The 56,449-nt window shown below is 63.5% G+C and carries 59 protein-coding genes, 1 tRNA gene, 3 pseudogenes and 1 other annotated feature (2 of these 64 only partly in view); of the genes and pseudogenes, 17 read left to right on the forward strand and 46 right to left on the reverse strand.

The features are described from left to right. The 4 genes in view from G6N59_RS07925 to G6N59_RS07940 are tightly spaced (at most 2 nt apart) and all read left to right on the forward strand, a layout consistent with a single transcriptional unit that may run on beyond the window. Positions 1–601, forward strand: partial view of an MFS transporter gene (locus tag G6N59_RS07925; RefSeq protein ID WP_138231614.1) — the 3' portion only. The gene continues 728 nt to the left of window position 1, outside the view; the window shows 601 of its 1,329 coding nt (coding positions 729–1,329); its start codon lies beyond the left edge, outside the window; it ends in the stop codon at positions 599–601. After that, complete coding sequence (locus G6N59_RS07930) at positions 598–1,179, forward strand: ABC transporter substrate-binding protein (RefSeq protein WP_163911069.1); 582 nt, start codon at positions 598–600, stop codon at positions 1,177–1,179. Before G6N59_RS07925 ends, G6N59_RS07930 begins: the two co-directional genes overlap by 4 nt. After that, positions 1,149–1,919 carry an ABC transporter substrate-binding protein gene (locus tag G6N59_RS07935; protein WP_163911072.1) on the forward strand — a complete coding sequence of 257 codons (771 nt, stop codon included), beginning with the start codon at positions 1,149–1,151 and terminating at the stop codon, positions 1,917–1,919. Before G6N59_RS07930 ends, G6N59_RS07935 begins: the two co-directional genes overlap by 31 nt. Positions 1,920–1,921: 2 nt before the next feature. Further along, entirely contained in the window at positions 1,922–3,076 is a 1,155-nt protein-coding gene (locus tag G6N59_RS07940) for an FAD-dependent oxidoreductase (protein WP_138231616.1), read from the forward strand. 41 nt (positions 3,077–3,117) lie between these two features. On the opposite strand, the gene G6N59_RS07945 is transcribed toward G6N59_RS07940, so the two are convergent. The 6 genes from G6N59_RS07945 to G6N59_RS31040 all read right to left on the reverse strand — a co-directional run bounded on the left by G6N59_RS07945 (position 3,118) and on the right by G6N59_RS31040 (position 6,917). Continuing rightward, positions 3,118–3,348: a hypothetical protein gene (locus tag G6N59_RS07945; protein WP_138231617.1), complete on the reverse strand. Its 231-nt coding sequence runs from the start codon at positions 3,346–3,348 to the stop codon at positions 3,118–3,120. Positions 3,349–3,538: 190 nt separating this feature from the next. Then, complete coding sequence (locus tag G6N59_RS07950) at positions 3,539–4,048, reverse strand: hypothetical protein (protein ID WP_138231618.1); 510 nt, start codon at positions 4,046–4,048, stop codon at positions 3,539–3,541. A gap of 4 nt (positions 4,049–4,052) precedes the next feature. Further along, positions 4,053–5,306, reverse strand: a complete 1,254-nt coding sequence (locus tag G6N59_RS07955) for a DUF58 domain-containing protein (RefSeq protein ID WP_138231619.1) — start codon at positions 5,304–5,306, stop codon at positions 4,053–4,055. Next, a complete protein-coding gene (locus G6N59_RS07960; RefSeq protein ID WP_138231620.1) occupies positions 5,303–6,271 on the reverse strand; it encodes an AAA family ATPase in 969 nt (322 codons plus the stop codon). The genes G6N59_RS07955 and G6N59_RS07960 overlap by 4 nt, the downstream gene beginning before the upstream one ends. Further along, positions 6,268–6,750, reverse strand: coding sequence for a hypothetical protein (locus tag G6N59_RS07965; protein WP_138231621.1), 483 nt, complete (start codon positions 6,748–6,750; stop codon positions 6,268–6,270). The genes G6N59_RS07960 and G6N59_RS07965 overlap by 4 nt, the downstream gene beginning before the upstream one ends. Further along, entirely contained in the window at positions 6,747–6,917 is a 171-nt protein-coding gene (locus G6N59_RS31040) for a DUF4129 domain-containing protein (RefSeq protein WP_235678748.1), read from the reverse strand. Before G6N59_RS31040 ends, G6N59_RS07965 begins: the two co-directional genes overlap by 4 nt. Positions 6,918–7,292: 375 nt before the next feature. Here G6N59_RS31040 and G6N59_RS31045 point away from each other — a divergent pair, with 375 nt between their 5' ends. After that, a complete protein-coding gene (locus tag G6N59_RS31045) occupies positions 7,293–7,574 on the forward strand; it encodes a hypothetical protein (RefSeq protein WP_235678730.1) in 282 nt (93 codons plus the stop codon). 283 nt (positions 7,575–7,857) lie between these two features. On the opposite strand, the gene G6N59_RS07975 is transcribed toward G6N59_RS31045, so the two are convergent. Then, complete coding sequence (locus G6N59_RS07975; RefSeq protein WP_138231622.1) at positions 7,858–8,379, reverse strand: nitroreductase/quinone reductase family protein; 522 nt, start codon at positions 8,377–8,379, stop codon at positions 7,858–7,860. Beyond that, the gene (locus G6N59_RS07980; protein ID WP_138231623.1) at positions 8,357–9,136 is read right to left on the reverse strand and encodes a 2-oxo acid dehydrogenase subunit E2; all 780 of its coding nucleotides are present in this window, start codon (positions 9,134–9,136) and stop codon (positions 8,357–8,359) included. The genes G6N59_RS07975 and G6N59_RS07980 overlap by 23 nt, the downstream gene beginning before the upstream one ends. A gap of 527 nt (positions 9,137–9,663) precedes the next feature. On the opposite strand from G6N59_RS07980, the gene G6N59_RS31815 reads away from it, so the two are divergent. Further along, on the forward strand, positions 9,664–9,888 hold the full coding sequence (locus G6N59_RS31815) for a helix-turn-helix domain-containing protein (protein ID WP_163911080.1): 225 nt from the start codon (positions 9,664–9,666) through the stop codon (positions 9,886–9,888). Positions 9,889–11,140: 1,252 nt separating this feature from the next. On the opposite strand, the gene G6N59_RS07990 is transcribed toward G6N59_RS31815, so the two are convergent. Together G6N59_RS07990 and G6N59_RS07995 are read right to left on the reverse strand one after the other, a co-directional pair. Then, on the reverse strand, positions 11,141–11,905 hold the full coding sequence (locus G6N59_RS07990) for a DUF6338 family protein (protein WP_138231625.1): 765 nt from the start codon (positions 11,903–11,905) through the stop codon (positions 11,141–11,143). Between the two features lie 36 nt (positions 11,906–11,941). Then, positions 11,942–12,157 carry a hypothetical protein gene (locus tag G6N59_RS07995; protein ID WP_138231626.1) on the reverse strand — a complete coding sequence of 72 codons (216 nt, stop codon included), beginning with the start codon at positions 12,155–12,157 and terminating at the stop codon, positions 11,942–11,944. 212 nt (positions 12,158–12,369) lie between these two features. On the opposite strand from G6N59_RS07995, the gene G6N59_RS08000 reads away from it, so the two are divergent. Both G6N59_RS08000 and G6N59_RS31820 read left to right on the forward strand, forming a co-directional pair. Beyond that, the gene (locus G6N59_RS08000; RefSeq protein ID WP_163911083.1) at positions 12,370–14,862 is read left to right on the forward strand and encodes a glycoside hydrolase family protein; all 2,493 of its coding nucleotides are present in this window, start codon (positions 12,370–12,372) and stop codon (positions 14,860–14,862) included. A 38-nt stretch (positions 14,863–14,900) separates the two neighbouring features. Then, positions 14,901–15,296 (forward strand): CHAT domain-containing protein, encoded by a 396-nt coding sequence (locus G6N59_RS31820; RefSeq protein WP_407665875.1) that lies wholly within the window; start codon positions 14,901–14,903, stop codon positions 15,294–15,296. A 335-nt stretch (positions 15,297–15,631) separates the two neighbouring features. Here G6N59_RS31820 and G6N59_RS31050 read toward each other — a convergent pair. Beyond that, positions 15,632–15,784 (reverse strand): annotated as a pseudogene (locus G6N59_RS31050) (FAD-dependent oxidoreductase); the annotation flags it as partial. On the opposite strand from G6N59_RS31050, the gene G6N59_RS08010 reads away from it, so the two are divergent. After that, a complete protein-coding gene (locus G6N59_RS08010; RefSeq protein WP_138231628.1) occupies positions 15,712–16,497 on the forward strand; it encodes an SDR family NAD(P)-dependent oxidoreductase in 786 nt (261 codons plus the stop codon). The pseudogene G6N59_RS31050 and the gene G6N59_RS08010 overlap by 73 nt on opposite strands. 624 nt (positions 16,498–17,121) lie before the next feature. Here G6N59_RS08010 and G6N59_RS08015 read toward each other — a convergent pair. The 3 genes from G6N59_RS08015 to G6N59_RS08025 all read right to left on the reverse strand — a co-directional run bounded on the left by G6N59_RS08015 (position 17,122) and on the right by G6N59_RS08025 (position 20,933). Beyond that, positions 17,122–18,281, reverse strand: a protein-coding gene (locus tag G6N59_RS08015; RefSeq protein WP_163911089.1) for an IS3 family transposase whose coding sequence is annotated in 2 segments (ribosomal slippage) — positions 17,122–17,994 and positions 17,997–18,281 — 1,158 coding nt in all. Because the reading frame shifts where the segments join, the coding sequence is not laid out codon by codon here. Between the two features lie 51 nt (positions 18,282–18,332). Next, complete coding sequence (locus G6N59_RS08020) at positions 18,333–20,093, reverse strand: S-4TM family putative pore-forming effector (protein WP_163911092.1); 1,761 nt, start codon at positions 20,091–20,093, stop codon at positions 18,333–18,335. Positions 20,094–20,123: 30 nt separating this feature from the next. Continuing rightward, the gene (locus G6N59_RS08025; RefSeq protein ID WP_197907913.1) at positions 20,124–20,933 is read right to left on the reverse strand and encodes an SMODS domain-containing nucleotidyltransferase; all 810 of its coding nucleotides are present in this window, start codon (positions 20,931–20,933) and stop codon (positions 20,124–20,126) included. 1,295 nt (positions 20,934–22,228) lie between these two features. On the opposite strand from G6N59_RS08025, the gene G6N59_RS08030 reads away from it, so the two are divergent. Both G6N59_RS08030 and G6N59_RS08035 read left to right on the forward strand, forming a co-directional pair. Next, the gene (locus G6N59_RS08030) at positions 22,229–22,474 is read left to right on the forward strand and encodes a hypothetical protein (RefSeq protein WP_163911095.1); all 246 of its coding nucleotides are present in this window, start codon (positions 22,229–22,231) and stop codon (positions 22,472–22,474) included. 480 nt (positions 22,475–22,954) lie between these two features. After that, a complete protein-coding gene (locus G6N59_RS08035) occupies positions 22,955–23,485 on the forward strand; it encodes a hypothetical protein (RefSeq protein WP_138231633.1) in 531 nt (176 codons plus the stop codon). 479 nt (positions 23,486–23,964) lie between these two features. Here G6N59_RS08035 and G6N59_RS31055 read toward each other — a convergent pair whose 3' ends face one another. The 22 genes and pseudogenes from G6N59_RS31055 to G6N59_RS08130 all read right to left on the reverse strand — a co-directional run bounded on the left by G6N59_RS31055 (position 23,965) and on the right by G6N59_RS08130 (position 39,553). Beyond that, a complete protein-coding gene (locus G6N59_RS31055) occupies positions 23,965–24,186 on the reverse strand; it encodes a histone-like nucleoid-structuring protein Lsr2 (protein WP_235678731.1) in 222 nt (73 codons plus the stop codon). Between the two features lie 230 nt (positions 24,187–24,416). Then, the gene (locus tag G6N59_RS08045) at positions 24,417–24,746 is read right to left on the reverse strand and encodes an immunity protein Imm33 domain-containing protein (RefSeq protein ID WP_163911098.1); all 330 of its coding nucleotides are present in this window, start codon (positions 24,744–24,746) and stop codon (positions 24,417–24,419) included. Positions 24,747–24,752: 6 nt separating this feature from the next. Continuing rightward, positions 24,753–24,980, reverse strand: coding sequence for an antitoxin YezG family protein (locus tag G6N59_RS08050; RefSeq protein WP_163911101.1), 228 nt, complete (start codon positions 24,978–24,980; stop codon positions 24,753–24,755). Between the two features lie 169 nt (positions 24,981–25,149). Continuing rightward, a pseudogene (locus G6N59_RS31825) lies at positions 25,150–25,774 on the reverse strand (transposase). Continuing rightward, the gene (locus tag G6N59_RS31065) at positions 25,743–26,264 is read right to left on the reverse strand and encodes a transposase (protein WP_235678732.1); all 522 of its coding nucleotides are present in this window, start codon (positions 26,262–26,264) and stop codon (positions 25,743–25,745) included. The pseudogene G6N59_RS31825 and the gene G6N59_RS31065 overlap by 32 nt, the downstream one beginning before the upstream one ends. 180 nt (positions 26,265–26,444) lie before the next feature. Next, complete coding sequence (locus G6N59_RS08060; RefSeq protein ID WP_163910707.1) at positions 26,445–26,609, reverse strand: hypothetical protein; 165 nt, start codon at positions 26,607–26,609, stop codon at positions 26,445–26,447. A 107-nt stretch (positions 26,610–26,716) separates the two neighbouring features. Then, positions 26,717–27,337: a hypothetical protein gene (locus G6N59_RS08065; RefSeq protein WP_138231665.1), complete on the reverse strand. Its 621-nt coding sequence runs from the start codon at positions 27,335–27,337 to the stop codon at positions 26,717–26,719. 91 nt (positions 27,338–27,428) lie between these two features. Continuing rightward, positions 27,429–27,560 (reverse strand): hypothetical protein, encoded by a 132-nt coding sequence (locus tag G6N59_RS31525; RefSeq protein WP_268815814.1) that lies wholly within the window; start codon positions 27,558–27,560, stop codon positions 27,429–27,431. A 23-nt stretch (positions 27,561–27,583) separates the two neighbouring features. Continuing rightward, a complete protein-coding gene (locus G6N59_RS31070) occupies positions 27,584–27,829 on the reverse strand; it encodes a hypothetical protein (protein ID WP_235678733.1) in 246 nt (81 codons plus the stop codon). A gap of 472 nt (positions 27,830–28,301) precedes the next feature. Next, on the reverse strand, positions 28,302–28,409 hold the full coding sequence (locus G6N59_RS31830) for a DUF6985 domain-containing protein (RefSeq protein ID WP_407665834.1): 108 nt from the start codon (positions 28,407–28,409) through the stop codon (positions 28,302–28,304). A gap of 4 nt (positions 28,410–28,413) precedes the next feature. Continuing rightward, complete coding sequence (locus tag G6N59_RS31075; RefSeq protein ID WP_235678734.1) at positions 28,414–28,695, reverse strand: DUF6985 domain-containing protein; 282 nt, start codon at positions 28,693–28,695, stop codon at positions 28,414–28,416. Positions 28,696–28,779: 84 nt separating this feature from the next. Then, on the reverse strand, positions 28,780–29,244 hold the full coding sequence (locus tag G6N59_RS08080; protein WP_138231668.1) for a hypothetical protein: 465 nt from the start codon (positions 29,242–29,244) through the stop codon (positions 28,780–28,782). Positions 29,245–29,292: 48 nt separating this feature from the next. Next, entirely contained in the window at positions 29,293–29,541 is a 249-nt protein-coding gene (locus G6N59_RS31080; protein ID WP_235678735.1) for a hypothetical protein, read from the reverse strand. A gap of 492 nt (positions 29,542–30,033) precedes the next feature. After that, positions 30,034–30,933 carry a Tox-REase-5 domain-containing protein gene (locus G6N59_RS08090; RefSeq protein WP_235678736.1) on the reverse strand — a complete coding sequence of 300 codons (900 nt, stop codon included), beginning with the start codon at positions 30,931–30,933 and terminating at the stop codon, positions 30,034–30,036. A 26-nt stretch (positions 30,934–30,959) separates the two neighbouring features. Then, positions 30,960–32,285 (reverse strand): hypothetical protein, encoded by a 1,326-nt coding sequence (locus tag G6N59_RS08095; protein WP_163911104.1) that lies wholly within the window; start codon positions 32,283–32,285, stop codon positions 30,960–30,962. Next, positions 32,285–32,569, reverse strand: a complete 285-nt coding sequence (locus G6N59_RS08100; RefSeq protein WP_138231669.1) for a hypothetical protein — start codon at positions 32,567–32,569, stop codon at positions 32,285–32,287. The genes G6N59_RS08095 and G6N59_RS08100 overlap by 1 nt, the downstream gene beginning before the upstream one ends. A 1,053-nt stretch (positions 32,570–33,622) precedes the next feature. Beyond that, entirely contained in the window at positions 33,623–34,012 is a 390-nt protein-coding gene (locus tag G6N59_RS08105; RefSeq protein WP_163911107.1) for an SMI1/KNR4 family protein, read from the reverse strand. 366 nt (positions 34,013–34,378) lie between these two features. Continuing rightward, positions 34,379–35,035, reverse strand: coding sequence for a DUF5642 family protein (locus G6N59_RS08110; RefSeq protein ID WP_163911110.1), 657 nt, complete (start codon positions 35,033–35,035; stop codon positions 34,379–34,381). Positions 35,036–35,081: 46 nt separating this feature from the next. Continuing rightward, complete coding sequence (locus G6N59_RS08115; protein ID WP_138231673.1) at positions 35,082–36,518, reverse strand: hypothetical protein; 1,437 nt, start codon at positions 36,516–36,518, stop codon at positions 35,082–35,084. A gap of 56 nt (positions 36,519–36,574) precedes the next feature. Then, on the reverse strand, positions 36,575–37,816 hold the full coding sequence (locus tag G6N59_RS08120; protein WP_234884335.1) for a hypothetical protein: 1,242 nt from the start codon (positions 37,814–37,816) through the stop codon (positions 36,575–36,577). A 19-nt stretch (positions 37,817–37,835) separates the two neighbouring features. Next, complete coding sequence (locus G6N59_RS08125; RefSeq protein ID WP_234884337.1) at positions 37,836–38,528, reverse strand: MspA family porin; 693 nt, start codon at positions 38,526–38,528, stop codon at positions 37,836–37,838. A 347-nt stretch (positions 38,529–38,875) separates the two neighbouring features. After that, the gene (locus G6N59_RS08130; protein ID WP_138231674.1) at positions 38,876–39,553 is read right to left on the reverse strand and encodes a GAP family protein; all 678 of its coding nucleotides are present in this window, start codon (positions 39,551–39,553) and stop codon (positions 38,876–38,878) included. 619 nt (positions 39,554–40,172) lie between these two features. Between G6N59_RS08130 and G6N59_RS31085 the strand changes: the two are divergent. Continuing rightward, a pseudogene (locus G6N59_RS31085) lies at positions 40,173–40,376 on the forward strand (hypothetical protein); the annotation flags it as partial. 32 nt (positions 40,377–40,408) lie between these two features. Here G6N59_RS31085 and G6N59_RS08135 read toward each other — a convergent pair. The 4 genes from G6N59_RS08135 to G6N59_RS08150 all read right to left on the reverse strand — a co-directional run bounded on the left by G6N59_RS08135 (position 40,409) and on the right by G6N59_RS08150 (position 46,646). Next, positions 40,409–41,673 (reverse strand): IS3 family transposase gene (locus tag G6N59_RS08135; RefSeq protein WP_138231675.1). Its coding sequence is split into 2 segments (ribosomal slippage): positions 40,409–41,367 and positions 41,367–41,673, totalling 1,266 coding nucleotides; the frame shifts between segments, so codons are not numbered across the junction. Further along, positions 41,240–41,371: a sequence feature (AL1L pseudoknot), on the reverse strand. It overlaps the preceding gene by 132 nt. A 638-nt stretch (positions 41,674–42,311) precedes the next feature. After that, a tRNA-Met gene (locus G6N59_RS08140) sits at positions 42,312–42,388 on the reverse strand. A 154-nt stretch (positions 42,389–42,542) separates the two neighbouring features. Continuing rightward, a complete protein-coding gene (locus G6N59_RS08145) occupies positions 42,543–45,530 on the reverse strand; it encodes a UPF0182 family protein (protein WP_138231677.1) in 2,988 nt (995 codons plus the stop codon). Between the two features lie 90 nt (positions 45,531–45,620). Next, on the reverse strand, positions 45,621–46,646 hold the full coding sequence (locus tag G6N59_RS08150) for a YlbL family protein (protein WP_163911113.1): 1,026 nt from the start codon (positions 46,644–46,646) through the stop codon (positions 45,621–45,623). 89 nt (positions 46,647–46,735) lie between these two features. Here G6N59_RS08150 and G6N59_RS08155 point away from each other — a divergent pair, with 89 nt between their 5' ends. From G6N59_RS08155 to G6N59_RS08165, 3 genes are all read left to right on the forward strand, one after another. Beyond that, positions 46,736–48,106 carry a zinc-dependent metalloprotease gene (locus tag G6N59_RS08155; RefSeq protein ID WP_138231679.1) on the forward strand — a complete coding sequence of 457 codons (1,371 nt, stop codon included), beginning with the start codon at positions 46,736–46,738 and terminating at the stop codon, positions 48,104–48,106. A gap of 66 nt (positions 48,107–48,172) precedes the next feature. Then, on the forward strand, positions 48,173–49,030 hold the full coding sequence (locus tag G6N59_RS08160; RefSeq protein ID WP_138231680.1) for a TOMM precursor leader peptide-binding protein: 858 nt from the start codon (positions 48,173–48,175) through the stop codon (positions 49,028–49,030). Positions 49,031–49,072: 42 nt separating this feature from the next. Next, entirely contained in the window at positions 49,073–50,398 is a 1,326-nt protein-coding gene (locus G6N59_RS08165; protein ID WP_163911116.1) for a macrolide-binding ATPase MABP-1, read from the forward strand. Positions 50,399–50,479: 81 nt separating this feature from the next. On the opposite strand, the gene G6N59_RS08170 is transcribed toward G6N59_RS08165, so the two are convergent. The 3 genes from G6N59_RS08170 to G6N59_RS08180 form a co-directional block, all read right to left on the reverse strand. Beyond that, entirely contained in the window at positions 50,480–50,743 is a 264-nt protein-coding gene (locus G6N59_RS08170) for a WhiB family transcriptional regulator (RefSeq protein WP_138231682.1), read from the reverse strand. A 142-nt stretch (positions 50,744–50,885) separates the two neighbouring features. Continuing rightward, entirely contained in the window at positions 50,886–51,155 is a 270-nt protein-coding gene (locus tag G6N59_RS08175) for a hypothetical protein (RefSeq protein ID WP_138231683.1), read from the reverse strand. Between the two features lie 163 nt (positions 51,156–51,318). Beyond that, a complete protein-coding gene (locus tag G6N59_RS08180; RefSeq protein WP_163911119.1) occupies positions 51,319–53,439 on the reverse strand; it encodes an ATP-dependent DNA helicase UvrD2 in 2,121 nt (706 codons plus the stop codon). Between the two features lie 100 nt (positions 53,440–53,539). Between G6N59_RS08180 and mrx1 the strand changes: the two genes are divergently transcribed. Then, the gene (mrx1, locus tag G6N59_RS08185; protein ID WP_138231685.1) at positions 53,540–53,776 is read left to right on the forward strand and encodes a mycoredoxin Mrx1; all 237 of its coding nucleotides are present in this window, start codon (positions 53,540–53,542) and stop codon (positions 53,774–53,776) included. A 48-nt stretch (positions 53,777–53,824) separates the two neighbouring features. Here mrx1 and nudC read toward each other — a convergent pair whose 3' ends face one another. Next, positions 53,825–54,751, reverse strand: coding sequence for an NAD(+) diphosphatase (gene nudC / locus G6N59_RS08190; RefSeq protein WP_138231686.1), 927 nt, complete (start codon positions 54,749–54,751; stop codon positions 53,825–53,827). An 8-nt stretch (positions 54,752–54,759) separates the two neighbouring features. Beyond that, on the reverse strand, positions 54,760–55,839 hold the full coding sequence (locus G6N59_RS08195; RefSeq protein WP_138231687.1) for a potassium channel family protein: 1,080 nt from the start codon (positions 55,837–55,839) through the stop codon (positions 54,760–54,762). A 60-nt stretch (positions 55,840–55,899) separates the two neighbouring features. Between G6N59_RS08195 and G6N59_RS08200 the strand changes: the two genes are divergently transcribed. After that, the gene (locus tag G6N59_RS08200) at positions 55,900–56,307 is read left to right on the forward strand and encodes a DoxX family protein (RefSeq protein ID WP_138231688.1); all 408 of its coding nucleotides are present in this window, start codon (positions 55,900–55,902) and stop codon (positions 56,305–56,307) included. Here the strand turns inward: G6N59_RS08200 and G6N59_RS08205 are convergent. Beyond that, positions 56,290–56,449, reverse strand: partial view of an ATP-dependent helicase gene (locus G6N59_RS08205; protein ID WP_138231689.1) — the end only. It continues 3,113 nt past the right edge of the window; the window shows 160 of its 3,273 coding nt (coding positions 3,114–3,273); its start codon lies off the right edge, out of view; its stop codon occupies positions 56,290–56,292. The genes G6N59_RS08200 and G6N59_RS08205 overlap by 18 nt on opposite strands.

Raw genomic sequence — 56,449 nt, forward strand, 5'->3', positions numbered from 1 at the left:
CTGCCAGTGGTCGAGCGACGGGAACCGGCAGCCGATTGTGTACCGCAGCTTCCTGATCGTCTTCGTCGCGGGCATCGCGACCAACGTCTTCACCTTGGTGGTGATCTATGTCCTGCAACGGGTGCAGTCGTTCAGTTCCTTCCGGGCGGCGCTCGTTCTGCTCCCGATGGCGGTGGTCGCGGGCGCGCTACCCATCTCGAGATTCGGCCGCCCCGGCGATGACACCAAGAACAGCCGGCTGGTGCGCTACGGGGCGGGTTGCCTGATCCTGGCTGGGTTGAGTGTCGCAGTCACGCCCGATCACATCGGACCGCTGCTGCTCAGCGCAGCGGTGATGGGCGGCGCCATGGGCTTCCTGTGGAGTTCACTGGCTACGAATGTGCTGACGAACTCCGGCGCGGTCGCTTTCGATTCCGCTGTGTACCACTACTTGCGAGCCTTGGGCGCAGCGATCGGGGTGTCGGTCGGCGCGACGGCGATCGAGGGTTTGGGTAGTCCGCACCACCTGTTCTTGTTCGCCGCGGCGTTGATCGCCGTGGTCGGCGTCGTCGCGTCGGTCGCCGCACGACCGGCCTCGGCTCGGGTAGGAGTCGAGCAGTGACGGACAACATCACTTTCGCCTGGCCACCCGGACAACTCACCGTCGATCCCCGCCTGGCCTACAACGGCATCTCGAAAACCTATGCGCGACAGGTGTTCGAGAGCCTCGTCGACATCGACCCGGCGACCGCGCAGCTGCGGCCCTGGCTGGCGTCGACGTGGTGCCGACCGGATCCCCTCACGGTCGAGCTGACCATCGCGCCCGGGCGGCGCTTCTCCGACGGTGTGCCGCTCACCGCCGATCTGGCCCGAAACAGCTTCTGTGACATCGTGAACGACCTTGAGCAGGCCACTCCCCTGCCGTCGGCGACTTCTGCTCTGACCGGACTGTCCAGTGTGGAATCGCGCGGTGACACGGTCGTCTTCCGGTTCGATCGGCACAACGCCGCGTTCCTGCACAACCTGGCCGGCGTGAATTTGGCGGTGAGCAAGCCATCAGCGGGTGGAATGCGTTTGGGCACCGGGCGTGGGTGCCGGTGGACTCCGGGCGCCTTTCTACTGGCACGCGTCGCCTGCTGTTTGCGGCGGCCGACGACGGACATGCCGAGGTGCGCACCGGGTCCTCAGACGGCTTCCTGACCGTCGACATCCACAACCCCGGGATCAGTTATGGATTGTGCCCCAACATTTCCCGCGGACCGCTCGCCGATCCTCGAACCCGGCGCGCGTTGTCAATGCTGATCGACCGCCAGCGGTTGCGTCCGATTCTGGATTCGTGCGGCTACACCGTGGCGAGCTCGGTGCTCACTCCGACCGCGATGCACCACCTCGACTGCTCGGCGCAACTCCGCCACGATCCCGCGACGGCCCGGCGGCTACTCACGGCGGCCGGAGCCGACGGACTGCGACTCGATGTCGTGTTCAACAGCTCGTTCTCCCCGGTCGACACGGCGCTGCTGTCGGCGGTCGCCGAGCAGTGGACCGGTCATGGAGTCGAGCTTGTACTGCACGACGTCGACTTCGGCGAACTCCGGACGCGGCAGCAGCACGGGGCCTACGATTTCCGGTTCTTCTATTACACCGCAATAGATCCCGACGCGCTGCGGTATCAGTTCGCCGTCGGTCAACGCAACGCGATGCGTCGTGGGGAACGCGATGGGCTCGATGACCTGCTCGACGCTCAACTACACTGCCCCGACCCCACGGAGCGTCGAAAACTCGTGCACGACATCCAGCGGAAGTTCATCGATGACGGACTGTGGTTGCCGCTCTGCAACGTGCGCACCGCCGTCAGTCACCGCCCCGACACGGTGCCCCAACCGACCCTCGACGCCGAGGGCCTGGCGCGCTTCACGATCTCTGAACCCGAAAGGCACTGACCGTGTCAGACCAGCAAAGCACCCCGCCCATCGTCGTCATCGGCGCCGGCCTTGGCGGTCTCGCCGCAGCGATTGCGTTGCGGCACAGCGGTCTTGACGCTGTCGTGGTGGACAAGACCCGGGAACTCGGCGAGGTCGGCGGCCCCCTCGGGATCTCGCCACCCACACTGCGACTGTTCGACGAGTGGGGCATGCTCGAGCAGTTCGATCAAGTCTCCTCGGCGACGCGCTATTTCGAGACGCACGATCAGGACGGTCAGGTGGAGTCGGTGGCCGACTACGCGGCGATCCCTGACCTCACCTCCGAGCACGGACGGTTCGGGTACGCCGACGCCGAGCTGTCGCCGCGCACCGTCCACCGGGCTGATCTGCACGCCCTGATGGTCGCGCACCTCGGCCGGGACCGAGTTCGCCTGCGGCACCGGCTGACGGGGCTCATCGAACGCGACGTCCACGTCGGGCTCACGTTTGCCGACGGCACTGTCATGCACGCGCCGTTGGTGATCGGCGCCGACGGGCTGCGCTCCACCGTGCGCGCGCTGTTCAGCGCTGACGAAATCCATTACTGCGGTTCGGTGATCTTCCGGGCTGTCAGCCCGGTGGACCGCCTGGGCAGTCGCCCGAATGACCGCCTGCGCTCATGGCATTCGGCCGACTACGCCAAACACGTCATCGCGATGCCGGTGCGCGCAGGCCGGCAGGTGGCGGTCGACGCGACCCTCGGCGTCGACGAACCACCGCTGCACCTGTGGTCGGCGCGGGCCGATCTGGCGGCGCTGGCCCGGCAGTTCGACGATTTCGAGCCCACGGTGGGCCGGCTGATCCGCGGCGCGACGGGCCCGGCGTACATGCACCCGGTTTACGACCGCGACCCCATCGAGCACTGGACCACCGCGCGCATCGCACTGCTGGGCGATGCCGCGCACCCGATGACACCGTTCGGCGGGCAGGGCGCCAACCAGGCCATCCAGGACGGTGCCGAACTCGCGCGTCAGCTTGCCTCGGCGCGTGACGGTGACCTCGCCGCAGCACTCCTGCGGTATCAGGCCATCCGGACCGAACAAACCGCGGAGATCCAGCGCTCAGCGCGACAGCTGGCCGCTCGGCGCGCGACGATCGCGCTACGGCTGACCGACGTGCTGGTCCATGGCGCCTAGCATCGCCGGCACCACAGCGTGCAGTGGCTGCCCAGGCCCGCCTATCGCTGCTGGCCGACTCCGACGCGGGCGAGCCAGTCACGGAAGTGCGCACGCCGCGTGTGCTTCTCGTCTCCGGTCACATCGACCCAACACCCGGCGCCGTACTTGTTCGTCTGCGCAGACCCGAGTCGAACGATCTCCAGCGAACCGTCGGTGTGCTTGATATAGCGGTCGGCAAAGCGGTCGAACTCATCAATCGCACCGCCGTCGCGCGTTACGTGGACGGTCATGGCGAAAATCCAATCTATAGAAAAAGTCTCTCTCGTCGGCCACATCGCGCCAACGAATTTCCTTGCGGCCAAACAGGTTCAGGACGCGAATCAGCCAGATTCATCGACTCGGCGACGAAACGACTTCGAACAGCCGTATGCGAAGTACCGCCGATTCCCCCACACTACGCCGCGTCGCAGACGCGCGGGCTCATCTCGGTGGCACAACGGTATTGGTGCCGGCCGTCGCGGCGTGGCCGTTGGCCTCCGTGTGCGAAGTCAACGCCAGCCAATAGGTGGCAACCACCGCCAACGGCGCCAGCAGGGGTAGCCACGGTAGGTCGACGTTCACCGCGGTGGCAGCCACCCCGGCGAATGTAAACCCAAGCATTGCAATCAATGTCGGCCGGGTGGTGGTGGTCACGCCGGTCCCGGCGGCATGCCGCAACAGCAGGTACGCAGTCGCCGACAGTCCCGATAGAGCCGCGACCAGCGGAGGTGCGTCGGACGCGGCCAGTGCGACGACAGTAAGCAGCACAGCGCCCGTCGCGGCTGCCCGAACGACCAGACCGGCGCCCACCGCCGCCAGCGCCAGCACCGCCGCAGCGGCGGCCGGGCCAGTGGCTTGGACGGCGGCCACCGCAACCATGAGGACACCGAATCCCGTCGAAAAGATCCGAGCGCCAGGCTGACCCGACCCGGTGGCCGCATCGGTCGTCATGGCATCACCGCCTCGCGGCCCGTCGGCGCGCCGGCATCAATCGCAGGGCTTGATCCAGGGTGACCGTCGACGGCCAGGGCACCACGTCGACGCCGACGATCCCCATGTCGCGATACATCGCATGCCGCTGCAGCGCCCACATGCGGGCCAGGGTCGCATCCTGCTCGTCGACGAACGGGGGCCCTTCCAGCACGTCGACGGCCACCACGGTGTGCCTGCGTCCACGCAACTCGGCCAACGCCAACGTGAACGGGGTGTCCAACAAGGTCGAGAAGGCAAACACGATGGCGCCCGGCGGAACGGCCACGCGCGGCGCCAATGTTCCCGTGGTGATTTCGTATTCGCTCCCCACGCACAACGCGGCATCGAGCACGCGATAGAACTGGCGCTGACCGATGTCGGCACCGATCCACCGTGGGCGCGCGCTACCGAGTGCGACGATGCCCGCGCGGTCACCATTTCGCAGTGCGCTCTGCACAACCTGAGTGGCGCCGAGCACGACCCGCTCCAGCGCGGCGGAGGCCGGGCCGGGAGGCTGGATGCTGGTGTCGATGAGGACGATCACGTCCGCGGCGCGGTGGGTCAGGCGTTCCGTGACATGCAGCCGGCCCCGGCGGGCACTCACCGGCCAGTTGATGGTGCGCAGTTGGTCGCCCGGCAGGTAGGCGCGGACATCGGCGTACTCGACGCCCGGACCGACGTGACGGGTCAGGTGGGTTCCCAGCCGGTCGGGCAATTCGATGCGCGGAATCGGCGTGGCATGGGGCGGGGCAACGGGAAAGACGAAGACTTCGGCGGCCTCCACCGTGCCCGTTCCGGCCAGTAGTCCCCCGCCTGCCACTGCGTCGACCCTGGCCTGGATCGGATATCTGCCCCAGCGCTCGGCCGATACCGCGACAGTCTTCAGCCGTGCTGAACTGCTCTCGAGAACCTTGAGGTCCATTCCGGATTCGACTGACACCGCGACCTCGCACGCGATGGTCGGTGGATCCGCCGTCGTCCACACCGACAGCTGGGTCTCGTCGGTCTCGAAGCACCGCGTCAGGGCGGGCCGCCCGTGTACGTACACCGTGGCGGACGGCCGCTGCCAGCTGATCGAGCACAGCACACCGAGCAGCGGCGCCGCAAAGGCGACGAGCTGCCACCGGCCGAGCACTGCCGCGGCGAGGGCGACACCCGCACAGGAGGCAATGGCCTTCGTGAGCGACGAGGCCCGCCAACGCAATTCGACTTGACGTGGTTCGGTCGCATTCGTCACGAGGGCCCTCCACGGGTCCGCGGCACGGGCAGGCGTTGCAGCAGCTGCGCCACGATGTCCGAACCATGGACGCTGCGCACCCACATCTCGGGTTTCAAGCTGATCCGGTGTGAAATGACGGGAATGGCAAGTGATTTGACGTCCTCGGGGATCACGTAGTCCCGGCCGAACAGCAGGGCACGCGCCCGCGCCAGTTGAACGAGATCGAGCTCTGCCCGTGGACTGGCGCCCACCACAACCTGAGGATGACTCCGGCTGGCCGCCGCCAGCGACACCACGTAGTGCAGAACGTCGTCATGAACCGTCACCTGCTCAACCGACTCCCGCATGGCGAGCAGATCGGGCGCGTCGACAATCTGATTGACCGTCGGTTCGGCCGACCCGCGCTCCAGCCGGCGGCGCAGCATCACCGTTTCGTCGGCACCCGACAAGTACTTCAGCTCGAGCCTGATCGCGAACCTATCGAGCTGTGCCTCCGGCAGCGGATAGGTGCCCTCGTACTCGATGGGGTTGTCCGTGGCGAGAACGATGAACGGCGAAGGCAGGCGATGGGTTTCGCCGTCGATACTCACCTGGCTTTCCGCCATGGCCTCGAGCAGCGCGGCTTGCGTCTTCGGCGGCGTCCGGTTGATCTCGTCTCCCAGCAGCAGGTTGGTGAAGATCGGCCCGCGCCGGAACTCGAACCGGCCGGACTGCATATCGTAAATGGTCGACCCGAGCAGATCGGCGGGCAGCAGGTCCGGGGTGAACTGCACGCGGGTGAACGTCAGGCCCAGCGCGCGGGCAAAAGACTTGGCAATCAACGTCTTCCCCAGTCCGGGAAGGTCCTCGATGAGCACGTGACCACCCGCGAGCACGGCGGTCAGGATGAGAGTCAGCGCGGCTCGCTTCCCCACCACCACGCGCTCGATCTCGTCGAGCACCGCCTCGGAGCGCGCCGTCGTCAACTCGGCCGGCATCGTCATAGCCGCTCCAATCGCTGCAGGATTTCATCGAGCGTGGCCCGTCCAGGCCCCGGCTCGCCGCGGCAGGACCGGCGGACGTCGTGCGGATCCACCCACTGCCACAACTGATCCCCGAAGACCATCCGGCCGGTCGCCTGCATCGCGGCCGGATCCTTGGCCTGCTGCGGGCCGGTGGCCATGAAGAACTCTCGGGCCAGGGTCGGCCGCAGGTGTTGGTCCCAGTCCCCGCGCGTGGTGTCCGACCACTGGATCAGCGCCTCGGTGCGAACGATCCAGTCCCGCAACGACTCCTCGGCGTCGTTCACCGGCGGCTCGGCGGCTCTCGGTCCGCGGTCGGCCAGCCGGCGGCGCACTGCCAGCAACACAATCACCGCCATAGCGGCGGAGAGCCAGCCCACGGCGCGGCGATCGGCGAGCAACAGCGTGACGAACTCCGCTCCCGCCACCAACGAGATCCCCATGAGCGCGACCTTTTTCATGTCAGGCTCCGCAATTCCGCGAGCACCCGGAGCAGCGCCTCCGCGGCAATCTCCCGATGACGTTCGGTCATGACGTGCGGGCTGAAGCGTGCCTCGGCGAACAAGGCGACGAGTTCGGTCGCGCTGCCGGCGTGCAGAGCATGGTGTTCGACGGCCCGGGCCAGCACTTCAGAGGGCGTGTCGGACTCCTGCGGCGCGGCGCCGGGAGCATCGGCGAGAGGGCACGCTCCATCGCGGCGTAGCAAGCGATGATCGATTCGCGTGGACCGCGGCTGCGGTCGCCGATCTCGGCAAGGCCGAATTCCGCTGCCCGCGTGAGGGTTTCCGGCGTCGACTCACCGACCAGCGGTTCCTGGCGGTCAGCGACCGGCAGCTGCAGTTCGGCAGCGCGCCGGCTTCTGCGGACCATGACACCGCCGACGGCCCACAACAGCAGCATTGCCACGGTGGCGGCGAGGAGGTAACCGAAGACGCTGGGTTCCCGTTGTCGAGGCGCTATCGGCGGCGATGTGGTTGACGGTGGCGGCGGTGATACTCCCGTCATGGGTGCGCTGTTCTGCGGGGGTTCCGAGAAGGGCAGATCCGGCAGTTGCAGCAGCTGCAGATGCGAGAACAAGACGAGGATCACCAGCCAGGTCAGCAATGCGCCGACGCAGATCAGCAGCAGGCGGCGTACCAGCTTCCATGTGAGCTTGCCGTCGAACGAGCCTGGCAGCGGAAAGGGCGCCGAAGCGCTGGCCGTCCGCGGACGCCGGAGAGACGCGACGAAGGCGATCGCGACGATGATCACGGAGACGATGAGCAGGGTGTCGATGCCGACCTGACTCGCAGCGGTGGTGGCCGGCTTGCCGGGGTGTGGGTGATCGCTTCCGGGCAGGTGCCCGCGCAATGCCACGACAACGAAGAACAGCAGTGCGATCAGCGCGACCACACGCCCCAACGCCTTGTCGATACCGTTCATCGGCACACCGCTCGGTTGTTTGCCCTATCTCCATCGTGGCACGCCAGGGCGGATCCCGGGCCAATACATCCGCACACGGCTGCGGAACTGATCGCGCCAACGAGCGAGCGGTCTGTCCTGGAGCGGGCGGTGCGCGGCCGGCAGGTTCAGTCCGGCTCGATGACGAACACCGGATAGCGTTCGGCGATAGCGGTGAACTCGGAAACCGCAGGGCTAGCCGGCACGCCGAAGTAATTGCGCGCGATGTAAGCCGGGGATCGAGAGAACGCGCGGTGGCTAGCGTACGCACGCAGGACCGGCGGCCGGTCCGCTGGCGGCACGTCGACCAGGTGTACGGCGATCCGTTCGCCGTGGCGCAACGCCACGCGGCCCCCGGCGGCTCGCACGTTGCGGACCCATTGCGATTCGCCGGCCAAGGAGACCACAAACTGTCGGCCGTCGTGCTCGACGAGCACCACGGCCGTGCGGCGCACACGGCCGGATCGTCGCCCGGGCACCTCCAAGGCGACGGTGTTGGCGGGACTCCATCCCCGAGCCGCCAACGCGCCAACAGCGTTGCTAAGCCACCGGTGCAGCATCGGCGGCGGCCGATAGCGGCCAGGCTCGCGGTAGGGCATGGTCCTCCCCCGTGGGTTGCCTGACCTGCTACGCCCGAAGGGCAGTGGCATCTTCAATGAGCCGGCGCAGGTCGGATCCGAAGCGAGCCGCCGGCGCCCCGTCGACGACGTTGTGGTCGACGGTCACCGTGAGATCGAGGATGTCACGCACCTCGATCTGTCCCCGGACAACCCGCGGGCGGGCGCTCATGCCGCCGACGACGATCTGCAGCGACATCAGCGTCAGCGGCGCTATGGCGAATCCTGAGCCACCACCGAACATTCCCACCGCGGTTACGGCCACGGTGCCGGTCAGCTGCCGCAGCCGCGGTGATCGCCGTGCGAGCGCATACCCCGCCGCGAAGAGTCCGGGCACCCAGGCCGCGAATGGCACCAATCGGGCAATCCCTGCGGAGCTACTGGCGGACGGGTTGGTCTTGACTGTGTGAAGCTCGCGTGTCAAGTCGACGACCTCACGGACGTCGGCGTCACGGATCGCGTGTGCAAGGGGGAAAGTGCCTTGCGTGGTTGGGATCTCGATAATCGTGGCGACGTCGACGTGTCGATGCGACACGAGCTGCCCACGCCAATTCCGATAGGCGTGGACATCGGGATGCGCCGCCGCGGCGCGCGCAGCGCTGGCGATGACGAACGCGGTAAGTGACAAGGCCGGCTCGTGTTCGTTCAGCAAGCGCTTCGCGTCGGTCACGTCGACCTCCAGCAGGCCATGCATTGGCGCCGACCGCTTGCCGACCCACAGCGCACCGGTAACCAGGCGCCGATTCCTCGGAAAGGGGCGCACCGCGATTTCACGGGGGCGATCGCTCATCGTGCATTGACCCTCGCGGCAAGCAGTCCTCGACACTGCTGTTTACTGCCGCTCGCCGCACACGACGTTGTTGATGAGCACAGCCGGTGTCCGTTCTGCTCCCTGTCCATTCGTGCGCTCGCATGCTCTATAGCCCTCATGCGTCGATGGTCAGCACATGAATCCGAGGATGCTAGGGGCGAATGTCACCACCAAGACCACGTGTTTGTAGACCGGCGGTGCGGTAGCCCGCTGCGGACATGACACCAGGCCGGTAAATAGCTGGGCGACAACGACAACGCATCCAGAGCATGCCCATGCAGTGGCACTATCTCGTATTGCGCTCCGCGAGTCCCCAAGAGGGGGCGTTATCGAAAAGCGGACGATCGGCCAGAAGTGTTCTTGGCTCGATCAGAAAAGCTACTAGCAATGCTCATGCGCCCAAACGTGTTCGCGCGAGCATGGAGAACGGCCCCCAGAGTTTCCTCTGAGGGCCGTTCTCGCTAGTAGCCCTGGGAGAGTTCAGTTCGAACACATTGGTGGCTCATGTGCAAGATGATGAATCTGAGGTTGATCTATCCTCGTCAGTCGCGCCTCCGCTACGGCAACGACGACGCATCACGCCCCAGCTCCGGACACAAGTCGTCGAAGCCTATGAGTTCGGACAAACCAGCCGGCAAGTGGCAGAAACATGTGGCGTCGGACGGTCCACAGTCCTGAAGATATTGAAGGACGCTGGCGTGGCGGTGCGACCACAGGGACAAAAGTACTAGCACTCTCACCGACGGTGAAGGCGTCCAAGTTGCAATAAACATTTTGTTTTCGCAGATCGCCCTGCCTGTTCGGCGGTAACATTCGGGGCAGTCGAGAAACCATGGGAGGGGGTTGCGATGGCTGTCGACGCAAATGTCAGTGGCAACACCATCGCATTGATCGTGGGCCTAGGCGCGCCGCCGCCACCGCGGTGGTGGGGCTAGTCAATGATCGGCAACAACGTCGCCATCACCGGGACAACCTCGCGCTAGACGTCGAGCTCGCTAAGCTGTTGAAGGACGGATCGGCTGCTAAGCAGATCCTCGACGGCTTTATTACATCGGAGATTCGGCGTATCGCGGTCCGTGGCTACACCGAAGACAAACGGCGCCTTCGTAATTCTGTGTTCGTCTTCGTCCTGGCAGCCTCAATAACAGTGCTGGGTATCGATGCGGCATCCATTCGCACGAGATCAGACAGTGTCTCTTCTGGGCTGCAGTCGTGAGCGGCCTGCTGTCTCTAATCCTCGCCGCGGTTGTTCTACAGAAAGAGCACCAAAAGCATAAGAAGCTCAAACGAATTCGGGACGCGTAGATGGCGCCGACGAGCCCAGCGGCCTGACGCGTCCACAATAAATCGATGTGCCTCGCTGAGCACAGGCCGACGATCGGACCATGCAGACACTTTAGGAGCTGGTTTACGTCAAATTTCAATGCGGATTAGAGATATGACCGCATACTGGTAACCCTCAGTATTCGATCCCGCCGTATTCCTCCCAGGCGGAGCAGCGAAAGAGTTGAGACGCGGTGCGGGAGAGGAACTGACTGGCGGCGAGAACTCAAACAGGCGGCCGAGGTGGCGGGTCGCCGATCCTCGAGATGGTCGTTTGCTGTCGCCCGAAATCAGCGTGGAACCGAGGGAGTTACTGGCCCTGTGTTTCGATCGTGAAGTGGTGAGCGGTGATCTGTGGTGGTGGCACATGTAGAGCACCGATCGCAGTTCCACCGCAGCGTGCGATGACGCTGAGCAGGTCGTGGCCCGATACCGTCAGTTCGGGTGTAGGTCGCCGCGCCCGGCGATCGTGCCCGGATATCTTGCATGGCACAGCGGTGGTCGAGCTTTCGATGCCAGCGTCAAGCAATGCGTCCTTGGACTTGAAGTGCCGACAGACACCCTATTGGGGTCGCGCGGTACCACGGCCGCCGCACAGCGAGCTGCCGCACCGGGCGGGGCTGGCATTCGCCCTTTGCGCCCGATAGGCGCTGGGAGTCGCTATTTCACTTCCGTCGAAAATCTGGCCCGCATCGCACGGATATCACCAAATGGTATAAACACGTATTGCCATCGCTCAATAGATTCCAAAGTTCCATCAATGGCACCAAAAGCGAACGGCGGGTCAATCTTTGAATGCTCACTCAGCACCAACCATGCAGTTGCTTGATCGGGTTCCGAGTCATAACCGACAATACTACCGTAATAGGTTCCGCCGCTCTTTAGCTCAACGGCAACGATAACTGCCTGGGCATTTTTAGGCCGAAGTGATCCATCAAGCAGGTCATACCAAATGGAGTTCCTTCTTATCTTGAGACCCGGTTCACGGTGCGGAAGAAGGGCGTCGACAGCAACCGCAAATAGGGTGGCCAACACAACCATCGCAATAACCGAGAACAATATCTGGACGAGGTGCGTGCCCGAATACGCCCCGGGTGTCTTGGCGAGATTGTCAAAATCTGGAAAGAGTTTCCCTTCCCAAGCTGCGCATTGACTGGCTGAAGGAAATCGCACTATTGGTAAAGCGTGGGCGAGCAGAAGGTCCCGCGCGGGATTCCAGCAACCCTTGTGCAGATATTGGCGTATCAGCAGCAAGACGCCCGCGGCACCGAACGAGAAGCAGACACTGGCAATGATCGCAATGCCTGTTTCGCGGAAAGCTGTATACTTCCGTGCTGGCCGATTTCGTTCTCTCAGAATCTCAAAGATAAGGCCGGGGGTTATGAAACAGAGGAACAGTACAAATCCAAACACCGTCGACGGCATCTGCTGTACCCGGTTAGCGCCTAGCCCTAAGCAATATCATTGTTTGTCTCCGTCGCCCTCTTTTTGCTTCGCGGCGGCTTGATCGTTTATTGACGGCGACAGTTTGAAAATCCCGTCGTCCACAAAAACATCAGGTATCGGGCCGGACTGTACCCAGCTCCGCGTCTCGTCCGGGGCGGTCTCCACTTTCTTGTCTACCGACGGGGGAGGCCCTGGCCGCGTATCGCCACCCTGCGAAGTTTCATCTGCCATCTCAATATCCTTTGGGTCTCGTCGTAGACAACACACCGTACGCACATCAATCCGGTACGGGTGCACCGATTTTGAATTAAAACAACAATGAAGAGCGTGCTACGGGCCTGCTAGGTACAGCTAGGTACAGCTAGGTACCAGAATACGGCTGTTCAAAGCTAGCCGCGGGCAATACCATCTAAGCCGACATCGGCCTACTTGTGAGGTACGCAATGCAGAGTCGCGATGCAGCGTTAGCTGCTGTGCTCCACCGGCTCGATCGGGTCGCGCCTGAAGGGCCCGGCGTCCTGCTGAAGCCGGAGGCGCTGACTGAGGCTGAATCGCTCGCGGCCGTGATCGACCCACGCAATGACTCGCTTGCCGCGCGGGCACTGGCAACGTTCCACTGGTTTCGGTATTTGGCGCTGCCCGAGGGAGCCGACCAGGACGACTTCGAAGCTGCCGTTGTCTACTTCGCTCCGCTTCTTGAAATTGATCCGTACGCCGGGCCCGAACTCATACGCCGTCGTGTTCTCCAGGACATCGACACGAAGGTGGGCGGTGTGGATCCGGGATATCTGACCAGCGAAGCTGTTGAGTTGTTTACCACTTATGAGCAGACAGGCAAACTGTCGTTACTGACGTATGCGGTTGAACTCTTCCGGGCAGCCGTGTCTGCGACCCCGGCGGATCATGCGGACAACCCTGGGCGCCAGAACAATCTGGGCATTGCCCTGCGGACCCTGTCCGAGCGCACCGAAAACGGTGAACAGGCACCGCTGCTGGCCGAAGCTATGCAGGCGGGCCGCAATGCCGTCGCCGGCGCTCCCCCTGGACATCGCGACCACGCCATGCACATGAACAACCTCGGAACCGCCCTGCAGGTACTCGCCGGGCGTACCGGCGATCTGGAGACCCTCCGAAAAGCAGTGGCGATCGGACGGGAGGCGGTCGGGGCCACGCCAGCCGACGACGGTAATCGAGCCGCAAACCTCAGCAACTTCGGCAACGGCCTGCGCGAACTCTTCGAACACACCGGCGACACGGCGTATCTGTCTGAGGCCATCGAAGCCGGCCACGAAGCCGTCGACCTGACGCCTCCAGGTCACCGCGACCGGCCGATTTACCTCAACAATCTGGGCATCGCCCTACGGCTGATGTATGAACGCAGCCGCGAGACAAAGTTTCTCAACGATGCGGTACGAGTGGGCCGTGAGGCCGTCGCTGGCACGCCTGAGGACGACTCCCGCCTGGCGACCTATCTCAACTCCCTCGAAGGAAGCTTGGCGGCCGCCTACGAACACACCCGCCAGATCGCATACCTCGAAGAGGCCATCGAAGTCATCCAGCGTGCCCTCGCCGTTACGGCCGCCGATGATCCCAGTGTTCCCACGTACCTCAATAACCTCGCCATCGCGACCGTCAGGCGGGGGGAGCGGCTGAAGGACACTTCGGCGCTTGCGGATGCGATCCGAGCCAGCCGCGACGCTGTCGACCTCACCCCCGTCGGCCATCCGGACCGCGCCGGCTACCTCAACGGCCTCGGCGCTTCGCTCCTGACGCTGCATCGGCAGTCTGGCGAGACGGCGGCCCTGAACGAAGCGCGACAATGCTTCACTGAAGCTGCGGAAATCACCAGCGCGCCTGCGAGAGCACGCATTGCCGCCTACCAGACTTTGGCCTCTCTTGACGGCCAGGCAGGCATTGCACCGGCCGACGCTTTGGCCGCGGTCGAGGCCGCGGTCGCTCTACTGCCCCAGGTCGTTTCGCGCACGCTGGCGCGGGCTGACCGTGAGCACTCCTTGGGCCAACTAATGTCGCTGCCGGCGCTGGCCGCCAGTGTCGCTGTCGCGGCGGGGCGACTCGAGCGGGCGGTGGAGCTTCTCGAGCTGACCCGCGGCATCCTGGTCGCCGATACCCTCGATGCCCGCAGCAACGACCTCGCCAGACTGCGTCAGCGGAACCCAAAGATAGCCGATCAGTTCGAGCGGCTCCGCCGGCGAATCGGCGCTCTTGAAAACCCGGCCACCGCGCCGCCTGACACCAAAGAAAGGGGGACGGCGCTCGCCCAGGCCCGACGCGATGCGCATGCGGCATTCGATCAATTGATCGAGCAGATCCGGACGGTAGACGGCTTTGCAGGCTTCTTTCGGCCACCGAACTTCGAACGGATCGCTGCCCAGGCCCAGGGCGGCCCAATCATCTTCACCTACACCAGCCCGGTGCGAAGCGACGCCCTGATCGTGACAAGCGACCCTGTCGGCGCCGTCCGGCATGTACCCCTGCCAGGACTAACCGACTCCGAGGCGCGGAGTCAGGCCAATCTGTTGCTGGCCGCCCAGCAGGCCACGGCGGACCCCGCCATCGACATCAACGTACGTAGCGGTGGCCAGAGAGTGATACTCGACGTGCTCAGCTGGACCTGGAACACCATCACCGAGCCGATCCTTGCCGCCCTCGGCCACCTCAGCACTCCGGCAGAAGGTGAGCCCTGGCCGCGGGTGTGGTGGTGTCCCGTCGGGACCCACGCATACCTGCCACTGCACGCGGCCGGCCACCATAACCGTATCGAGGTGTCGGACTCTCAGTCGACGGTGCTTGATCGGGTCGTTTCCTCCTACATCATGACCGTTCGTGGGCTCGGCGATGCCCGCAACTTAACCGTCGGCGAAAGCGGCAAAACCCTGATCGTGGCTGTTCCCGATGCCCCTGGCAACGCGGGCTGAACGGGGCCGCAGCCGAAGCTCGCGAGCTGAACGCCCTCATACCCGGCGCACACGTGCTACCCAGTCCGACGCACAAGGCGACACTGGCCGCACTCGCCGACCACCCCGTGGCGCATTTCGCCTGTCACGGCTACGCGAACTGGGCCAACCCTGCCGCAAGCCAGCTCATCCTATGTGATTACCAAACAGCGCCGCTGACGGTCGCTGACATCATCGGTCAGGAACTTCGCGGCGGTCTGGCGTTTCTGTCTGCGTGCCACACCGCGGTAACAAATGCGACGCTCGTTGACGAGTCCGTACACATCACTGGAGCGTTCCAGGTGGCCGGCTACAAGCACGTAATCGGCACCTTGTGGCCTATCAGCGACGCGAAAGCCCGAGCCCTCGCGATCAGCGTCTACGCTCAGCTCACAGGACGGCACCACCACCCCTAACGTCAGCGGGGCTGCGCAAGCCCTTCACAAGGGTCTCAGAATCCTTCGAGACGCAGATCCCACAGTTCCGACCTACTGGGCCGCACACGTGCACACCGGCGTCTGACCACCGCAGGTGGATCACCCAGTGTTGACGCAGCAGTGGGATGAATTGTTTTGCGTGCTCATCGGAGAACTGCATCCGGGTGCCGTCGAATAGCGGCCTGAGCCGCTCGGTCCCCCGGCGGTGGAGCGGCGTGATAGGCCCCTTAGGCGCTGGACACCACCGCGTTATGTCATCGTTTGCGGGGCTCGCGGCCTCATAGTGCGGCTTAGCATCCGATCGGTGAGCGGGGTCAGCGCTTGCGGCGAAGAGCGTCTTGAGCGGCAATGTGGCCGCACATTCCGTGGACGCCGGCGCCGGGTGGCGTCGAAGATGAGCAGAGGTAGTAGCCGGCGACTCCGGTCCAGTAGGGGTCTGTGGCCAGACGCGTCCGGGCGAAGAATTGGCCTCCGCGCACTCTCAGATGAACTCGGCGAACGCGTCGTTTACACTCGCTGCGACGTCAACAATCTCGACGCGACGCAGGCTGCGGCCAAAGCCGGTGCGACCAGGTTCGGCGCGATCGACGTGGTGGTAGCCAATGCGGGCATAGAGCATTGGGCTCCTGTCCAAACCGTGGAGCCGGAAGTCTTTCGGCGGGCGATCGAGACCAACGTGATCGGTGTTTTCAACAGGGTCCGCTCGGCCCTGTCATCGATCGCCGAGCAACGCGGCTACGTCTTGGTTGTGGCTTCGGCGTCGTCGTATACCGCGGTGCCTGGCATGGCGGCCTATTGGGCGAGCAAGGCCGGTGTTGAGCAGTTTGCGAATGTTTTACGGATCGAGCTCGGCCACCACGACGTTGCCGTCGGCTCGGCGCACATGCCCTTAGTGGATACCCCGATGTTGCGCGAAACCCAGGATAGTTCAGAGGGTTTCACGATGTTTCTGGCGGGACTGCCGGCACCAATGCGCGGTACCGTCACATCCGACGAGTGCGCGTTGCGGCTCGTGGAGGCGATCGAACGCCGCACGCGGCATCTCGACGTACCGAAATGGGTGGCTTTCGCGCGTTGGCTCAAACCGGTGTTGTCGGCATCACTCGCGGAACGCCAAGGGAGTCAGGAGATGCGACAAATTGAAGCGCTTGGCGCTAACTCCGACGGCATCGTCCAATAGCGGAAGGAGAAGTATGGCCGAGTGTTTCTACTGCGGAACCGACGCGAAGCTGACCCGCGCTCACCTGCTGCACCAGAGAATCCGCGAAGCGCTCCGGAATGAATCCACGAAAGTGACCCTTGGGTCATCGAGCGTCAGGTCACGGGGTCTGAATCGGGACCACCTCTACACTGGCGATGTCCGCGAGATCCACGTAAAAAACCTGTGCGAACGATGCAACTCGCGTTGGATGGAGCCGATAGAGCAGGCGGCCGCGCCCATCATCGAAGCAATCATGCAAGGGCGGGGGGATGCACAGGCGCAAGCCCACCCCTGTCATTCGCGATGCGCGAGACCGTGCTGGTATTTACCCACCTCAGATTAAAGCGTACGAATCCGGACAAACCAGTCGGCAAGTGTCGGGAGCCTCGATTCGAGCATCTGATACAAATTCCACCCCTTGCCAGTATCCTTTCGGATCCCAGTTCGAGTAAAGACCTCTTTGGTGGAGCTCTTTGGTAGGGCAGCTGGAGCGTGATCAGCGTTCAGCATTCATCCGTACGTGGGGAATTCGTCACCAAAGATGATCCGCCACAGCCGAATTGCCTCCCTGGGGTCTGCTGCACGATCAGGTGACAGTTTCGGTCACGCGGCCTGACTGGCCGGTGTGGTCATGATTGCTTCGAATTCGATCGGGGTCAACCGCCCGAGGCCGGACTGGCGGCGGCGCCGGTGGTAGGTGCGCTCGATCCAGGTGACGATCGCGATACGGAGTTGTTCTCGGGTGTCCCAGCGGCGGCGGTCGAGCACGTTCTTCTGCAGCAGGCTAAAGAAGCTCTCCATGGCGGCGTTGTCGCCGGCGGCTCCGACACGGCCCATAGAGCCGACCATCTCGTGTTGATTCAAGGCGTGTACGAATTTCCTTGACCGGAACTGAGATCCGCGATCCGAGTGCAGAATGCACCCCGCGACATCTCCGCGTCGGGCTACCGCGCTGTGTAGTGCCCGGATGGCCAGTTGTGACTTCATTCGGGAGTCGATGCTGTAGCCGACGATCCGGTTGGAGAACACGTCCTTAATCGCACAGAGGTAGAGCTTGCCCTCACCGGTGCGGTGCTCAGTGATGTCACTGAGCCACAACTGATTTGGCCCTTCAGCGGTGAAGTCACGCTCGACAAGATCGTCGTGCACCGGCGGCCCGACTTTGCCGTTCTTGCCGCGTTTCTTACCAAACACGCTCCACAGTCGATTCTGCGAGCAGATCCGCCATGCGGTGCGCTCGGCCATCGGCTCGCCGGCATCGCGCGCCTCCTCCACGAGGTAGCGGTAGCCGAACTCCGGATCGTCTGCGTGCGCGTCGAACAGCGCATTGGCGCGGTAGGCCTCGATGAGTTCGGCCTCGGTGATGGGGTCGGCCAGCCAGCGGTAATACGGTTGGCGGGAGCTTAGTACCCGGCACGTCACCGCGACGGGGATCCCGTCGGCGGCGAGCTCTTTCACGAGCGGGTAGACCCTTTTCCCGGCAGATTGGCCTGCGATAAATACGCTGCGGCCCGACGCAGCACCTCGTTCTCTTGCTCTAGCAGTTTGATCCGCCGTCGGGCTTCGCGCAGCTCACCGGACTCGCTGGCGCTCTTGCCGGGCTTGGTGCCTTCGTCGATGTCGGCCTGACGGAGCCATTTCTGCAGCGTCATCGGGTGCACTCCGAAATCGGTGGCGATCTGCTCGATCGTTACACCGTCATCGCGGTTGCGAGCGACCCGGACGACGTCGTCGCGGAACTCGCGGGGGTAGGGCCTTGCCATGGGGACATCCTTCCAGCCCGCCCATGCTGGGCAAGCCAACTCAGATGTCACCTATTCGTGCAGCAGACCCCTGTGATCGTCACTCGCTTCCGCTGCATTGGCCTTGGCGGCGCGGCCTCGAGCGCTCTCAAGATTGAGGAGCAGTGCAGTCCGCGCTGCCGGCGTCAAGTATGCAGACAGGTCCCCGCCATGCCCAGCTGGATCCATCACCGTCAGGTTGTACTGAGCCCACTGAAAAAATTTCTCACATGCGTCCCGTGAATTGTCGCCGAGACTGGAGAAGACCGTCGCCGTCACGACTTCAAGGTGGAATCCCTTGAAGTACTTGCTGTGTACGTTATTCCAGCGCTTCAGAATTCGAATCATCGGCTTCAAGCGATAACTCAAGTCCTTCTGGCGTTGAGCGATCCAATCGTGATGAGCGTATGGGTCCGTCGTGAGCCAGCCGCCAGAACCGTTCGGAAGGGCGTAGCCGCCACTGGACCACCCGAAGACGGGTGCGATGTCGACGTGCGGAGCTGTCTTATAGAATAATCGAACGGCCTGGCCTCGCGCACCGACCACCTCCACCCTGTATGCGTTCAGGGCATCGCGAACCCGGTACAGAAACTTCTGAGAATTGTAGCGATAGAGACGGTCAAAGATATCGTCCTTATTAGTGAAGATCGCAAGTACGTCGACGTCGTCTATCGGACGGATGATTGTGTCGCGGCCGGCGGAGCCCATCAAGTACGTCGTCTTCAGTGGTAGATCACTCGACGACGGGAACGAACTTTCGAGGTATCCCGTCGATGTTGTTTTTCGACTCTGGACGGTTTCCTTCTGTGTATCCGTGAGGATGAGTTTGTTCTTGAACTCATCGAAAGCTTTTGCGGTGGTGAGTGCCATCAGCTCTCCTCCCCTTGCGTTCTCACTCAGCTGATGCGCAGCAGACTGCATCGCACGCTCGTTGATTTTCCTGCGAATCTTGTAGAGGAGGTCGGGCACCTCGGGCGCAGACCGCCGGAGGTCGAAGAGGCGCTCCTGCCAAACGAGCAGATATTGGCCTTCAACGGGCCCATCGGTTCCGGTGATGTGTCCTTCAATTACGCGAGTGAGATCACGTCGCGCTGATGCTGAACGCCAGACGCCGGCGACGTACTGAACAACATCGAGGGACGCGGGCAGCACCGGCAGCGCGACTCCGAGAAGAAAGCCCGAGAGCGAAAGGTGTAACACAACACTAACGATGATCAGAACCACAACCCAAACCACCGTTGCCACTGCCCAGACAATCGCCGTAGTCCGCAACAAACTGTCGGTGTATGAGGCGTTCGCCCGCTGCGAGATAGCAACAGTTACGACTCCTCCATCACCTGCGTTTACGGGGTACCAATCAATTAACTTTTCCTTCTTGGCTACGGCACGGATTTGATCATCAGGCCCTGCGACCTTGGCGATGTCTTCGAGCGAAGGCAGCGTTGACCGGTTTGCGTTGTCCGGCATCTGGAAGACGTAGAAATCGAACTGCTCCTGGACGGATGCAGCCTTGGTGGTCGATGCGCCTTGCAGGAGAACGAGTAGGGTTCGCCCGAGGAACACCCAGACCCCTGCGACTGCACCGGATGCGACTGCCAGTGACGGCCACAGGATGGATACAACCGGTGCACCGATTGCGATGACCACCATGCCAATCCACCGCAACGCTAGCCAACGCTTGGCTCGCCGATAGAGCCGTCGTTGTGCGATCAACAGTCGGAGGGCATCAGTGTCGTTCTGACGCGACTTGATCGTTGCGCTCGTCGGTGGTGAATAGTCTTGTGAGGAAATCATTTTCAGCCACTCATTTGTTGAAGAGCAGCTTCAGCTGCTCGATTGCTCGTGCTTGATCCCCATCCTGGGCGTAATCTTTGCTTTCAGCGCGCGGCTGACGGCACTGTCGAGCTTCGACAGTGCGTCCAATCGATTTGACTCCGACGAGCATGCCCCGAACCGCGATCCCAGACCCGTCGGGTCGTTCATCGCGGCAAGATCAGCATCGTGCATCTTTCTCAGAGTCAGATACAGATCCCATATAGGCGAGTACGTCGACTCACCATCCATATGCTTCGCCGTTCGCATCTCTATGTAGCAAGAGGACACCGGCACGTTCCGGAGATACTTCCAGACTTTGACTTGCCGAACCAGCTTCTTTACCGCACCGTTGTGCTTGTTGTTTATGTCAGTGACGTACTTGTTGTGATCTTTCGGGTGGGTAAGCATCCACCCGTCGGCCGGGTTGGATATCCAGTAGCCGCTCGTTGCCGGATATCCGGGAACTACTTCGACATCGCCGTCCGAGAATTTGCACGCCACGGCAGGCCGACGGACGACTACGGTGGTGCCTGCGAACCGGCTCTGCAGCTGCTCCTTAACTTTGTTCAACATCGTCCACGGCGAGTCGGGCCGAATGCCCTTGAGAGATACAAGGTAGTCAGCGTCGCTGTACAGCCAAACGCCCGTGCCATGCCTCAACGAGCCGATCTCGAACATCTCGTGGACGCCCAGGTAGGTATCGAGCCTCGTTTCGATTGCGGCACGGTGACCCTTCGCCCCATCGAACTGAGTTGACGAAGGAGTGTACAAACGGGTCAAGTCATCGAGCCAGGCGTGCGCCGTTGATGCATCAGTCACGTCAGCACTCCGTTGGTCTGGCGATGCCCTTGCAGATCGTCAGCCTGTATCCCCGATCGCTGCAGGACCAGTGCAGTCCTCTTCGGTTTCGTGCTGGCGTTTGCTCTTCGCATAGATTTCGCGGCTCCTCCCTACGGCTACTGACGATAATGCTTGCAGACTGAACTAATTTGTCGAACGTTTAGCCAGTTCAGAGGCCTTATTGCCTCACCTTGGCACGTGCCAGATAGCATCCTATGACCCGTGACCGACAACTAACCGTTCCCGACGAGTTGCTCACCAAAGGGGCGCCAAGGTCGGCAAGTTGCTGCCCCGTACCGCGGGCAATGACAGAAGGCAGCGAGGAACTCGGGCCGCCGAAATCATCCCGATAATCTGACGCCTGACCAGATTCCCGGTCCGCGCGCGTCAACGCGGGAGTTCGACGAGAAGGCCCAAAGCCGGGGGCCGTGGCTGCTGTTGACCAGTTCCGCCATCCCTCCCTAACTCAGTACCGCTCAAGCGACCGACACCAGGCCGATTTCGCGACGGCTTCGTCGGCCCCGAACTACTGTCAGGATGGTGGTTGCTTCTTCGCCCAGGCTCACGGTACGCAGTGATCGGACGCTGCCGGGATCGTGGCCTGCCGCCACTGCCCAGAAGATGCTAATCCGACGAACGCGCAGTTCAGAACCCCGCCGCCACGCCGTTGAACCCACGGTCAGTGCGATTGTCGGCCCCTCGTGGTTTGCTTGCGCAGATGGCGAACGAGTGGCGGGGAGGCGACGCTGATGGCCGATCAGGCACCTGAGCCGGCCCCTGGAGCACTAGATCGTGCGGACTGGTCCCGACCTGCCACTATCTATCGACAGATGGTCGACATCGCCCGAGATCAGCGGAATTACGTCCCGGAGTCCCTGGCAGGGTTTCTTGCCGAGATAATCGCTCGCATTTCGTCGAGTTATTTCCAAGCAGAAGAAGCTTATTTCCGATGCCTACAAGGCATTTTCCTCAGCCAGAACCGATCTACTCGGACACGATGACTACAAACGCGCTTTGTACCACGATGAAATCTTCGTTGATCGCTATCCATACGGGCCCGCCGACGAGCTCAACGCAAAGAACATTCGCCGACGTCCAACTCAATTGAGGCAGCTATCGAAACGGCGCGCAGACAGCGCGATTTACGCCGCCTGCTCGATGTACTGAAACCAACACAGCTGTGCAATGGGATAATTCTAGGCGGTTCTCTCAGCTACGGTCGGTTCTTTAATGTTCTCGGCGCACGCTATGACAAAGCTTCTGATATCGACTTAATGATCGTCTTGGATGAATATTCGCAGCTGACTGACCTTGGCGACGCCTTACGCTCCATAAGCTTCGTTTCACCAGCAAGCATCGATCTATTCCTCAATCGCGCTAACGAGTTCAATTCAGACCAGGTTGCGTCGATGCAGGAATTTGTCGTGTTCTCGGCCAAGCTTACTTGCTGGAAAGAAATAGGCGACACCACATTGGACGGCCTTGGAGTGTCCAGCGAGTACAGTATCAGCTACACATAGTGACTGATCGTGTGTTCGACGAAATTGTGTTCAGAAATGTAGCCAAAATTTCGCTCGACACTGTTGGGCGCGGCCATTCGATTTATGACTTTCGCGAAACGAGTCCCACAAGGAAGACTACCAGCGATCATTTTCAGGCCAAAGCGCCACACTTGCGCTCGACAGTGAACAAATAGGGGAATCTTTCCTGCGAGCGACGCGTGCATTCCACATCGATGGCGAGACGGACAGCCTCTACCGGGAATGTTCCAAAACACCATCCTCCCCGCATTTGATTTACAACCCCAATCATCCCTTGATCTCCGGCGAAAAGTTGATGCATTCCGCTGGAAGATGGTTGACAGACTTCGCTACGAAAGAACAAACGGCCCGACGAGCATCTGCGACTTGGGTTATGCCATACGCGTAGCGAAGTGTTCTCGCCGCATATGATCCGGGCAATCGATGCAAGCACACTATTGGCATGAAAGGTGGCACAAAATGCCGAACTACATCGACACCGCCAGAACTTGGGTTGAAGGAGTCTTAGGCGCAAGGCTTACATTGACCAATAGTAGTCAGTCGAAGTACAATAAAGACGATATGCGTGTTTTCGTCTCGTGCCAGATCGAAGAAAAAGAAGCAGTGCGGAAAGCCTATTCCGCATTTGAGGCTGCCGGCATGGTAATTACCCATGATTGGACTCGCACCGATGAGATCGGCGACAAATACAAGCGAGCCGACGAAGCCGGGCGACGCGCGAAGCTAGATATCGACGGTGTGTGCAATTGCGATATCTACGTGCTTCTGTCCAGCAACGAAAAGGTTGGCAAGGGTATGTACGTCGAACTCGGCGCGGCCCTAGCCCTCTCCGAGACCAACGATGGCCCCGAAGTCTACGTTGTCGGACCGATGAACCACTTATCGATCTTCTACTTGCACCCCGCCGTGACACATTACGACACCATCGATGACTTGATCTTCGACCTGACGTCGCGTCGCGGTACAGACAGGATACTGAGCAACGCCTAGGCAGAACGCCCGGTAGCGGCGCAAGCGACGGCGTGGACGTCACCGCTTGCGCCGCTCGATACCGAGAATCTTGACCCGCTCAAATGGACGGTATGTCCGCGTCCGGTAAATCTGCTCGTCGCCTATCTCCATAGGCCAAGCGTTGCAGACGTTTACGGCTGACGGCGAGGCCAACCACGTCGAAAGTAGGCCGCTCGCGGGTCCGGCTCTTTGGGCGCGTTGAGCGCGTTGAAATCCGGCGACCCTATAATCCACGTGACGGCCTCGGATGGCAGGTACACCTCGCCATCGCTGCGTTTCCAGTACGCGCTATCCTGCGCAGGACCACCGAGCCGGGCTATCTCCGACTGGGCGTATGGCGAAACCGGCGACCAAATGCTATTCACCAGTACCCGGCGAATCTCAATATGGAGCTGCGGCCACCAGTGCGCGATATCACTCACTCGACATTATCCTCAACAGCTACGCGATCCTGGCCGCTAATGGGCCGCTTCGAACGCTTCCACTATCTCCGCCTTGATCCGCCCGCGGTCAGAGACCTCATAGCCTTCGTCACGCGCCCACTCGCGAATAGCTGTCAGCTGTTCCTTAGGGGTTGCACCAGATGTGCTGGCGGACTTCGCCGCTCGGCGGCCGCGACGGCCACCAACCTTCGTGGCAGCCTCAACGTAGGGCTTCAGCGCCTTGTCCAGTTTCGCCACATTCGCCGCAGACAGATCGATCTGGTAGTCGACACCACGCAGCGAGACGTAACTCGCTCGCCTTCACCCTCCGGAATATCGGAGCCATTGATGTCATCAATCAGTTGGCGAAGAATACGCTCGGCCATTATTCATTCCTTTTTCCGCTGGCAGTTTTCCGATACTGTACCAGCGAGATTTCATGAGAACCTTTGAATCTAGGCGCGGAACTGCGGCGGAACGTAAACGCCTCATGAGGTATCTCGCCCGGTCGGCGTCTCATAAATACTTATACCGCGCTCGTCGCGAACGATTTGCATGTCGGAGCCCACCGGGAAGTCATAGATACCGATGAGCGCCGGCTCGATGTTACAAACATCGTTGAAGGCAACGATCTGCCAGTTGCTCTTATCCTGCAGGTACTCACTGGTGTCGATATGACTCATGATCTGCCAACCGTTGTCGGCCCCGCCAGTTGACGGCACCCGCACCATCCAGCGCACCAGACCACGGCGCTCCAGCACGTTCGTGGTCGCCAGACAGGCACCCGATTTCGGGATGAACTCGATGTAGTCGGCCATGATGCGCTACGCCTCAGGAACTCTCGGGTACCAGGCCGGAACCGCTTCCGGCGGACGCGGATACTTCTGCAAATCCTCGATGTAGGCCGCATCCTCGAGCGGCGCGAACCAGGCTGGCTTGTCGTCGTAGTTGAACGAGAATCTGAAATGTCCCTCACTAGTGACGTGCAGAACCGTTGATAACCACGCACCTTTGCCCAGACTCGCCATTTCGTGGCGCAGCTCATTCATCACGCGAATGAGTTCACGCGGAACCCTGAGCGACTCAGTTCGGCCACTGGGGAAGGTGGCCGTGAGCAGTGATTCACCAACGGGACCAGCCTTCCGATACTCCAAGGTCCGGTGGGTCAAGTCCAGGGACGTGGTGTATGACGTCGTCGTGTGATTCTTCGAGGTAGTTGGGTCAGGCGGGCAGTGCCGCGGGGGTAGCCTCCTGTTCGGTTGGGGTGTCGTTGACGGTGCGTGATTTGCTCAGAACGTCGAGGCCGAGGTAGCGCCGCGACTCGGCCCATTCGTCGTGTTGTTCGGCCAGCACTGCTCCGACGAGACGGATCAGGGCCGCGCGGTCGGGGAAGATGCCCACGACGTCGGTGCGCCGGCGGATCTCCTTGTTGAGTCGTTCCTGGGGATTGTTGCTCCAGATCTGGCGCCAGATCTGCTTGGGGAACGCGGTGAACGCCAGCAGATCCGGCCGCGCCGCTTCGAGTGATCGGCGACATTGGGCAGCTTGTCGGACAATGCGTCGATGATCCGATCATATTGAGCAGCAACGGATTCAGCGTCAGGTTGGTCGAACACCGAGTGCAGCAGGGTGCGCACCCAGGGCCACGAACTCTTGGGGTGACGGACATCAGGTTGGTCGTGTAGTGGGTTCTGCAGCGCTGCCACGCCGCTCCGGGCAGGGTGGCCCCGATGGCGGCGACCAGCCCGGCGTGGGCGTCGCTGGTGACCAGTTTGACCCGGACAGGCCGCGGGCGGTCAACGACCGCCAGAACGTCAACCCGCCCCGTCCTCAGCGGTCGTGACATCGATTCCCAGGATCTCGCGGTAGCCCTCGGCGTTGACCCGACGGCGATCAGGGCGTGCACGTTGACCACCGGCCGGCTTCACGCACCTTGAGCACCAGAGCGTCCGCAGCGACGAACGTATACGGGCCGGCATCGAGCGGCCGGGTCCGGAACGCCTCCACGGCGGCGTCGAGTTCCTTGCCATCACCGACACCTGCGACTTCGACAACGACGTGATGCCCAGGGTCTCGACCAGCTTGTCCATCCGCCGCGTCGAGACACCAAGCAGGTAACACGTCGCCACCACCGTGGTCAGGGCCCGCTCGGCGCGTTTACGGCGCTCCAGCAGCCAGTCCGGGAAGTAGGATCCTTGCCGCAGCTTCGGGATCGCAAGATCCAAGTCCCTGCACGGGTGTCGAATTGACGGTGTCGGTAGCCGTTGCGGGGTGGTGCGCTCAGCCGAGCGTTCGCCGTAGCCGGCACCGCATAGGGCGTCGGCTTCGGCGCCCATCAGGTGTGGATGAACGTGGCCAGCAGCTCGCGCAGCTCGTCAGGATGGGCAGTGGTGAGTCGTTCGGCCAGCACAGTGGGCAGATCGATATTGTGGGCAGTGGTCATCGCGTCGATTCCTTTGCTCGAGTGACTTTGGACGGTCTCTCGAAGAATCACGCGATGACCTTCAATCACTCGGCTACGACACGCCGGTACCGCTGATCAGGTCCGACTCGTACACCACCTTGATGGACGCAACCGTCCGGTGCGTCCAGCCGTCCTCGGGCAGGATGTAGAACAGCAGCTTGCCAGCGTCTTCCTGGATGAGCCCGATTCGTACCAGGTACGGCGGCTGGTCAGTCATGGAGCCGCTCGGTATGACACTTCGTCAAGCACGTTCGCGACCACAGCTTCGGTCCGACCGCCTCATCGACCTCAACATCCGCAAGATCGTAAAACCCGCAGTGCCTCCTAAGCGTTCGCTCGTCTGACGTGCGGCGGTGGCGAACCGGGTCCGTGTTCGTTCCCGTAATCCCACAGCTGCCTGGTGAAGTACAGGTACACCTCGATCGAATCGTGGTTCAGGTTGGACAGCTCGCGTTTCCCACCGTAGAAGGCCGGAACGTTGGCACCGGCACACCAGTCGAATTCGAGGCGATCGATGGCAACCTTAGCCAACCACTCTTGAAATAGGTTGGGCAACAAGAAGTCTTGGGCCATCGTCGTGCCGAGTGCCTGTTCAAATCGATGAACATCAACCCATGGCGTCACCGAACCATCGAAGGCGTCCAGGACTACGACCGTTCGAGCTGATTCGGTGCGGTCAGGCATGCCTTCGGGGGTGAGCCGACTCGTGACGGCATACTGCCGAGCTAGCCAGTCGAACGCAAACACTTCTGTGACAATGCCTCTCGTGCGGAACATGGCATCGACCAGTTCTTGGCCGATCTGGGCTGACATCGCATCGTGGAAGCGGAGCAGCCCACCATTGAGCGAGCGACCACACCAACCTTGATCGGCGAAGTAGCCGCCGATGAGGTTCGGCCGCCAATCGTCCGACGACCGGACCGGCGGGTCGAATGAATACTCCAAGTCAGGTCCTCACGTCACTGGTAGTCGTAATGCACAAACGCGACGGTGTCAGCGTCCCCCTACGGCGCGATGTCCTGCGGGCAGACCCGCGTCACCAGTCGTCGTTTTCGTCTTCCTCCACAGGCGGACGCGGCCTCCGCATCACCACCGCCGCCCAGATCAAGCCGCCAATCAGCGCAGCGACCACCAACAAAAAGACGAACTGCCCCGCCAAGTAGTCCATGTCATCCTCCCCCTCGCAGCCGCTCAGTGCGGCACTTCGTCAAGCCCGTTCGCGGCCAGCGTCTCCGTCAGCGCTGCAACAACGCTCTTGGCAGGCCAATCGTCCGGTGCCGAGATCAACGTTCCCCCAGCCAATTCCGTCGCGGTCAGACCATCTGCTACCCAGTTCACCGTTCCGACCTCACCGCTGATCCAGGTGCGGTAACTGGCGCCGATCTTCCAGTTACCACGTCGCGCAAGGCGGCTCGCCGCGGAATCGGTCAGCGTCAACGTCGCCGGACGCCACGTGGACGCTACAGCCGCACACCGCGTCACCGGTTTCGCTGGTGATACTGCCGGGCATCGTCTCCCACAAATCGATATGGAGGTGACGCGCAGGCAATCGCCCGCCGAGACCGACGTGCCCAGCATGTATCGCGACCTTGGCACTCATGGCGAGACCCACGCCCATCAAGACCAGCGAGTAGCCCTCCCGGGCAGCACTTCACCCGCCTCCCCATCGGGCAGCGCCTCGCGTACCGGGTTTCTACGAACGATGTCGGCCAACGCCTCAGGGGTGCCTTCCCAGCACTGCCAGCGGCGGCCGTTCGGGAAGTCCCAATGGGTGATCCCCAGCTTCCCACCGAGCCGAGTTGGAAATGCGTCGGCGCGTGCAGCAATCCATTCAGGTGTCTCGCCCGAAGTAACCCAGAACGAGTTCACAAAAGACTTCGCTGCCCAAACAGGAGATGCAGCGGTCATATTAGAGCACGATGTCCTGCGGACCGACTTCGGCGACCGTCTCATCGACGAACTTCACAGCCACGCCCAGCTCTGGTTCCCACGTGCAGTCGAACAACAGCCCGATCACGCGCTCATCGGAGTTGCAGGCAGGAACTGGAACGAAAAAACGTGGTCGGCGTGAGCAATTCGACCAAGCCGCTTTCGTCACTGATGATCGGCATGAGTTTGTCAGCATCGGCGCCGAACTGTTCACGCAAGCCGGGGCGACGCTCAAGATACTCGGCGTAGAGCGCATCCTCGGCCTGGGCGCACAACTGGTCCATCTGCAAGTTGAACGCTTGCACCGCTTCTCGCTGTAGTGGTTCGACCGGCTCGCCTTCCTCCCAACCACCGAGAACCAGCGGCACCGTCACCTCGCGTCCGAAAAAAGGCGTAGGTATACGCACCCAACCATCCGCGCGCGTCGTCGAAGGCAATATCGCCAAGTACGGGGTCGGTCACGGAACTCGTTCCCAGTACTTCTCGGCGTGTTCTGCCACGTAGCGACTCAACATGTCGGACAGCGATTCGAACCAGTACCAGTTGTCACGGGGATACGAACCTGTTGAAATCAGCACCGCGCCGTCGGCGTCAATGACCAGCATGTCGGTGTCACCAACGAATTCACCGAGCACCCAGTCCCCTGCCGAAATCTCGTAACCCGCCTCCACGCGATCAGTTGCGCGGTTCCTCGACTCCTCCGGGCTGTACAACATCAACCCGCAGATGCCGAACTGTTCGTCCACCAGCAGTGGGCCGCCGGATGTCCGTGACCACAACGCGCGCAGCTGCGTAGAAGCATCCTGCGGGAGGTCGCCACTAGTGATGCTGATGCCAGCAACGAGCCGGCAAGTCAGAATCACCCCGTTCAGCTCTGGTGCCGGGACGGAGGCGTCGCGGTAGTTCTCGAGGAACTCGAACATGCGCTAACTGACCCACGCAAGTCTTGCGGTCATCTGCGTTCCTTCAGGCTAGTGCGGCACTTCATCAAGTTCGTTCGCGGCGAGCGTCTCCATCATCGCCGCGACGACCCGCGCGGCAGACCAGTCATCGGGCGCTGAAATCAATATTCCCCCAGCCAGTTCCGTTGCCGTGAGTCCATCGGCAACCTGGTTAACCGCTCCGACTTCGCAGCTGATCCAGGTGCGGTAGCCGACGCTGATCTTCCAGTTGCCGCGCCGCGCTAGCTGACGCACGGGATTGTCGGACAACACGAACATCGCCGGGGTCCACGCCCGCGCCACAGCATCACATACAGCGTCACCGTCAGCTCCCGTGATGGCTCCGACGTACCTTTCGCGCAATTCGACGTTGAGGCGTCGACGCGGCAGCCGACTCCCCACCGCAGGATGACCGGCTGCGATCCAGACTCGCAGCGAAACGCGCGGACCGGCGCCAGAAACCACGAAAGAGTAGCCTTCGCCTTCTCGCGCGTCGCCGATCTCCTCAGACCCGCCCACAAGTTCCCGCACGGGGTTACTGCGCACGAGGTCCGCAAGCGCATCCTGAGAGCCCTCCCACCTGACCGCTAGTTAGCCGCCATTCGGATATGTCGAACGGTGACGTCAGCTCACGTAGCAGTGCATCCGTGCGGGCGGCGATCGATTCCGGCGACTCGCCAGCAGCTACCCAGACGGCGCGCACATTGGCATCCTGGCCGCCCCACGCGGGTCTGATAGTTGAGGTGTCCATGGCAGCATTCATCCTAATTCCTATGGCATTCCCGGAGTAAAGATGACATCGACGCCATCGATACCGTTGTCACTGAACAGTTTTCGCAATGCAGCCGCACCGTATGGGTCTGAGACGTGCCACTCCAGCATCGCACCAGGCGGCAATGCCGCGAGCTGCCTGTCAACCTGACCAAGCGCTTTCTCCGCCCGACCTTCCCAGTACGAGTTGTCAGGCGCGAACGCCAGACCCCGAAAGCCGTCCTTCGCCTCCAAGAAGACCTCTTGCGGCCCTCGATGCGTGTGGCCGTCGAAATCAACGGACGCTCCGGTATCTGGGTCATGCTGCACCCATTCGGGTAGAGCGCCCTCGGGTGTTCGTTCGACGCCTGCGATCTGTTGCTGGTACGGCATCCAGTCTTTGTCGAAGTTATGGTTCACGTGCTTCCAGCCGGGATCGGCATCACCCTTGGTCCATGTTGGTTCAGGTGTGCTCGGGGGCCATCCGCCGGGATGATGCGAATCACCAGAGGTGTAGCGCGACCCTTGGTTCGGATCGAAAATGTCGGGCGCAGGCGCGGTGTGTGCAGCCGGGCCATCAAATGGATTCGGGTCGTGATGCCCGCCTAGCAGCATGTCGCTCAGCGCTCCGTGGTCGGCGCTGACTGAAGGCGCCGCATCGCTGCCGTGTCCGATCGAACCATGTTCCATCGGCGGCGGGCCGTCCGCGGCATGTGCGGGCGCGGCGTGCTCGTTGCCCAGGGGAAGATGCTCGGCGACAACCGGCGGTGCGCCATGGGTCAAGGCTTCAGCCGCCGGTCCGGCAAGATGTTCGAGGCCTTCGGCGCCGAGCTTCATGCCCGGCAAGGGCACCAACCCGGCGGCATCTGCAATGGCCTGGGCACGCTCGGCCGGAGTGGCCGCACCCCAGTCGGTGGCCACGTGGTACATGTTGGCCACGTCCGGCACTAGCCGCCGGTGAGTTCATGGACCGTGTGGTTGGAGTCGGCTAATTCCTGCGGAGCGCGTTCGGCGAGGCTCGGCTCCGGCGCAAACGCCTGCACACTGGCGTTTTCTGGAATCGTTGGGACGGGCGCCTGCTTGCCTCCGGTCTCAGCCGCCGCGGCGTTCATGTCCTGCAGCAGATTCCGCTGCTCGATGAGGTTGTGGCGGGCGTCGAACAACTCGCGCGCCAACGGGTTGCTGTCGTTGAGGTCGTGGCCGTTGTACGGCCCACTGGTGACCGCCTGATTGACCGAGGCATCCACCTTCGCCTGCGCTGCGTCAACCGCCTGTTGGGCCGCATCGACCTTGGCCCGCTGCTGGTCCACCACGGACGGGTCAGCCTTGACGATCGGGGCCAGCAACGGGTTGTGGGTGTAGTTCGGGTCAGCACCGCCCTTGCCATCTTTGCCTGCCAGCAGGTCCAACGGGTTGGTTGGCTTGCCCGCCCCGTCGGCAGCCGGCGACGACGTGCTACCCGGTTTGTCATGCTCGCCAGCAAGCACATCCAGCGGATTCGTCGGCTGCTTGTCCGGCTGGCCGGGAGCAGGTTGCTTCGTCCAGGGTGAATTCGGGTCGGGTTTGTTCGCCGCAGGGTCACCCACGCCCAGCAGCTGGGCCAGTGGATCGGTTGGCCCAGCCGCGCCAGAAGGCTTCTGGTCCGGCTTGCCACCGTGCTGATCACCTGGCTTGTCTCCCGGGTGGTAGTCCACCGCCCGCACCGTCGGATCATGGCCCTTGTTGCTGCCGTCCTCAGGAAAGCCGAACTCGCCGAGCGGGGCGAGCGCCCCACGAATCCGGTCAGCCACCTGCTTATCCGCCGCGACCAAGGCCTGCACCGCTGCCTGGATGGCGTGCGCGTGCTCAGTCGCTTGTTGCTGCCGCTGCTGCGAGCTGCGCATCAGCGCAGTGACACTCGGGTCTTTCACAGAGAGGTCCTGCCCGACGGTGAAGCCGGCTTCTTCGGCTTCGGCAATAGTGTCGAGCACTTGCCGCTTAGCCCAGGCGATATCACCGGCACCGCTGGTGGCATGCTTGGCCGCCGCGTTTAGGGCGTCGGCCAGGCCGCGCACTTTTACGAGGTCACCCCAGCTGTGCTCGGCGGCCGCTTCGGCGGCAGCGCCTTCCCAGACGGTGCCACCAGGGCGCAGGACACCGTTGTGAATGGTGGTGAAGTGGTCTTCCCACGCCTGAGCGGTTGAAGTCCAGTGCGTGGCGCCCGTATCGAGGTGCTCGGTGGACCACGCCTCGATATCGGCGCGAGTGAGAGCCTGCCCGATAGTCGCGGGCATCAGACCTGCATGGTAATGCTGATCGCCTGCCCGGAGCCGGCGTCGGTTCTGCGGTAGACACCGTCGGCGGTATGCAGCTTGTACCCGGTCAGGCTGGCTTGCGCCGCCAATCTCGAGGCAATGGCGTCGATGAGCTGGTGGCCGTGCGCCACTGCTGCAGCGCTAGCTTGGGTGGCGTGACCGGTGGCCGGAGGAGCCTGGGTCTCGGCCAGCGCAGCGCTCGCGGCCTTGCACGTTGCTGCGGCCGTGCTCAAACCCGAGGGGTCTACTTTCAACTCGGCCACGACTATCCCCCTTGACATCATCGGTCCCCACCGACGCCCCGGGTTCGAGGATAGGGGCTCGCCGTGCCGTCAGCTATCCCGAGCAGAAAGCACCGAGCAAACGCGTACCACCGATCAGTCTGATTCGACGGTGACGTCAGGGTAATTTGGCAGTTCATCCGGCGTCGGCACGAGTCTTGAAACCCAGTCGCCCCCTCATTAAGGGCCAGAAGCTAGCCGCAATTCCGTCAATTTGTCGGTCCGTTTTTGGGAGGATCGTTGTGCCACAACAAACTGCGTAGTAGCTCTCGGAAGGGAGGCAGGACAGATGGCCAAGGTCTATGTCGAACCACGCCCCAAGGGTCGGGACGTGCACGCCCTATTGCCCACTACGTCGTCGAAAATTCTGCTGACAGCGAGCTCCACCGGAGCGCTACACAGCAGGAAGCCATCGAGTGGGCGAAACGGCAGGGTCACAGTCCCGTGATGGTTGCCCGCGTCCGGAATCTCACCGATAAGAGAATGCCGGACCACTGGCGCGTGGTTTGATCTCAACGAGCTGCTGGCGACCTTCCGCGGTAAGGACCAAGACCTGCCGCATCGCGACCGCAATACGATCATGACCAAAGCGTGAGAACCGGTCCGAGGGCCTGCCTCGTTGCTAGTCAAGCAACACACGCTCGCGCGCTCTATCTCGGCGCCATCTGTCGGTTCAGGTCGCGGTGTCTCGTTTCTTTCTCGTCTCACACTACGGTGTCACGACGTCACGCCCCAATCAACCAACACGATGCAACGCTCGTCAAGCACCAACGTCCTGACAGTGTCCCCTTAGCGTCGCCGCACGCCGGGGCGAGCTAGCCTGGAACGCCCGTACTGGTCGACGCGTAGCAGGCGGCTACCTGCGGGCTCCGCTTCGCTCCCTGCGCTTCCGTCCGCTGGCGCTCCCGTACGCTGCGGTCGCTGCGCACGCCCTCCGTCTGCCGCCCAACCACGCCAAACAGAATCATCCGTGCTTGTCAGAAACCGGGGACGACCGTGCTGTGAGAACTTTCTTTACTGGTATCGAGGCATGTGTCAGTAGTAGCGCAAGCATTCATCGATAAGTGTCCATATTGGTCGCGCTGATCGAGTCAGCTCGCCGCCGATCCACGTCCAGCCGAGATCGAGGTTTGTCGAGACGTCAACGCAAACGCGGTTGTTGGCACCGTCTGAGCAAACCTCTATTAGCTTGTCCAGCTCGGGCCATTCAGACTCAGGTAGGTACAGCTCGTCGTCATTGCCATCAGAAAGATACTCGTAGTCATCGACGCTTCCGAAGTCTGCCGGCGTCCAGAAATGCTGAGAACGTCGTAGTCCGACGCTCCCAAACCCCGTATCGACCGTAAACCCATCATGGATGTTTTGGTAAAAATCGCGCAGCGAGTCCGGAAGTTTAACCAGTATTCCGCAGAGGACGCGGGGCATGGTAGACAGCCAATCCAGGCACGGAAAGGTTGCGGGCCCGAACCATCCTTAAGGCAGTACAACAAAACTAGCTCGGGTGTGTCTCGCTCAGATGTGTACAAGTTCGCTGCATACACACCGTGAAGCGTCTCAGACAAACGGCGGGTCCAGACCGGCACCTCACCGCTGGCCAGCGGCTTCCAATACTGGTTGACGCACGACAGCGCTGCCTGATTCTCCAGGCCGGCGATGTCCCGCCAGTACTCAGGTAGGCCCTCATATCCGGGCTGGTCCTTCAGCTGTAGCGGTTCAACTTTTGCGCCAAGTGCGCCCGCCAGGTACTCAAAGAATTCGGCTCTGCCCATGGTTATCCCTTCGGCGCTCGGACTAGTGGCCGCGCACGAGCGCCACTGACTCGGTGAAAATCTCTTTAGCCAAGGCAGGGTCGATCGGGCTAGACGACGGCGTCACGCTCGGGTCTGAGTTCACGATCAACGTAACAGCATGAAATCCGTCCAGCCACGTCTTGTAATAGTAGTTATCTATTACGCGCCCACCCCGCTTGCTCACGGTATGTGTCGCTTCCACCTTCAGCCCCGCTATCTGGGGCACGTCGGCAGGAGTCGTGATCGCATAGCCGTCCGGGAAAGTGACGCTCATATAGGAACAGTCCACGGCGGAATCTTGGTGGGGGCCCCCGCCAGAAGGCAACTGTTGTGCAGATATGACGTAGAACAGGCCCTTGCCGTAGGCGTTAACCCCGTAGACCGTCTCGCCCAGAATTCCTTCGGTCTGCTGCTTTGCGCATGAGGCCGGGCGGACCTCGCCGGGTTTGGGCGTCTTGAACGAGTCGACAGTGACCTGGTTGATAACTCGCTGACCGCTGCGGGATTCGTAGCCCGCAGGAGCTTCTGAACGATCTGCACTACGCGGGAGGGGTCGATACCGCGATCTGACGAGGTGTCGCGGAGCCAGTACACGCCACCGACCACGGCCGCCGCCGTCAGTGAAATGACTGCTGCTGCGAGCAGACCGCGACCCCACATTGTCTTCGGTAGTACAGCATTGAATCGTGTCATGAAGTCTGTCCTCACTTGCTGCCCACGAGGTCGAGTATGAGTTCTTTGGTGCCTTCTCTCGCCGCAATACCGATTGCGCGGTCAGCTATTGCGCCGGTCCCCAACGACTCAATGCAATCGAGGATGCAGCTGACGATAGTGACGGTCCATCCGACGCCGTCGGCGACGTTCCCCGCGTTGCGTTCCCACCACCCCGGTTGTGGTGCAGGCACCGCCGTCGAGGGCGGCGCCGGCGGCTGAGTCGGGACTACAGACGGGGCGACCGTTTCCGGAACAGGCGGCTGCGCGGGCACTGTTACCGGTGCAGGCGCAGCCGGTGATTGCGGGGCTTGCACTGGCGGTGCGGTGTGGACCGGCGCGGCCTGCGACGCGGACGCGGGGGGCTGAGTTCGAGATTTGGACTCAGCTAGTAAGCGCTCGGAGATTTGCTCTTCGACCATGTCGGTGGCCTTAGTCTCCTTGCCGCACCAATCTTGCAGATAATCCTCAGGAACCTGCTGGCCTTTATAAAGCGTCCACTCGCTTGGCAGCTTGTCTTGTCGTGACCGATTGTATCCCTCGGGATTGGGGAACAAGTTATCCGGGTGATTTGCGATCGCAATCTGGTCGGCCCGATTAAGGTCCCTGAAGCCAGGAATTTCCCACAATCGCCGTAGCGGAATGATGTGGTCGACATCCCATTTTCCGGTGATTTCTCCATATTTCCCACCCGCACCCTTTGCGATCTCTTTCTTCATCTCGTCACGAATGGCGGAAATATATGAGCGGACTTCTTCGGCGAATTCGTCGAATTCGGCCTTTTCTTTCGCGCTTCCCCACTTCTTTGGCTTAGGCGGAACGAGTTCGTTTTCCTTGCAGTTGTTCTGCTTCTGCTGCTGTTCCTGTTCTTGGTTCTGCTCCTGCTCCTGCTGTTGGGGTTGCTGTTCGGGCTGTTGTTGCGGTTGCTGTTCGGGCTGTTGTTGCGGTTGCTGCTGGGGCTGTTGTTGCGGTTGCTGCTGGGGCTGTGGCTGTGCAGTTTGTAGCGGGGCGTCGTAGTCGGGTGGCTGCTGCCCGTTGGCTGGCTGGAGTTGCTCAGGATTGGCTTGTTGAAAATTGGGTTGCTGCTGCGGCACCTGCGCCGGTTGCTGGGCAGGGTTATTGATGTCAATCCCGTTGCCCTGATACGGGGCCGGGTAGGACCCACCGTTGTAGGAGCCCGGGGCGTCGGGCATCGCCGGGGGCTGCAATGGGAACGGCGGTGCGCCACCATTGCCGCCGGAGCCGCCCGATCCGCCACCGGGCACGCTGGGCTGGGCGGTGGCCCCGGGCAGGGCCGCAATGGTGGAGCCGTGGTCATCACGGCTGGTCGTGATGAGCGCGGCCAACAGCAGTGCCACGATCGAGACAATGGCCACAACGCGCCGGTAGCGGTACACGCTCCACCTCGGCGGCGGTTTCATCGGTTTCATCGCGGATTTCCCTCCCATAAGAACCGCTTCTGGATACGTCTGCTGCGCTTTCGCGTCTAGCCGGGTCCGCCGGACATATTGGCTTTGACCCAGGAGACCTCGTCGGCGGCGGTGCGGGTGCAGGCTTCGTAGTCGTCGCCGGTTTGGCCGAACACGGTCACGCATGAGATGGACAGGTGCGCCAGTAGCCGGTCGTTGCAGGAGTCGATCGAGGTGTAGGCGGGTGTGCCGGCCAGACACAGTTGTTGGGTTTGGCAGGCGGCCACGAAGTTCGCCGCACGCCCGTCCGCGGAGGTGTAGGTGTCGGGGCCGCCTTGGCAGTGACCGGAGTGGCGCTGCGCATACACGGCCGGGTCGACGTTGTCCGGGCGGTGCGCCCCGGTCGGATCGGTCACATACCCGGTCGGGTTCGGGGGCGTGACTGACGCGGCCGGTGTGCCGGCGGGTAAGCCGGCCCAGTTCGGGGTGGGTGCGCCGGTAGTCGCCGCGTCGGAAGCTCGGTACGACAGGGTGATGGTGACCGGGAACGCGAAAACGCTGGTCGGGCCCAGATCAACAGTGAGGTTGGACTGTCCGGGTGGGAAACCCGGCCCCAGCGTGGGGGTGACGCCGACGAGGGCTTGGTTGGCATCGGTGGCCGCCGGGACGCTGAAGGTGCCGATGACGCGGGCCGGATTGCCCGGTGCGGCATCGGTTTCCACCAGCACCACGTTGTTGCCCTGCCGCAAATGTGTCGCGGCGGGAAGCTTGATTCCGAATGGGATCGTGGATGCGGAGAACACCGTCTTGCGGGTCACGGTGATGTCGACGCCGCCGCCGGAGAACGGGATGACCTGGTAGTCAACGTCATTGGAGCCGTAAATGGCGCCACCGTCAGCAGTCCACGCGGCCGGACCCAGCCCCAGCTCGCCGGGTAGGTGGATGGCGATCTGCCTGTTCGGGTGCGCGGTCGGGGCGAAGATGCCGTCTTTGGCCCACATCGGCACCGTGACCGCACCCCGCTCCCCCTGAGCTGCCAGCGGCCGTTCCATGCCCGCGGTTTCCCCTTGTGGGGTGGTGGAGGAAACCCGTGCTCCGCCAATGGGATTGATCCGGCCCGGGTCCTCGGGCATTGGGCGTTGGATGGGTAGTGGCACCGGCGGCCGGGACGGTTGTGCGGTCTGGTCGGACGCAGCTGGGTCGGCGTTAGCGGTCGCCAACGACACGCCACCGCCCGTCTGCCATGCTGCTACAACCGAAGCTACGAGCACCGCAGCCAGGACCGCCATCACATTGCCGGGCAGGAAGCGATTTGTCATCAATCGAGTTCCCATGTGTTCACAGGTCTTTCGGTTCGCCGTAGAGGGTTTGGGTGTCGTTGCCGTTATCGGTTCGCACCCGGATCGTGGTGTAGGACTGGATTTTCACCTGACCACCGCACCCGTCGGCCTCGATGTTCTGATCCCGCAGGTTCGACACCGCATGCATGCTGCGCAGACTGATGCGATCCATCGGAACCTGCGCCAGCCCACCAGGTTTGAGCAGCACCCGAATATGCCCACCCAGATGCTCCTGCACGCCGAGAGTGGCTCCGGCCGAAGCGCCAGCGAAACCACCGCCACCGCCACCGCCGCCACCGGCACCACCCTGGCCCTGCCCGAAGCCGCCGCCGTACACCTGGCCGTTGATCTGCTGATACGGATCAATCCCCGCATCCACACCGACCTCGACACCGGGCGAGGAGTCGGTGCGGCACCCCACGAAATACCCGGACTCAAGCTGGGCATCCTGGATCGGCGACCCACCCGAACCGGTGACCCGGGCCTCTGACCGCAGTGTTACTCGGGCCTGCCACGAGTTGGATGCCCCGGCCAGGTTGTCGATGTGATCGATCACCTCATTGGTGGTGTTCACATCCACCACCCAACCGTCATCGGTGACGAACTGCGTCCACCGATCCGGCATCGGCTGCGGATCAGCAACCGCCACCCCCGGCGCACACATGCAGCATGCGGCAGTTACAGCGAACATGACGGCCGTCGCGGCCAGACGCCGCGACGACAAAACAAACTCGACCATGCATGAATCCCCCTGTGAAGACCAGCCTCAAGCCCCCCGGCTCGCTTGGTCTTTCACGTAATACCGCAAACAATCGCATAAGCTGACTGACGCGTCAACTCGAACGCAGGCGTCCGCACCGAGCAAAGCCGTTCGGCCAACTAACGAAGCATGGACCGGACAGATTCGCGAACAAGCATCGCGCTGCCACGGCTGGGCGACGCTGTACCGACTCGCCGAACCCGACTATCTCGACGAGCACGTGCACCAGACCTGTTGAAATCGTCCTGGCGCCGGATGGATAGCTGACCGGTTCGGATTCACCGGCAGCGGTGAACAACCGCATCGGCGACCAGCGCAACTCCTGCGATCAGGAACATGACCCGCATCGCCATCGGCGCGTAGCGGGTGACGGTCCGCACCAAGAATCGCTGCGCCCGGGCCGCTCGCGTGTTTCGGCTGGTCGATAGCGCCAGGACCAGCGTGCAGGGAAGCAGCGCCATGATGCAGTAGGTGATCACGATGAGCGGCCACTGCGGCGGTCGTGGCTGCAGCGCGGCGAGCATGGTCAGCCCGGTCAGATACGGCACGGCCGTGCATGCTTGCCCCAATCCCACTGCGGCGCCGACGAATCCCAGCAGCCAGGGGCGGTGAAGCATCGCAACCTTGGCCCAACCCGGCGCGGCGGCTTGGGCAGGTAGTGGGAAGAACGCCAACGCGATCAGCACCAACCCCAACACGAACTCGCCCCGATACCTCACCGTCGGAGTGACAGTGAAGTCGGTCAGGTCTGTCAGCAGGCCCAGGCCCAGCACGGCGCACAGGCCGAAAGTGGTTGTCGCCGCGAAGACACCGGCGATGAAGCTCACGCCACCAGGAACGGCGGATTGACGGTTCAGCCGACTGGCGTAGACCACCGCGGACATGACTCCGATGTTCAGGACGTTGAGGGAATCCACGAAAGCGAACCCCACCAAGGTCAGCAGCAGCGCTGTCATCGTGATCCTTGCCCCCGGCCCAGCCTCACTGGGCGCGATTCGCGGTGCCGCAAAAGTTGATCGAGGTTCGCGGTGCACGCCACGTCCTACGAGCAGGGTGGTGGTGTGGTCACGCGGCGCAGCGATGGCGCTATTGCTCAATCCACCCACGGATCGTCGACAGACTGCGTTCGCCGATCCCGCGCAGCTTGCCGATCAGCAACCATCGGATCGAATCCGCAGATAGTTGCCACAACGCCAACAGCGAACAGCACCGACAGCGACACCCCGCAGCACAAAGCGCGCAGCAGACCACGAAACATTTTATCCCCCTTGTGAATACCGGCCCCAAGCCCCCCGGCTTAACTGGTACTCCAACAGATATTCACGACAATTCCACGAACCATCCGCCGCGTCAACTCGTAGCGATAGGTAGCCATCATCAAACTCACCGACACTTGAGCTAACATTTTTTGAGACGACAGGGTCGCTGGATGACGCAGCAACGGTCAGCAAACCGGCCTTCATTACTGCACCCCCGGGCGGTCATCATCAGGTCACTTCAGCGCCACAAACCAGCCCACCCCTCGGCGGGTGATCCCGTAAGCCTCTGCACCACAACAATATCCAGGGGGATGGCATGGTCAGCAAGAAACGCCGTGGGGCATCGGTAGATGCCGCCACATTCACCGAACGGCTCAACCGGCTGTTCGCCGTCGTCTACCCACCCGGACGCGGCCCCTACCGCAACGCCGAAGTAAGAGAAGCCTTGGCCGGCCGCGGATTCGCAATGTCCGCCCCGTACCTGTCGCAACTACGCGGCGGAACCCGCACCAGCCCATCCCTGAAACGCCCTGGGTCCGCCGGAGGCTCGAGCTATTGGATTTCGACCAGGAGTTGGTCGGTCCGTTGTGCATCGCAGAACGCATCTTCGTATTCGGTGGGTGGGATGTCGCCGAGGTAGCTGTGTAGGCGGCCGGTGTTGTGCCAGTAGACCCAGCCCAGGGTCGCCAGCTCGACGTCCTCGACTGTCTTCCACGGCCCGGTGCGGGCGGGTCCGTAGATTAGCTCGGCTTTGTAGTAGCCGTTGACCGTCTCGGCCAGAGCGTTATCGAAACTGTCGCCTACGGTGCCGATCGAGGGCGCTGCTCCGATTTCAGCGAGCCGTTCACCGTAGCGAATCGAGGTGAATTGCGACCCGGCATCGGAGTGGCATACCAAGTCCGGCAACATATTTCCGCGTGACCACCGGGCCATCTCCAGTGCGTCGAGCACCATCGAGGTCCGCATATGCCCGGCTACCCGCCAGCCCACGATCCTCCGCGAGTACGCATCGACGATGAAGCACACATATGCGACCCCGGCCCAGGTGGGCACGAACGTCAGATCCGTCACCCAGAGCTGGTTCGGCGCGGTCGCGGTGAACTTGCGCTTGACCAGATCCGGGTGTCGCGCCGCCGGCGGGTCGGGTTTGGTGGTGCGGACCCGTTTGCCGCGCCGCGCTCCGCAGATCCCGGCCGCTCGCATCAGCCGGGTGACCTGGTCGCGGCCGACATCGTGACCGTCCCTGCGGGCTGCTTTCCACAGCTTGGGGGCGCCGTAGACGCAGTAGTTATCTGTCCAGAGCTGGCGCAGCGCCGGCCCCAGCACGGCATCACGCTGAGCACGTGCCGACGGAGGCCGGGCTTTGGCGTCGTAGTAAGTGCTCGGGGCCACCGTCACGCGTGCGGTACGCAAGACAATGATGATGGGCTCGACCCCGAAATCCCCACGATTGGCGTCGATGAAGGCGACTATTTCTTGTGTTGGCGGTCGAGCTCCGCCCCGAAGAAACTTGCCGCTCGTTTCAGAATTTCGTTGGCACGCTTGAGTTCTCGGATCTCCTGCTCAAGCTCTTTGACTTTCTGCGACTCGGCCGTTGTTACTCCGGGTTCGTAGCCATCGTCGATGTCGGCCTGGCGCACCCAGGAACGCACCGACTCGACCCCGTAGCCGAGCTGGTGAGCGACCCGCGAAACGGTGCCCTGCTCGGTGCCGAGTTCGGCGCGCAACGCACGGACCATACGCACCGCTGCAGCCTTCTCATCCGGGCTGTAGCGGCGACTGGTCGGCTTCTTTCCCGATGACGATTCCGTGGGCATACCTGCATCCTCGTTTCCAAGGTCAGGAGCCTCCGGGATTTCCAGGGCGTTTCACACCCGCGAACTATCGACCGATGAGTTGGACGAGATTCGTCGTCACGTCATGGCCTACGTGGACAAGCTCCTACCCGATCGCGACAAGCGGCTTAACACCGCTGAGCGCACGGTGTCCAGACTGATCGATGAACGCGATGCGGTTCTACGCGCCCACTACGCGGGAGCCGTGCCACTTGACCAGCTCAAAACGGAACAGGAGCGGATCGCCGCTGAGCTGGCCACAGCCCAACGCCAACTTGATGAGCGACGGCTCGATCGGCAGCAGCTGGAAAAGGCCCTCAGCGCGGCGCTGGACCTCGTTACGAACGCTCAGGCCGCCTACGCCGCCAGCGGCCCTCAAGCACGCCGTGCCATGAATCAGGCAGTCTTCGCTCGCATCTTCATCGCCGATGACGAGATCGCCGATGCGCAGCTGACCGACCTGTTCGAGCGATTACTAGATGCCAGGCTGAAGGACCGACTCAACGATGAACTGATTTCACGGGACGGCGCTGCGCAATTTGGCGGAACAATGCCCAGAAAGCCGAAAAGTTCGAACTTGTATCCTTCTCATCAGGACACAAGTTCGAACTTTCGAACATTGGTAGCGGGGACAGGATTCGAACCTGCGACCTCTGGGTTATGAGCCCAGCGAGCTACCGAGCTGCTCCACCCCGCGTCGGTAAATACAACGTTACCCAACGCTGCCGAATGCACCAAATCGTATGGTCAGACGGGGTTTTTGGAACCGGATGCCGAACTTGGCTGGACACAAAACTGCCCAACCCCCGAAGGAATTGGGCAGTTTTGTGATTGTTGACGTGTCGACTGGCCTACTTGGCGTCGCGGTACTTCGCCATGGCGTCATCGAGCTTCTGCAGCGCCGCGCCGTACTGGGCGAAATTGCCGCTCTGCTGCGCCGCATGCATCCCGTCGAGGGCCGCGTTGACATCTTGCAGGGCAGCGGCTTTCGCGGGCGACAGGGTCAGCGGGACGCCAGGAGACTGCATCGCTACCGGCGGAGGCTGCGGCGCCGCGGCAGGCGGCTGGACTGCCCCCGGAACGGCCGCGGGAGGCGGCGTCCCAGCCGGCACGTCGGTGGGGGCCGGACCTGTCGCGGTGGCACCCGCACCCGGCCCGAAGATGCCGTTGAGAGCATCACGGACCGTCGGGCCGTAGCCGACCTTGTCGTTGTACATCATCGCCACGCGGATCAATCGCGGGTAGGACGAGGCCGCGTCACTGGCGCCCGGCGAGGCGTAAACCGGTGCGACATAGAGCAACCCACCCTGGCCGACGGGCAGCGTCAAGAGATTGCCCCACCGAATCCGGTTCTGATTGTCCCGTCCGATGACGCCCAGGTCCTGGCTCACCGCAGTGTCGGTGCTGATCGCGTTGAATGCCAGTTTGGGCCCGTTCACCTGGCCCGGGATGGTCAGCACGGTGATCTTGCCGTAGGTGGCCGGATCCGAGCTGGCGCTGATGTACGCCGCCAGGAAGTCCCGCCGGAACCGGTTCATCGCCGTGGTCAGCTGGAACGACGACGAATCACCACCCGTGGCAAGGTCTTTCGCGACGATGTAGTACGGCGGCTGGAAGCTGCTGGCCGTCGGGTTCGGGTCCAGTGGCACATCCCAGAAATCCGACGTCGAGAAGAACGTCACCGGATCGTTGACGTGATACTTGGCCAGCAGCATGCGCTGGACCTTGAACAGGTCCTCCGGGTAGCGCAGGTGCTCGGCGAGTTCCTTGGAGATCGTCGACTTCGGCTTCACCGTGTCCGGGAACACCTTCATCCACGCCTGTAGCACCGGGTCGTGCTCGTCCTGTTCGTACAGGGTCACGGTGCCGTCGTAGGCGTCGACCGTGGCCTTCACCGAGTTCCGGATGTAGGACACCTGCTTGTCCGGCAACATCCGGTTGACCGCAACCTCATTCGAGTCGGCGGTCGCACTCGACAGCGAGGTCAGCTCCGAGTAGGGGTAGTTGTCCAGCGTGGTGTAGCCGTCGACGATCCACACCATGCGCTTGTTGACGATCGCTGGGTACACCGTCGAATCGGTGGTCAGCCACGGCGCCACCGCCTCGACCCGGCGTGCCGGGTCGCGGTTGAACAGAATCTTGCTGTTCGGCCCGATCACGCTGGAGAACAAGAAGTTTCGCTCGGCGAACTTCGCGGCGAAGACCGACCGGGACAGCCAGTTGCCGATGTCCACACCGCCGGTACCACCGTAGGTGTAGTTCTTGGTCTCGGTGTTGGTCTCGTAGTCGTACTCGCGGTCGACGCCGTTCTTGCCGACGATCGCGTAATCCGAAGCCGCACTGGCGATCACCGGGCCGAAGTACACGCGCGGCTGATCCAGGGGCGCCGGGCCGGGCGACACCGCCGCACCATTGGCGCCGACCACGCTGGCCAGGAACTCCGGATAGCCGCCGTTCTGGTTGGGGTCGTTGGCGATGCCACGCACCGTGTTGGCGGGCGAGGCGATGAAACCGTTGCCATGGGTGTACACCGAATGCCTGTTGATCCAGTCACGCTGGTTGTCGATCAACCGGTCCGGGTTCAATTCACGTGCCGCCACGACAAAGTCGCGCAGCTTGCCGTCAGGGCCGTTGTAGCGGTCGATGGAGAGCTGATCCGGGAAACTGTAGAAGTTCTTGCCCTGCTGGAACTGGGTGAAGGCCGGTCCGACGATGGTCGGGTCGAGCAAGCGGATATTCGACGTCGTCGCCCTGTCAGCCGCGACCTGTTCGGCGGTGGCGGGCGCGTTGCCGCTGTAGTCGCGGTACGTCACCGCGTCACCGGTCAACCCGTACGCATCTCGCGTCGCCGTGATACTCCGACTGATGTAGTCGCGTTCCTTCTGCGCCGCATTGGGTTTGACGCTGAACTGCTCGACCAGCATGGGCCAGCCCGCCCCGATGATCACCGAGCTCAGCAGCAGCAGCACCAGGCCGATGGCCGGAATCCGCAAGTCCCGCAGCACCAGCGCCGAGAACACCGCCACTGCGCAGATCAGTGCGATGACCAGCAGGATCATTTTGGCGGGCAGCACGGCATTGATGTCGGTGTAGCCGGCACCGGTGAACGGCTTGCCGCCACGGGTGTGGCTCAACAGCTCGTACCGGTCGAACCAGTAGGCAACGGCCTTGAGCACCACCAGGATTCCCACCAGCGACACCAACTGTATCCGCGCGGCACGGCTGAGCGCACCCTGGCGGCCCGACAGGCGGATACCACCGAACACGTAGTGGCCCAGCAGGTTTCCGACCAGCATCAGGAAGACGCCAACGAACAGATAGCCGAGCACCAAGCGGTAGAACGGCAAGTCGAACGCGTAAAAGCCCAAATCCTTGCCGAACTCGGGGTCGTTGATGCCGAACGAGCCACCGTGCAGGAACAGCTGCACGCGCACCCAGTAGGTCTGTGCCACGAATCCGGCCAGCAACCCGATGAACACCGGGACGCCGATGGCGAAGAGCCGCAACCGGGCCAGCACCGTGGTGCGGTACCGGGCGACCGGGTCGTTGGGGCCGGACGCCGGTACGAACACCGGCCGGGACCGGTACGCGAGTGCCATTCCGCCGAACACCACGGCACCGATGAACACCCCGGCCACCAGGAACACCACCAGCCGCGTCACCAGGACGGTGGTGAAAACCGAGCGGAAGCCGAGCTCGCCGAACCAGAGCCAGTCCACGTAGGCGTCGACCAGTCGGGGGCCGATCATCAACAACCCGACGATCAGCAGCGCGATCCCGACCAGGATCCGACTTCGTCGCGTCAGCTTCGGCATCCTCGCCGCAGGCCGCATCCCCACTCGTCAGCTCCAGTCTGTTGAAAGTCTGTATGAAAATCCGAAAAGGCCAGCTTGTCTTACGACTCTACGCATTCAGGGCTGGCCGCACGCTCAACAGCGGGGAGGTTCGCCACCAGCGGACACCGCGTGCAGCGCGTCGACCGCGCCGCTCAGGTTCTCGACCTTGATCAACCCCAACCCGTCCAGGTGGGCCGAGACCGCTTCGGCGCAGTTCTCGGCAGGCACCATGAACACCGTCGCGCCGGCCTCCCGCGCGGCCAGCATCTTGTGGGTGATGCCGCCGATCGGGCCCACCTTGCCGTCGTCGGCGATGGTGCCGGTGCCCGCAACGAACTTGCCGCCGTTGAGGTTTCCGTCGGTGAGCTTGTCGACCACGGCCAGGCTGAACATCAGGCCGGCCGACGGGCCACCGATGTTGGCCAGGTTGAAGTCGATGGAGAACGGGGCCCAGGGGGCGTTGAGGACGGTGGTGCCGAGGTAGCCGTAGTCGCGGTCCTTGTTGGCGCCCAGCGTGATGGTCGCGACGCCGATCCCGGCATTCGTGCGCCGGTAATCGAGCACGACGTGGTCGCCCGGCTTGGTTTTCTTCAGCAGTGAGGTGAACTCTTCGACATTGGCCACCGGAACGCCGTTGACCATGTCGATGGCGTCGCCCGGACGCAACTGCCCGGCCGACGGCCCGGGATCGGCGACCGCCTGGACCGTCACCGCCTTCGGGTACTTCAGGTAGTTCAGCGCCGCGAACTCGGCGTCTTCCTCGGAATTCTTGAAGTCGGCGTTGTTGGCCTTGTCCACCTGGTCCTTGGACTTGTCCGGCGGATACACCAGGTCGCGCGGGACCAGCTGCTCGCGGCCGGACATCCACAGCGCCAGCGCCTGCCCCAGCGTCAGCCCGTCGCTCTGCGACACCGTCGTCATGTTGAGGTGGCCCGACGTCGGGTGCACCTTGACGTCGCCCTTGATGTCGACGACCTTCTTGCCGTCAACCTCACCGAGCGTGTCGAACGTCGGGCCGGGACCCAGCGAGACGAACGGCACCGTCACCACCGACAGCAGCACAACGAACACGATGATCGGCACCAGAGCGACCACGAGCGTAGAAATCCGCCTGTTCACGCCGCCAACAGTAAAGCTCGCGGCTCGGTTCGCTGACAGCATGACCCGCGAAGCCACCCACGGCCGGTGCTGGCAGTACGGTTGACGGTATGGCTGACCTGCCTTTCGGCTTCTCCAGCGGCGATGACTCCGACCGCGACAAGTCCGAGAAGAACCCTGGGCAGGGTTCTTCCGGTGGCTCCTCGGACCCGTTCGGGTTCGGCGGTGCGTTCGGCGGCCCCGGCGGCGCCGGCATGCCCGACCTGGGCCAGATCTTCACCCAGCTCGGCGCGATGTTCAGCGGCGCCGGCGCGTCGATGACGGGCCCGCAGTCGGGTCCGGTCAACTACGACCTGGCCCGCAAATTGGCGTCCAACTCGATCGGGTTCGTGAAGCCCGTGCCCGAGCAGACCGCGACGGCCATCTCCGACGCCGTGCATCTGGCGGAAACGTGGCTCGACGGCGTCACTCCCCTGCCGGCCGGTACCACCCGGGCGGTGGCCTGGACCCCGAGCGACTGGCTCGACAACACGCTGAACACCTGGAAGCGACTGTGCGACCCGGTCGCCGAGCAGCTGTCGAACGTGTGGGTGTCGGCGCTGCCCGAAGAGGCCAAGGCCATGGCCGGCCCGCTGATGGCGATGATGTCGCAGATGGGTGGCATGGCGTTCGGTTCGCAGCTGGGCCAGGCCCTGGGCACGCTGTCCAAGGAGGTACTCACCTCCACCGACATCGGCCTGCCCCTGGGACCTTCGGGCGTGGCCGCGCTCATGCCCGAGGCCGTCGAGGCGTTCGGCGAAGGCCTGGAGCAACCGCGCAGCGAGGTGCTGACGTTCCTGGCGGCCCGGGAAGCGGCACACCACCGCCTGTTCAGCCACGTGCCGTGGCTGGCTTCCCAGCTGCTGAGCGCTGTCGAGGCCTTCGCCAAGGGCATGAAGATCGACATGAGCGGGTTCGAGGAGATGGCTTCCGGCCTGGACCCGGCGTCGCTGATGGGCGACCCCGGTGCCATGGAGAAGCTGCTGAGCCAGGGCATGTTCGAGCCGAAGGCCACTCCCGAACAGGCCGCCGCGCTCGAACGCCTGGAGACGCTGCTGGCACTCATCGAGGGCTGGGTGCAGACCGTCGTCACCGCGGCGCTCGGTGACCGGCTGCCGGGCACGTCGGCACTCAGCGAGACGCTGCGTCGTCGCCGCGCCACCGGCGGACCGGCAGAGCAGACCTTCGCGACCCTCGTGGGTCTGGAGCTGCGGCCGCGCAAGATGCGCGAGGCCGCGACGCTGTGGGAGAAGCTGACCCAGGCCGTCGGCCCCGACAAGCGCGACGCCGTCTGGCAGCACCCCGACCTGTTGCCCGGCGCGGCCGACCTGGACGAGCCCGCGGCCTTCATCGACCGTGCGCTCGGCGGCGACACCACGGACCTGGATCAGGCGCTGGCCGATCTGGAGAAGGACCTCAAGCGGGACACCGAAGAGGAGTAGCAGACGCCGGCTCTGCCTGTGGATAACTGATTCGCCGAATCGGCGCCCCATTGGCACAGTGGGGCCATGCTCCCGGCCCGTCAGACCTTGAACCCGGCCATGCCGGTGTTGCAGCGGCCCGACGGGACCGTGCAGCTCGGCTGGGACCCGCGGCGCGCCATCGGCATTCGGCCGCCGGCCGGGTTGTCGGCCGGCGACCTGGCGGATCTGCTGCGCGGCATGCAGAGCGGAGTCGACGCCGAGAGCAGTCAGACGCTGGCGCTGGCGGCCGGGCTGACCGACGTCGGCGGCTGGACCGGGCTGGTGCGCGCACTGACGACCGCGGGCCTGTTGCAGGAGGCGCCCGAAGCCGGCCGTAGACCGGTGTCGGTGCGTATTCACGGCAGCGGGCCCCTGTCGGACCTGTTGGCCGGCGCCTTGAACTGTTCCGGGACCCGGGTGCGCACCAGCCGTTTCGGCCACGTGGCCGTCACGCGCGACGCCGCCGATCTGGTCGTGCTGTCCGACTTCCTGGTGGCCGATCGGCGCCTGGTGCGCGACCTGCACCGCGCCGGGGTGCCGCATCTGCCGGTGCGGATCAGAGACGGCACAGGGTTGATCGGCCCGCTCGTCCTGCCGGGCGCGACCAGTTGTCTGAACTGTGCCGATCTACACCGCAGCGACCGTGACGCGTCGTGGCCGGTACTCGCCGCCCAACTCGAGGGCACCGTCGGCAGCGCCGACCGGGCCACCGTGCTCGCCACCGCGGCAGTGGCACTCAACCAGGTGGACCAAGTCATCGATGCGATCCGCGACCGTCGATGCCGTGCCAAACCACCACCGACGCTGGACGCCACCCTGGAATTCGACATCGGTTCGCGGACGACCGTGGTGCGCCGATGGTCCCGTCATCCGCTGTGCGACTGGTGCGATCAGACCGCCTGACAACGCGTGTTGCCATGGTGCTGACGTGGACTCAGCAATGTCATGGATGATGTTGACGTGGCGGATATCAAACGGGGCAGTGTGGCACGCAACGCGAAGCTCGCCGGTCTGGCCGGCGGCATGGCGGGACGGGCCGCGCTCGGCTTGGGCAAGCGACTGGCGGGCAAATCCAAGGACGAGGTCACCGCCGAACTGATGGACAAGGCGGCACAGCAGCTCTTCACCGTGCTCGGTGAGCTCAAGGGCGGCGCGATGAAGGTCGGCCAGGCGCTGTCGGTGATGGAGGCCGCCATTCCCGAGCAGTACGGCAAGCCGTATCGGGAGGCCCTCACCAAACTGCAGCGGGAAGCCCCGCCGTTGCCGGCGGCCAAGGTGCACCGCGTGCTCGACGCGCAGCTGGGCACCAAGTGGCGTGACCGGTTCCAGTCGTTCGACGACACCCCGGTGGCCTCGGCCAGCATCGGCCAGGTGCACAAGGCCGTCTGGTCCGACGGCCGCGAGGTCGCCGTCAAAATCCAGTACCCCGGCGCCGACGAGGCACTGCGCGCCGACCTCAAGACCATCCAGCGTCTGGTCGGCGTCTTCAAGCAATTGGCGCCCGGCGCCGATGTTCAGGGCGTCGTCGACGAGTTGATCGACCGCACCGAGATGGAGCTGGACTACCGGCTCGAGGCCGACAACCAGCGGGCGTTCGCCAAGGCCTACCACGGCCACCCGCATTTCAAGGTCCCGGCGATCGTGGCCAGCGCCCCGAAGGTCGTCATCGCCGAGTGGATGGACGGCATCCCGATGTCGGTGATCATCCGGGAGGGCACCGCCCCGCAGCGCGACCTGATGGGGACCCGGCTGTCGGAGCTGACGTTCGACGCGCCCGCGCGCCTGGAGATCATGCACGGCGACACCCACCCCGGGAACTTCATGCTGCTGTCCGACGGCCGGATGGGCGTCATCGACTTCGGCGCGGTGGCGCCGCTGCCCGGTGGATTGCCGACCGCGATCGGCGAGATGATCAGCCTGGCGCGGGACAAGAACTACGACAAGCTACTGCCGGTCATGGAAGACGCCGGGTTCATCCAGAAGGGCGAGCAGGTGCCGATCGACGAAGTCGACGACATGCTGCGCCAGTACGTCGAGCCGATTCAGACCGATGTCTTCCACTACACCCGCCGCTGGATCATGAAGATGGCCGCGGGACAGCTGGACAACGGCGTCGCCCAGATCAAGATGGCCCGGCAGCTGGACCTGCCGCCGAACCTGGTGATCCCGCTGCGCGTGATCGCGTCAACCGTCGCGATCTGCTGTCAGCTGGACGCCCACGTGCCCGTGAAGGCCATTGCCACGGAACTGGTTCCGGGTTTCGCACCGTAGCTCGCGCTGAAAGTGGGCGATATGACCGGTGTTTCGCCGGTTCTCGGTCATATCACCCACTGTCGGCGATGGCTGGCGCTACTAGGCCGCGACGACGTCCTTGCGCGGACGACCGCGCGGACGCTTGCGTGCGATGACGGCACCCCGCTCGAGGATCTCCCCACCCCAAACGCCCCACGGCTCTTCACGTTCCAGCGCCTCGTTGAGGCACTGGAGCCGGATCGGGCAGTCGGCGCACAGCGCCTTGGCCTGTTCCAACTCCGTGGGGCTGTCCGCGAACCACATATCGGGGTCGCCGACATGACATGGCACCGCCAGCCTTTGTCGGCAAGTCTGGCTAGTCATGTCCTCATCACCTACTTCCTGGTCATCTTGCGTGGTGTCTGATGGACCAGTGACCAGGTGGTTTTGAGGTTGTGCCCCAATAACTTTGGCCACGGATCCGGTGGTTTCGGGTCCGTGGCCAGGTGGCTTGCGTGGGCTCTACCTAGGTAGTGCCCCGCTTCACGGGCGCGAAGGTCTTGGCGGTGCGCTTGTGCTGCGGAACGTCGGCGACATGTCCAGACGTCGCGAGACGTGCCGCCGACATAGCGGCGGCGACAGCAGCGGCGGGAACAGCCGAAGCAGCGGAAATGTCAACGTTGTGATGCCAACCGGCGCCGACGCGCGATACCGCCTCAAAGGCGGCAGCGAGCAGCGGCGCACGGGAGCCGGCGACAGCGAGGACAGCGCCTCGGGACGCGTCAAAATTGATCATTCGGGGCCACCTCCTCAGCGGTCGATTGCGGATTCACACTTCATGAACTCGCGGGATTTCGTTGCGGCTTCGAGGCTAGACGGTACCACCAAAATCAGGCAAACGATTTTTTGACCAGCGGTTTTGGCACAATTTGCGCGATGTTTGGCGCAATTTGAGCGCGCTATTTGGACCCGTTCACCAGCGCCAGGACATCGGGACCGTACTGCTCCAGCTTGCGCGCGCCGATGCCGGGAATGGCCACGAGCGCGGCATTGTCGGCCGGCAGGGCCTCGGCGATCGCGATCAAGGTGTTGTCGGTGAACACCACATAAGCCGGCACCTTCATCTCCTGCGAGGTACGCAGGCGCCACTCCTTGAGCCGGCCGAGCAGCTCCTCGTCCAGGTTCGACGGGCAGGATTCACAGCGCCGCAACAGAATGGCCGTCGACGTCGTCAACGCCGAATTGCAGACCCGGCAACGCGGCGCGGGACCCCGTTTACGTTGCGGCTGTTGGGGTTCCCGCCGGCTCTGCGGTGTCAGCCCGTTCAGGAACCGCGAGGGCTTGCGGCTCTGCCGTCCGCCCGCAGCCCGGGCCAGCGCCCACGAGATGGTCAAATGCACTCGCGCCCTGGTGATTCCGACGTAGAAGAGGCGCCGCTCCTCCTCGACGGGCTCGCTGTCCGCGCCATGCGACAACGCATGCGAAATGGGCAGGGTGCCGTCGACCAACCCGACCAGGAACACCGCGTCCCACTCGAGTCCCTTGGCCGCGTGCAGCGACGCCAGCGTCACGCCCTGCACCACCGGTGGGTGCCGGGAATCGGCGCGCTGGCGCAGCTCGACGAGCAGCCCCTGCAGGTCCAGGTTGGCGCGAACCGCGACTTCCTGCTCGACCAATTCGACCAAGGCCAACAACGCATCCCAGCGTTCCCGGGCCTTGGTACCCGACGGCGGCTCCGCCGTCAGGCCCAGTGGTTCCAGCAGATCGCGCACCAGCTGCGGCAACTCGACACCGGCGACCTCGCCCTGATGCCCCGCGGCGCGCTGCAGCGCAAACAGCGCCTGCCGAATCTCCTGCCGGCTGAAGAAGCCCTCACCACCGCGCACCTGGAACGCCACGCCCGCCGCGGTGAGCGCTTCCTCGTACACCTCGGACTGCGCGTTGATGCGGTACAGCACCGCGATTTCCGAAGGGGCGGTACCCGATTGGATGAGCTTCTTGATCGCCGCGGCGACGGCGTTGGCCTCGGCGACCTCGTCGGGGTGCTCCCGGAACACCGGCTTCGGCCCGGGATCGCGCTGACCGACGAGCTGCAGCCGACTGGCCGCCATCCGGCCGGAGGCCGCCGAGATCACCTGATTCGCCAGCGAGACCACCTGCGGCGTGCTGCGGTAGTCGCGCTCCAGCCGGATCACCGCGGCATCCGGGAACCGTCGGGAGAAGTCGAGGAGGTACTGCGGGGTGGCGCCGGTGAACGAGTAGATGGTCTGGTTGGCGTCACCAACCACCGTCAGGTCGTCGCGCTCCCCCACCCAGGCGTTGAGCACCCGCTGCTGCAGCGGGGTCACGTCCTGGTACTCGTCTACGACGAAGCAGCGGTAGCGGTCGCGGAACTCACCGGCGACGGCGGTGTCATTCTCGATGGCGGCGGCGGTGTGCAGCAACAGATCGTCGAAATCCAGCAACGCCGAGCCGTCGCGGCGGGCCTTGAGGCCCTCGTACCCGGCGTACACCGCGGCGACCTTGGCGGCGTCGAACGGGATGTCGCGCTCGATCCTGGCGACCTGCTCCGGGTACTGCTCGGGGCTGATCAGCGACGACTTGGCCCATTCGATCTCACCGGCCAGGTCGCGCACGTCGTCGGTACTGGCCTGGATGCCCGCCCGGTTCGCCGCCTGCGCAACCACCGCGAACTTGCTGTCGAGCAGCTCCCAGCCGGTGTCGCCGACCACGCGCGGCCAGAAGTACCGCAGTTGCCGCATCGCCGCGGCGTGGAACGTCATGGCCTGCACGGCCCCGGTGCCGGCGGCACCGTCGATCTCCTGCTCCAGGCTGCGGAGGCGGCCGCGCATCTCCCCCGCCGCGCGCTGGGTGAACGTCACGGCCAGCACCTGACTCGGCGCGACGTGGCCGGCGGCCACCAGGTATGCGATGCGGCGGGTGATGGTCCGCGTCTTACCGGTACCCGCGCCGGCGAGCACACAGACCGGCCCGCGGGGCGCGACGACCGCCTCGCGCTGTTCGTCGTCGAGGTCCTCGAGGAGCGTGGACGGCGGGGCCTCGGCTGGCATGGTCCCCATCATGGCAGCTGGGGCTGACACGCTCAGCACGGCCGACCCTGTGACGCAGTCGGCACCGCTCGGCGGCATGACGCGGCGATCGGATACGTTGAGTCGCGTTATGAGTGCACTGATCATGTACAGCACGACCTGGTGCGGCTACTGCAAGCGGCTCAAGACCGCGCTGAAGGCCGAAGGCATCTCCTACACCGAGATCGACATCGAGCAGGATCCGGCCGCCGCCGAATTCGTCGGTTCGGTCAACAACGGCAACCACGTCGTCCCGACGGTCAAATTCGCCGACGGCTCGACGCTGACCAACCCCAGCATCAAGGACGTCAAAGCCAAGCTGAACTAGCGATTTGTGCACGATTTTCCGCGCCAGCCGCGGATCTTCGTGCACAAATCACAGGGCCGCCCAGGACTCGATGATCTCCCGGGCGATCGAGATCGAGCCGGGCAGCAGCAGCCGGGAGTCCGACGCGCTGTTCCAGTCGCCGTGCTCGAGTGCCTCGCGCACCTCGGCCCGGGTGAACCAGTCGGCCTCGGCGATCTCGCCGTCGTTGAACGAGAAGGGCTGCTCCGGGTCGCCGATGGCGTGGAAGCCGACCATCAGCGAGCGCGGGAACGGCCAGGGCTGACTACCCAGGTACTTGACGTCGGTGACGGTCAGGCCGATCTCCTCGGAGATCTCGCGGACCACACACGACTCGAATGACTCGCCGGCCTCTACGAACCCGGCCAGCAGCGAGAACAGCCGCTCGGGCCAGTTGGTCTGGCGGGCCAGCACGGCGCGGTCGTGCCCATCGTGCACCAGGCAGATGATCGCCGGGTCGATGCGCGGGAATTCCTCGTGGCCGCCGATGCTGTTGGCCCGCGCCCAGCCACCCTTGATCGACTTGGTGGGTGCGCCGTCGATGGCGCTGAAGCGGGCGCTGTCATGCCAATTCAGCAGCGCTGTCGCGGTCGAGACGAGCTGGGCGCTGATGTCGTCGAAGATGGGCCCGGCCCGGCGCAGGTCGAGTACCTCGACGGGATTGTCCGACGGGTCCACTGGGTCTTCTAATGCGGCGCGGACACCCCACACGTGACGGCCGTCGGGCATCCGGCCGAGGAACACGGCGTGCTCGTCGGGTTTGTCCCCGAGTTCCGCCGCGCGCCCGAGCACCACCCGGCCACCGGAGATCAGCACCTGATTGCGCCGGTCGACGCGCAGCAGGAGGGCGTCCTGCCATCCCGCGATCGCGGCATCGACGTCGGTCCGCAGCATGTCGGCCCGGTCGGCGCCGACGCGGGACAGCAGCGGGACATTGCGGAGGGTGAAATCGCTCATCGCTGTGGTTACCGTTCGACTTCGGCGTTGCGGATGTAGAGCAGGCGGTCGCCGGCGGCGAGAGCGTCCACCTCGGGGGCATCGACGCGGAGCAGCCGTCCGTCCCGCACCACGCCCAGCACGATATCCGACAGGTGTCGGGGCGAGCCGCCGAGTTCCTTGACTTCGACCTCGCGTTCGGAGATCGCGAAGCCGGCGTCCGGGGTGAGCAGGTCCTCCACCATCTCCACGACGCTCGGGGTCTGGGTCGCGATACCCAGCAGCCGCCCGGCGGTCTCCGAGGACACGACCGTCGAGTCGGCACCGGACTGCCGTAGCAGATGCTGGTTTTCCGCCTCGCGGGCAGAGGCGACGATCTTGGCCTTGGGTGCCACCTCGCGGGCGGTCAGCGTGACCAGCACAGCGGTGGCGTCCTTGTCGGTCGCGACCACGATGGACTTCGCGTGCTGGGCCCCGGCCAGGCGCAGCACCTCGGACTTGGTGGCGTCACCGACCACGGTGACCAGTCCGGCGGCGCGGGCCCGGTCAAGTGCGGCCGGATTCTCGTCGACGACGACGATGTCTCCGGGTGCGACCTCGTCACCGACCATGGCCTGAACCGCGGTGCGGCCCTTGGTTCCATATCCGACGACGATGGTGTGGTTGCGCACGGTGCTCCTCCATCGCTGAATCTTCAGGGCTTGGCGAGACTGCGTGGTCAGCGTCTCGACGGTCGTACCGATGAGCACGATCAGGAACGCGATCCGCATCGGGGTGATCACCAGGACGTTCACCAGTCGCGCCCCCGGGGTGAACGGCGTGATGTCGCCGTAGCCGGTCGTCGACAGCGACACCGTCGCGTAGTAGATGCAGTCCAGGAGCGACATTTCGTTGTCCTGGACGTCGCGGTAGCCGTCGCGATCGAGATACACGACGAGCACCGCCGCGGCGAGCACCAGCAGGGCATAGATGACGCGGCGCGCGATCCGGCGGGCCGGGCTGACGAACTTCTCCGGGATGCGCAGTACGTCAACCAGATCCGCGTTCTGCCGACTGGTGAGGTTCTGCTCCATCGCGGCCATGCGCCGCGACAACCTAACGCGAGCCACGAAGAGCCAATATCTGGCAGAGGCTCACCACGGGACGGCTCAGCACAGCACTATGTAACCATGACCGCCCCCAGTAGAACTGCCAACACCGCTCCCAGCCAGGCCCCCGCATACCGAATGGGCGCGCTGCTCGTCGGGATGGGCGCACTGCATTTCGTCGCGCCCAAGCCGTTCGACGGCATCGTCCCCGAAGAACTGCCCGGCACCGCGCGGTTCTACACCTACGCGTCGGGTGTCGCCGAAGTCGCGACCGGCGCCGCACTGCTCGTGCCGCGCACCAGAAGGCTGGGCGCGCTGGCCGCCGTCGCGCTGTTCGTCAGCGTCTTCCCGGCGAACGTCAACATGGTCCGGCTCTGGTGGCCCAAGGGCTGGGCGGCGCGCATCGCCGCGCTGGCCCGGCTGCCGCTGCAGGTGCCGATGGTGACCCAAGCGCTCAAGGTCTACCGCAATTCACCCGACGCGCATTAGCGCCGCCAGCTCGTCCGCGGCGGGCAGGTCGGTGGGTGCCACCGTCTGCCCGGCGCGCACGTAGTGGAAGACCGCCCGCACCGAGTCGACGGGCACGCCCTGGATCGACGACCAGGCCAGCCGGTACACCGCCAGCTGAATC

The organism is Mycolicibacterium aubagnense (genome assembly GCF_010730955.1).
Taxonomy (GTDB): Bacteria; Actinomycetota; Actinomycetes; order Mycobacteriales; family Mycobacteriaceae; genus Mycobacterium; species Mycobacterium aubagnense.

What these genes read in the sequence shown, in the direction of transcription:
- G6N59_RS08045 (WP_163911098.1), bottom strand. Translation starts at nt 24,746, where the DNA reads ATGGCCGACTACATCGAGTTCATCCCGAAATCGGGTGCCTGTCTGGCG.
- G6N59_RS07980 (WP_138231623.1), bottom strand. Translation starts at nt 9,136, where the DNA reads ATGAGCGATCGCCCCCGTGAAATCGCGGTGCGCCCCTTTCCGAGGAAT.
- G6N59_RS08125 (WP_234884337.1), bottom strand. Translation starts at nt 38,528, where the DNA reads ATGTTCGCTGTAACTGCCGCATGCTGCATGTGTGCGCCGGGGGTGGCG.
- G6N59_RS08095 (WP_163911104.1), bottom strand. Translation starts at nt 32,285, where the DNA reads ATGCCCGCGACTATCGGGCAGGCTCTCACTCGCGCCGATATCGAGGCG.
- G6N59_RS08130 (WP_138231674.1), bottom strand. Translation starts at nt 39,553, where the DNA reads ATGACAGCGCTGCTGCTGACCTTGGTGGGGTTCGCTTTCGTGGATTCC.
- G6N59_RS08030 (WP_163911095.1), top strand. Translation starts at nt 22,229, where the DNA reads ATGATCGTCTTGGATGAATATTCGCAGCTGACTGACCTTGGCGACGCC.
- G6N59_RS08155 (WP_138231679.1), top strand. Translation starts at nt 46,736, where the DNA reads ATGGCTGACCTGCCTTTCGGCTTCTCCAGCGGCGATGACTCCGACCGC.
- G6N59_RS07995 (WP_138231626.1), bottom strand. Translation starts at nt 12,157, where the DNA reads ATGGCAGATGAAACTTCGCAGGGTGGCGATACGCGGCCAGGGCCTCCC.
- G6N59_RS08170 (WP_138231682.1), bottom strand. Translation starts at nt 50,743, where the DNA reads ATGACTAGCCAGACTTGCCGACAAAGGCTGGCGGTGCCATGTCATGTC.
- G6N59_RS07990 (WP_138231625.1), bottom strand. Translation starts at nt 11,905, where the DNA reads ATGCCGTCGACGGTGTTTGGATTTGTACTGTTCCTCTGTTTCATAACC.
- G6N59_RS07945 (WP_138231617.1), bottom strand. Translation starts at nt 3,348, where the DNA reads ATGACCGTCCACGTAACGCGCGACGGCGGTGCGATTGATGAGTTCGAC.
- mrx1 (WP_138231685.1), top strand. Translation starts at nt 53,540, where the DNA reads ATGAGTGCACTGATCATGTACAGCACGACCTGGTGCGGCTACTGCAAG.
- G6N59_RS08035 (WP_138231633.1), top strand. Translation starts at nt 22,955, where the DNA reads ATGCCGAACTACATCGACACCGCCAGAACTTGGGTTGAAGGAGTCTTA.
- G6N59_RS07950 (WP_138231618.1), bottom strand. Translation starts at nt 4,048, where the DNA reads ATGACGACCGATGCGGCCACCGGGTCGGGTCAGCCTGGCGCTCGGATC.
- G6N59_RS08165 (WP_163911116.1), top strand. Translation starts at nt 49,073, where the DNA reads ATGGATGATGTTGACGTGGCGGATATCAAACGGGGCAGTGTGGCACGC.
- G6N59_RS31525 (WP_268815814.1), bottom strand. Translation starts at nt 27,560, where the DNA reads ATGGACTACTTGGCGGGGCAGTTCGTCTTTTTGTTGGTGGTCGCTGCG.
- G6N59_RS08105 (WP_163911107.1), bottom strand. Translation starts at nt 34,012, where the DNA reads ATGCCCCGCGTCCTCTGCGGAATACTGGTTAAACTTCCGGACTCGCTG.
- G6N59_RS08120 (WP_234884335.1), bottom strand. Translation starts at nt 37,816, where the DNA reads ATGACAAATCGCTTCCTGCCCGGCAATGTGATGGCGGTCCTGGCTGCG.
- G6N59_RS31045 (WP_235678730.1), top strand. Translation starts at nt 7,293, where the DNA reads ATGGGTGCGCTGTTCTGCGGGGGTTCCGAGAAGGGCAGATCCGGCAGT.
- G6N59_RS07975 (WP_138231622.1), bottom strand. Translation starts at nt 8,379, where the DNA reads ATGCCACTGCCCTTCGGGCGTAGCAGGTCAGGCAACCCACGGGGGAGG.
- nudC (WP_138231686.1), bottom strand. Translation starts at nt 54,751, where the DNA reads ATGAGCGATTTCACCCTCCGCAATGTCCCGCTGCTGTCCCGCGTCGGC.
- G6N59_RS08000 (WP_163911083.1), top strand. Translation starts at nt 12,370, where the DNA reads ATGCAGAGTCGCGATGCAGCGTTAGCTGCTGTGCTCCACCGGCTCGAT.
- G6N59_RS07965 (WP_138231621.1), bottom strand. Translation starts at nt 6,750, where the DNA reads ATGAAAAAGGTCGCGCTCATGGGGATCTCGTTGGTGGCGGGAGCGGAG.
- G6N59_RS08175 (WP_138231683.1), bottom strand. Translation starts at nt 51,155, where the DNA reads ATGATCAATTTTGACGCGTCCCGAGGCGCTGTCCTCGCTGTCGCCGGC.
- G6N59_RS08010 (WP_138231628.1), top strand. Translation starts at nt 15,712, where the DNA reads ATGAGCAGAGGTAGTAGCCGGCGACTCCGGTCCAGTAGGGGTCTGTGG.
- G6N59_RS08080 (WP_138231668.1), bottom strand. Translation starts at nt 29,244, where the DNA reads ATGTTCGAGTTCCTCGAGAACTACCGCGACGCCTCCGTCCCGGCACCA.
- G6N59_RS08060 (WP_163910707.1), bottom strand. Translation starts at nt 26,609, where the DNA reads ATGACTGACCAGCCGCCGTACCTGGTACGAATCGGGCTCATCCAGGAA.
- G6N59_RS31080 (WP_235678735.1), bottom strand. Translation starts at nt 29,541, where the DNA reads ATGTTCGTGTTGTCCGACAATCCCGTGCGTCAGCTAGCGCGGCGCGGC.
- G6N59_RS08020 (WP_163911092.1), bottom strand. Translation starts at nt 20,093, where the DNA reads ATGATTTCCTCACAAGACTATTCACCACCGACGAGCGCAACGATCAAG.
- G6N59_RS08200 (WP_138231688.1), top strand. Translation starts at nt 55,900, where the DNA reads ATGACCGCCCCCAGTAGAACTGCCAACACCGCTCCCAGCCAGGCCCCC.
- G6N59_RS31065 (WP_235678732.1), bottom strand. Translation starts at nt 26,264, where the DNA reads ATGGGCGCCGAAGCCGACGCCCTATGCGGTGCCGGCTACGGCGAACGC.
- G6N59_RS08115 (WP_138231673.1), bottom strand. Translation starts at nt 36,518, where the DNA reads ATGAAACCGATGAAACCGCCGCCGAGGTGGAGCGTGTACCGCTACCGG.
- G6N59_RS08180 (WP_163911119.1), bottom strand. Translation starts at nt 53,439, where the DNA reads ATGGGGACCATGCCAGCCGAGGCCCCGCCGTCCACGCTCCTCGAGGAC.
- G6N59_RS07960 (WP_138231620.1), bottom strand. Translation starts at nt 6,271, where the DNA reads ATGACGATGCCGGCCGAGTTGACGACGGCGCGCTCCGAGGCGGTGCTC.
- G6N59_RS08160 (WP_138231680.1), top strand. Translation starts at nt 48,173, where the DNA reads ATGCTCCCGGCCCGTCAGACCTTGAACCCGGCCATGCCGGTGTTGCAG.